This is a genomic window from Clostridium lacusfryxellense (assembly GCF_018861735.1).
Taxonomy (GTDB): domain Bacteria; phylum Bacillota; class Clostridia; order Clostridiales; family Clostridiaceae; genus Clostridium_AD; species Clostridium_AD lacusfryxellense.
In genome coordinates this window covers 1-57671 of sequence record NZ_JAHLEB010000030.1, presented here as the reverse complement: position 1 = coordinate 57671, position 57671 = coordinate 1, and the positions used below count along the sequence as shown (strand labels likewise).

General features: G+C 31.3%; 52 protein-coding genes, 2 rRNA genes, 3 pseudogenes and 1 riboswitch. Of the genes and pseudogenes, 14 read left to right on the top strand and 43 right to left on the bottom strand.

Features of this window, described 5'->3' with window-relative positions; genetic code table 11:
- Positions 1-13: 13 nt before the first annotated feature.
- The 3 genes from spoVAE to spoVAC are packed head-to-tail and all read right to left on the bottom strand — an operon-like array spanning position 14 to position 1868.
- Positions 14-367, bottom strand: a complete 354-nt coding sequence (gene spoVAE / locus KPL55_RS16070; protein WP_216307757.1) for a stage V sporulation protein AE — start codon at positions 365-367, stop codon at positions 14-16.
- A 19-nt stretch (positions 368-386) separates the two neighbouring features.
- On the bottom strand, positions 387-1388 hold the full coding sequence (gene spoVAD, locus KPL55_RS16065; protein ID WP_216307756.1) for a stage V sporulation protein AD: 1002 nt from the start codon (positions 1386-1388) through the stop codon (positions 387-389).
- Positions 1389-1868, bottom strand: coding sequence for a stage V sporulation protein AC (gene spoVAC / locus KPL55_RS16060; RefSeq protein WP_216307755.1), 480 nt, complete (start codon positions 1866-1868; stop codon positions 1389-1391).
- A gap of 210 nt (positions 1869-2078) precedes the next feature.
- On the opposite strand from spoVAC, the gene pgoN reads away from it, so the two are divergent.
- The gene (gene pgoN, locus KPL55_RS16055; protein WP_281418865.1) at positions 2079-2918 is read left to right on the top strand and encodes a glyoxal/methylglyoxal reductase; all 840 of its coding nucleotides are present in this window, start codon (positions 2079-2081) and stop codon (positions 2916-2918) included.
- A 56-nt stretch (positions 2919-2974) separates the two neighbouring features.
- On the opposite strand, the gene ppaX is transcribed toward pgoN, so the two are convergent.
- From ppaX to KPL55_RS16030, 5 genes are all read right to left on the bottom strand, one after another.
- Entirely contained in the window at positions 2975-3619 is a 645-nt protein-coding gene (gene ppaX / locus KPL55_RS16050; protein WP_216307753.1) for a pyrophosphatase PpaX, read from the bottom strand.
- A 24-nt stretch (positions 3620-3643) separates the two neighbouring features.
- Complete coding sequence (locus KPL55_RS16045; RefSeq protein WP_216307752.1) at positions 3644-4492, bottom strand: DUF1186 domain-containing protein; 849 nt, start codon at positions 4490-4492, stop codon at positions 3644-3646.
- 168 nt (positions 4493-4660) lie between these two features.
- Positions 4661-6577: an ABC transporter ATP-binding protein gene (locus tag KPL55_RS16040; RefSeq protein WP_216307751.1), complete on the bottom strand. Its 1917-nt coding sequence runs from the start codon at positions 6575-6577 to the stop codon at positions 4661-4663.
- Positions 6567-8306: an ABC transporter ATP-binding protein gene (locus KPL55_RS16035; protein ID WP_216307750.1), complete on the bottom strand. Its 1740-nt coding sequence runs from the start codon at positions 8304-8306 to the stop codon at positions 6567-6569. Before KPL55_RS16035 ends, KPL55_RS16040 begins: the two co-directional genes overlap by 11 nt.
- Positions 8299-8829, bottom strand: coding sequence for a MarR family winged helix-turn-helix transcriptional regulator (locus KPL55_RS16030; protein ID WP_216307749.1), 531 nt, complete (start codon positions 8827-8829; stop codon positions 8299-8301). The genes KPL55_RS16035 and KPL55_RS16030 overlap by 8 nt, the downstream gene beginning before the upstream one ends.
- A gap of 213 nt (positions 8830-9042) precedes the next feature.
- Between KPL55_RS16030 and KPL55_RS16025 the strand changes: the two genes are divergently transcribed.
- Together KPL55_RS16025 and KPL55_RS16020 are read left to right on the top strand one after the other, a co-directional pair.
- Complete coding sequence (locus KPL55_RS16025) at positions 9043-10233, top strand: pyridoxal phosphate-dependent aminotransferase (RefSeq protein WP_216307748.1); 1191 nt, start codon at positions 9043-9045, stop codon at positions 10231-10233.
- A 115-nt stretch (positions 10234-10348) separates the two neighbouring features.
- Positions 10349-11629 (top strand): dicarboxylate/amino acid:cation symporter, encoded by a 1281-nt coding sequence (locus tag KPL55_RS16020; protein WP_246599557.1) that lies wholly within the window; start codon positions 10349-10351, stop codon positions 11627-11629.
- A 209-nt stretch (positions 11630-11838) separates the two neighbouring features.
- Here KPL55_RS16020 and KPL55_RS16015 read toward each other — a convergent pair.
- The 7 genes and pseudogenes from KPL55_RS16015 to KPL55_RS15985 all read right to left on the bottom strand — a co-directional run.
- Positions 11839-12381 (bottom strand): annotated as a pseudogene (locus KPL55_RS16015) (glutathione peroxidase); the annotation flags it as partial.
- 217 nt (positions 12382-12598) lie between these two features.
- A complete protein-coding gene (locus KPL55_RS16010; RefSeq protein WP_216307746.1) occupies positions 12599-13864 on the bottom strand; it encodes an aspartate-alanine antiporter-like transporter in 1266 nt (421 codons plus the stop codon).
- Positions 13865-14250: 386 nt separating this feature from the next.
- Positions 14251-15996 carry a sensor histidine kinase gene (locus tag KPL55_RS16005; protein ID WP_216307745.1) on the bottom strand — a complete coding sequence of 582 codons (1746 nt, stop codon included), beginning with the start codon at positions 15994-15996 and terminating at the stop codon, positions 14251-14253.
- Between the two features lie 166 nt (positions 15997-16162).
- Positions 16163-18583 (bottom strand): glycoside hydrolase family 31 protein, encoded by a 2421-nt coding sequence (locus tag KPL55_RS16000; RefSeq protein ID WP_216307744.1) that lies wholly within the window; start codon positions 18581-18583, stop codon positions 16163-16165.
- 27 nt (positions 18584-18610) lie between these two features.
- Positions 18611-19909, bottom strand: a complete 1299-nt coding sequence (locus KPL55_RS15995; RefSeq protein WP_216307743.1) for a TRAP transporter large permease — start codon at positions 19907-19909, stop codon at positions 18611-18613.
- Between the two features lie 24 nt (positions 19910-19933).
- Positions 19934-20407: a TRAP transporter small permease gene (locus KPL55_RS15990; RefSeq protein ID WP_216307742.1), complete on the bottom strand. Its 474-nt coding sequence runs from the start codon at positions 20405-20407 to the stop codon at positions 19934-19936.
- Positions 20408-20460: 53 nt separating this feature from the next.
- On the bottom strand, positions 20461-21474 hold the full coding sequence (locus KPL55_RS15985) for a TRAP transporter substrate-binding protein (RefSeq protein WP_216307741.1): 1014 nt from the start codon (positions 21472-21474) through the stop codon (positions 20461-20463).
- A 319-nt stretch (positions 21475-21793) separates the two neighbouring features.
- Between KPL55_RS15985 and KPL55_RS15980 the strand changes: the two genes are divergently transcribed.
- Positions 21794-22798, top strand: a complete 1005-nt coding sequence (locus KPL55_RS15980) for a LacI family DNA-binding transcriptional regulator (protein WP_216307740.1) — start codon at positions 21794-21796, stop codon at positions 22796-22798.
- Between the two features lie 80 nt (positions 22799-22878).
- On the opposite strand, the gene KPL55_RS15975 is transcribed toward KPL55_RS15980, so the two are convergent.
- The 5 genes from KPL55_RS15975 to KPL55_RS15955 form a co-directional block, all read right to left on the bottom strand.
- On the bottom strand, positions 22879-23979 hold the full coding sequence (locus KPL55_RS15975) for a S1C family serine protease (protein ID WP_246599556.1): 1101 nt from the start codon (positions 23977-23979) through the stop codon (positions 22879-22881).
- Positions 23980-24128: 149 nt separating this feature from the next.
- Positions 24129-24980, bottom strand: a complete 852-nt coding sequence (locus KPL55_RS15970) for a sugar ABC transporter permease (RefSeq protein WP_216307739.1) — start codon at positions 24978-24980, stop codon at positions 24129-24131.
- 11 nt (positions 24981-24991) lie between these two features.
- On the bottom strand, positions 24992-25921 hold the full coding sequence (locus KPL55_RS15965) for a carbohydrate ABC transporter permease (protein WP_216307738.1): 930 nt from the start codon (positions 25919-25921) through the stop codon (positions 24992-24994).
- Between the two features lie 54 nt (positions 25922-25975).
- Positions 25976-27250, bottom strand: a complete 1275-nt coding sequence (locus KPL55_RS15960; RefSeq protein WP_216307737.1) for a sugar ABC transporter substrate-binding protein — start codon at positions 27248-27250, stop codon at positions 25976-25978.
- A 254-nt stretch (positions 27251-27504) separates the two neighbouring features.
- Positions 27505-28503 carry a LacI family DNA-binding transcriptional regulator gene (locus KPL55_RS15955; RefSeq protein ID WP_216307736.1) on the bottom strand — a complete coding sequence of 333 codons (999 nt, stop codon included), beginning with the start codon at positions 28501-28503 and terminating at the stop codon, positions 27505-27507.
- A gap of 198 nt (positions 28504-28701) precedes the next feature.
- Here KPL55_RS15955 and pgmB point away from each other — a divergent pair, with 198 nt between their 5' ends.
- Together pgmB and KPL55_RS15945 are read left to right on the top strand one after the other, a co-directional pair.
- Entirely contained in the window at positions 28702-29376 is a 675-nt protein-coding gene (gene pgmB, locus KPL55_RS15950) for a beta-phosphoglucomutase (protein WP_216307735.1), read from the top strand.
- Positions 29360-31669 carry a glycoside hydrolase family 65 protein gene (locus KPL55_RS15945; RefSeq protein ID WP_216307734.1) on the top strand — a complete coding sequence of 770 codons (2310 nt, stop codon included), beginning with the start codon at positions 29360-29362 and terminating at the stop codon, positions 31667-31669. The genes pgmB and KPL55_RS15945 overlap by 17 nt, the downstream gene beginning before the upstream one ends.
- Before the next feature lie 79 nt (positions 31670-31748).
- Here KPL55_RS15945 and KPL55_RS15940 read toward each other — a convergent pair whose 3' ends face one another.
- From KPL55_RS15940 to KPL55_RS15930, 3 genes are all read right to left on the bottom strand, one after another.
- A complete protein-coding gene (locus tag KPL55_RS15940; protein WP_216307733.1) occupies positions 31749-34085 on the bottom strand; it encodes a diguanylate cyclase domain-containing protein in 2337 nt (778 codons plus the stop codon).
- A gap of 86 nt (positions 34086-34171) precedes the next feature.
- Positions 34172-34903: a 2,3-diphosphoglycerate-dependent phosphoglycerate mutase gene (gpmA, locus tag KPL55_RS15935; RefSeq protein WP_216307732.1), complete on the bottom strand. Its 732-nt coding sequence runs from the start codon at positions 34901-34903 to the stop codon at positions 34172-34174.
- A gap of 94 nt (positions 34904-34997) precedes the next feature.
- Entirely contained in the window at positions 34998-35450 is a 453-nt protein-coding gene (locus tag KPL55_RS15930) for a hypothetical protein (RefSeq protein ID WP_216307731.1), read from the bottom strand.
- A gap of 492 nt (positions 35451-35942) precedes the next feature.
- On the opposite strand from KPL55_RS15930, the gene KPL55_RS15925 reads away from it, so the two are divergent.
- Entirely contained in the window at positions 35943-36653 is a 711-nt protein-coding gene (locus tag KPL55_RS15925; protein WP_216307730.1) for an ice-binding family protein, read from the top strand.
- Positions 36654-36745: 92 nt separating this feature from the next.
- Here KPL55_RS15925 and cbiM read toward each other — a convergent pair whose 3' ends face one another.
- Complete coding sequence (gene cbiM, locus KPL55_RS15920) at positions 36746-37738, bottom strand: cobalt transporter CbiM (RefSeq protein ID WP_216307729.1); 993 nt, start codon at positions 37736-37738, stop codon at positions 36746-36748.
- 314 nt (positions 37739-38052) lie between these two features.
- Here cbiM and KPL55_RS15915 point away from each other — a divergent pair, with 314 nt between their 5' ends.
- Complete coding sequence (locus KPL55_RS15915; RefSeq protein ID WP_216307728.1) at positions 38053-38466, top strand: DUF3842 family protein; 414 nt, start codon at positions 38053-38055, stop codon at positions 38464-38466.
- Positions 38467-38469: 3 nt separating this feature from the next.
- Here KPL55_RS15915 and nrdG read toward each other — a convergent pair whose 3' ends face one another.
- The 7 genes from nrdG to KPL55_RS15880 form a co-directional block, all read right to left on the bottom strand.
- Positions 38470-38991: an anaerobic ribonucleoside-triphosphate reductase activating protein gene (nrdG, locus tag KPL55_RS15910; protein WP_216307727.1), complete on the bottom strand. Its 522-nt coding sequence runs from the start codon at positions 38989-38991 to the stop codon at positions 38470-38472.
- Between the two features lies 1 nt (position 38992).
- Entirely contained in the window at positions 38993-41143 is a 2151-nt protein-coding gene (gene nrdD, locus KPL55_RS15905) for an anaerobic ribonucleoside-triphosphate reductase (protein WP_216307726.1), read from the bottom strand.
- A 159-nt stretch (positions 41144-41302) separates the two neighbouring features.
- The gene (locus tag KPL55_RS15900; protein ID WP_216307725.1) at positions 41303-41641 is read right to left on the bottom strand and encodes a cobalt ECF transporter S component CbiN; all 339 of its coding nucleotides are present in this window, start codon (positions 41639-41641) and stop codon (positions 41303-41305) included.
- Entirely contained in the window at positions 41641-42393 is a 753-nt protein-coding gene (locus KPL55_RS15895) for an energy-coupling factor ABC transporter permease (RefSeq protein ID WP_216307724.1), read from the bottom strand. The genes KPL55_RS15900 and KPL55_RS15895 overlap by 1 nt, the downstream gene beginning before the upstream one ends.
- A 61-nt stretch (positions 42394-42454) precedes the next feature.
- Positions 42455-43285, bottom strand: a complete 831-nt coding sequence (locus tag KPL55_RS15890) for an energy-coupling factor ABC transporter ATP-binding protein (protein ID WP_216307723.1) — start codon at positions 43283-43285, stop codon at positions 42455-42457.
- 26 nt (positions 43286-43311) lie between these two features.
- Complete coding sequence (gene cbiQ / locus KPL55_RS15885) at positions 43312-44100, bottom strand: cobalt ECF transporter T component CbiQ (protein WP_216307722.1); 789 nt, start codon at positions 44098-44100, stop codon at positions 43312-43314.
- A gap of 265 nt (positions 44101-44365) precedes the next feature.
- A riboswitch (cobalamin riboswitch) is annotated at positions 44366-44544 on the bottom strand.
- Between the two features lie 97 nt (positions 44545-44641).
- A complete protein-coding gene (locus KPL55_RS15880; RefSeq protein WP_216307721.1) occupies positions 44642-45556 on the bottom strand; it encodes a metal ABC transporter substrate-binding protein in 915 nt (304 codons plus the stop codon).
- Between the two features lie 162 nt (positions 45557-45718).
- Here KPL55_RS15880 and KPL55_RS15875 point away from each other — a divergent pair, with 162 nt between their 5' ends.
- The 3 genes from KPL55_RS15875 (at position 45719) to KPL55_RS15865 (ending at position 48368) form a co-directional block, all read left to right on the top strand.
- On the top strand, positions 45719-46402 hold the full coding sequence (locus KPL55_RS15875) for a metal ABC transporter ATP-binding protein (protein ID WP_216307720.1): 684 nt from the start codon (positions 45719-45721) through the stop codon (positions 46400-46402).
- Entirely contained in the window at positions 46389-47192 is an 804-nt protein-coding gene (locus KPL55_RS15870) for a metal ABC transporter permease (protein ID WP_216307759.1), read from the top strand. The genes KPL55_RS15875 and KPL55_RS15870 overlap by 14 nt, the downstream gene beginning before the upstream one ends.
- 165 nt (positions 47193-47357) lie before the next feature.
- Complete coding sequence (locus tag KPL55_RS15865; protein ID WP_216307719.1) at positions 47358-48368, top strand: CobW family GTP-binding protein; 1011 nt, start codon at positions 47358-47360, stop codon at positions 48366-48368.
- Here KPL55_RS15865 and KPL55_RS26060 read toward each other — a convergent pair.
- Positions 48348-48530: a hypothetical protein gene (locus KPL55_RS26060; protein WP_246599554.1), complete on the bottom strand. Its 183-nt coding sequence runs from the start codon at positions 48528-48530 to the stop codon at positions 48348-48350. The genes KPL55_RS15865 and KPL55_RS26060 overlap by 21 nt on opposite strands.
- Between KPL55_RS26060 and KPL55_RS26790 the strand changes: the two are divergent.
- A pseudogene (locus tag KPL55_RS26790) lies at positions 48442-48774 on the top strand (permease); the annotation flags it as partial. The gene KPL55_RS26060 and the pseudogene KPL55_RS26790 overlap by 89 nt on opposite strands.
- A 122-nt stretch (positions 48775-48896) precedes the next feature.
- Here KPL55_RS26790 and tlp read toward each other — a convergent pair.
- The 6 genes from tlp to KPL55_RS15830 form a co-directional block, all read right to left on the bottom strand.
- Positions 48897-49124 (bottom strand): small acid-soluble spore protein Tlp, encoded by a 228-nt coding sequence (gene tlp / locus KPL55_RS15855; protein WP_216307718.1) that lies wholly within the window; start codon positions 49122-49124, stop codon positions 48897-48899.
- A 161-nt stretch (positions 49125-49285) separates the two neighbouring features.
- Positions 49286-50992, bottom strand: a complete 1707-nt coding sequence (locus KPL55_RS15850) for a bifunctional diguanylate cyclase/phosphohydrolase (protein ID WP_216307717.1) — start codon at positions 50990-50992, stop codon at positions 49286-49288.
- A gap of 69 nt (positions 50993-51061) precedes the next feature.
- Complete coding sequence (locus KPL55_RS15845; protein ID WP_216307758.1) at positions 51062-51196, bottom strand: cyclic lactone autoinducer peptide; 135 nt, start codon at positions 51194-51196, stop codon at positions 51062-51064.
- Positions 51197-51215: 19 nt separating this feature from the next.
- Complete coding sequence (locus KPL55_RS15840; protein WP_216307716.1) at positions 51216-51857, bottom strand: accessory gene regulator ArgB-like protein; 642 nt, start codon at positions 51855-51857, stop codon at positions 51216-51218.
- Positions 51841-52326 carry a hypothetical protein gene (locus tag KPL55_RS15835; RefSeq protein ID WP_216307715.1) on the bottom strand — a complete coding sequence of 162 codons (486 nt, stop codon included), beginning with the start codon at positions 52324-52326 and terminating at the stop codon, positions 51841-51843. The genes KPL55_RS15840 and KPL55_RS15835 overlap by 17 nt, the downstream gene beginning before the upstream one ends.
- 111 nt (positions 52327-52437) lie before the next feature.
- Positions 52438-53004: a DUF5317 family protein gene (locus KPL55_RS15830; RefSeq protein WP_216307714.1), complete on the bottom strand. Its 567-nt coding sequence runs from the start codon at positions 53002-53004 to the stop codon at positions 52438-52440.
- Between the two features lie 245 nt (positions 53005-53249).
- Here KPL55_RS15830 and KPL55_RS15825 point away from each other — a divergent pair, with 245 nt between their 5' ends.
- Entirely contained in the window at positions 53250-53711 is a 462-nt protein-coding gene (locus KPL55_RS15825; protein WP_216307713.1) for a MarR family winged helix-turn-helix transcriptional regulator, read from the top strand.
- 3 nt (positions 53712-53714) lie between these two features.
- Positions 53715-55130, top strand: a complete 1416-nt coding sequence (locus tag KPL55_RS15820) for a potassium/proton antiporter (protein WP_216307712.1) — start codon at positions 53715-53717, stop codon at positions 55128-55130.
- Between the two features lie 147 nt (positions 55131-55277).
- Here KPL55_RS15820 and KPL55_RS15815 read toward each other — a convergent pair whose 3' ends face one another.
- The 5 genes and pseudogenes from KPL55_RS15815 to KPL55_RS15795 all read right to left on the bottom strand — a co-directional run.
- On the bottom strand, positions 55278-55637 hold the full coding sequence (locus tag KPL55_RS15815) for a hypothetical protein (protein WP_216307711.1): 360 nt from the start codon (positions 55635-55637) through the stop codon (positions 55278-55280).
- Positions 55638-55819: 182 nt separating this feature from the next.
- A pseudogene (locus KPL55_RS15810) lies at positions 55820-56764 on the bottom strand (ribonuclease Z).
- A gap of 86 nt (positions 56765-56850) precedes the next feature.
- A complete protein-coding gene (locus tag KPL55_RS15805) occupies positions 56851-57069 on the bottom strand; it encodes a hypothetical protein (RefSeq protein WP_216307710.1) in 219 nt (72 codons plus the stop codon).
- A gap of 127 nt (positions 57070-57196) precedes the next feature.
- Positions 57197-57313 (bottom strand): 5S ribosomal RNA (gene rrf, locus KPL55_RS15800).
- Positions 57314-57439: 126 nt separating this feature from the next.
- Positions 57440-57671 (bottom strand): 23S ribosomal RNA (locus tag KPL55_RS15795); the annotation flags it as partial.

The window sequence follows — 57671 nt, the reverse complement described above, 5'->3', positions numbered from 1 at the left end:
TGCAGGAGATACTTTAACCTTTTGGTTTAAAAATTAAAGCACCAATAAACCCAAAAGTTATGGCAGCAGAAATGCCTGCGCTTGCTGTTTTAAAAACTCCGGTAAAAATGCCTATAAATCCTGTTTTTTCAGCATCAATTAGAGCCCCTGCTACAAGAGTATTTCCAAAACTACTTATAGGTACAAATGCTCCGGCACCTGCAAATTTCACCAAAGGATCGTATAAACCTAGCCCTCCTAAAATTGCTCCAATTACTACTAATGTACAGGTAGTATGTGCTGGGGTGATTTTCAAAATATCCATTATAAGCTGCCCAATAACACAAATTAGACCACCTATTACAAATGCTAAAATAAATTTTTCCATAAATTAATCACACCTCTTTTTACATTTCTATAGAAACTGCATGGGCGATGCAAGGTATGCTTTCCTTTTGCTGATAGGATATTGGGGACAATAAAGCACCTGTTGCAACAATTAATATTTTCTTTAATTCACCTTTTCGCATACGATTAAGAAAATGTCCATACGTTACAGTAGCCGAACAGCCACATCCACTACCACCTGAAAAAACTGGTTGATCTTTTTTATATATTAGAAGTCCACAGTCGGTAAATTTTTCTGGAGGAATTTCGATGCCATGTTTCTTTAATAAAGCAATAGCAATCTCGTGTCCTACCTTCCCCAAATCACCAGTGGCAATAAGATCATAATATGATGCGTCAATATTCATATCTCTAAAATGTGCTTCAATAGTATCCACTGCCGCGGGGGCCATGGCCGCTCCCATATTATATGGGTCTGAAATACCCATGTCGATTACTCTGCCTATTGTGGCAGACGTAACTTTAGGCCCGTCTCCTTCTTTTCCAACTACTGCAGCACCAGCACCAGTTACGGTCCATTGAGCAGTTGGAGGTTTTTGACCCCCATACTCTGTTGGGTATCTATATTGTTTTTCAGCTGCGGCATTATGACTACATGCAGATGCTATAACAAAATCGGCTGCATTGCTGTCTACCAATTGAGCAGCCAGAGCTAAACCTTCCATAGAACTAGAACAAGCACCAAATATCCCTAAAAAAGGTATTCCCAGAGTTCGTGCAGTAAAACTACTAGAAGTAATCTGATTCATTAAGTCTCCACTAATAAAGAAATTAATATCCTCATTTTTTATACCTGATTTTTCTATTGCTTTTTCGCAAGCGTGTTCAAGCAAAACCTTTTCTGCCTTTTCAAAGCTATCTTGACCGACCCATAAATCCTCATGAATTATATCAAAATCATCAGCCAAAGCACCATTCCCTTCAAATGGACCACCAACGGCTGCAGAACTTAATATTGTAGGTTTAGAATTAAAAATCCATGTTTGATGTCCTTTAAGCATCTACATCGCCCCCAACCATTTTATTGTAATTTTTATTGTAGCAATCACAAAAGCAGAAAAAACTCCATAAACTATTATCGCACCAGCAAGCCTAAACATATTACCAGCTACCCCAAGCACATATCCCTCACTCTTATGCTCAATTGCAGCAGAAGCTATTGAATTCGCAAAACCTGTAATTGGAACTGCACTACCAGCTCCAGCCCATTGGCCAAGATGGTCGTAAATACCAATTCCGGTAAGCAATGCTGCAAAAAATATTAAAACTACATCAGTTGGACCAACCGATGTTTTTTCATTAAAATTACAATAGTTTATTAATAACCACTGTATACACTGTCCTATAGTACATATGATACCGCCAACAAAAAAGGCTCTAATACAATTTCTTAAGATAGGTCTTTTAGGCTCCTTACTTTTTGCTATTTCAGCGTATTTAAGTTGAACTGGAGTTAATTTTTTCTTTTTCATATTAGACATTATTTCACCTTCTAACGTAATAAGTATGTTTCTATTTTTTTCATCACTTTTATCAATTGTTTTCTAATTTAGTTTAACTAATATGTTAAATTTTTATTCTATTTATCTACAATTAAATATTTTTCAAAGTAGTAAGTTTGTTATAAGTAACTATATGTTATATACTAAATTTATACTAATGATTATTATCAAGGAGGTTTTATTATAATGTTGAATAATTTACAGAGTACAGTTGAGTTAAATAACGGAGTGAAAATGCCTTGGGTTGGACTAGGTGTTTTTAAAGTTAAGGATGGTAGTGAAGCAGCAAATGCAGTAACCACAGCAATTAAAAATGGATATCGCAGCATAGATACCGCCTTCGTTTATAAAAATGAAGAGGGCGTAGGCCAAGGAATTAAAGAAGGCCTAAAAGCAACTGGCCTTTCAAGAAAAGACTTATTCGTAACATCAAAAGTTTGGAATTCAGATCAAGGTTATGATACTACTCTAAAAGCATATGATGATAGTTTAAAGAGATTAGGACTTGACTATCTTGATTTATATCTTATTCACTGGCCAGTAGCTGGTAAATATAAGGATACATGGAGAGCTTTAGAAACTCTTTACAAAGAAAAGAAGGTTCGTACCATAGGAGTAAGTAATTTTCATGTTCATCATTTAGAAGATTTACTTAAGGATGCCGAAATAGTTCCAGCAATAAATCAAGTGGAATTTCATCCACGACTTGCACAAATAGATCTAAGACACTTTTGCAAGAAACAAGGAATTCAATTCGAGGCATGGTCGCCTTTAATGCAGGGTGGATTATTTGATAACGCTATTTTAAAAGAGATTGCAGAAAAACATGGTAAATCAGTTGCACAAGTTATTATCCGTTGGGACCTTCAAAACGGAGTTATAACTATTCCAAAATCAATAAAAGAACATAGAATTATTGAAAATTCAAATGTGTTTGATTTTACTCTTACAAAAGAAGATTTAGAACAAATTGCTTCATTAAATGAAGACAGTCGAGTTGGATCAAACCCAGACACTTTTAATTTTTAAAGAATAACATATAACGATAAAAAAGATGTTCATAAAGAACATCTTTTTTATCGTTATTACTTTAGCTTTTCTATAAGTGACACTAGATTTTCCATACTCTCAACTACATAATCAGGTTCACACTTAAGGATTATTTCCTTAGGGAGTGCACTCCATCCCACAGCGACAGATGTCATCCCTGCATTTTTCCCACATAAAATATCAAATGAGCTATCCCCTACTATCATGGTTTCCAAAACATTTCCACCTAGTTTCGCAAGTGCCATAAGTGCCGGGGTAGGATCTGGTTTATGTATCTCTGTGTCATCAGCACTTATAATAACTTCGAAATAATCCATCAGTCCGTAATGTTTTATGCCCCGAATAGCAGACTCATTTAAGCGAGAGGTTACAATTCCCAGCTTATAACCTAACCTATGGAGTTCTTTTATACCTTCTGCTACTCCACTATGTATAGAAATTAGCTTTTCAAAGTTCCCAACCTGGAAATCTCTATATGTTTTAATAGCCTCGTCACTAACCTCACCAAATTCTCTGTCTAATGTAATTTTTAAGATTTCCCCAAAACTTTTTATAACATACTCTTTATCCACATCTTTATTCAAGTGCCTTTTATAAGTATGTTGAAAGGATTGTATAATTAATTCATTTGTATCGAGCAAAGTCCCATCTAAATCAAACAAAATATTCTTGATAGCCATAAAACATCCCCCTGTTTTTTACTATTATTTTCTCTGTTTCTTTTTAGTTGATTTTACCTGCTTCTTTTTAGCTTTATTTTTACTCTTATTCATCTTATTAATTCCTGTCATAAATTCTGATTTCGTTCGAGTTGCCTTTTTATTAAAACAGCTCCAACATCCAAGTTCTTCTATAGTATCCTCAAAAAACGAATAACCTTCACCCTTTAAATTCGGAAATTTTGATGTATCATGAATTTTAATAGCCTCATCGACTTCTTCTAAAGATATACAATCCTCGTCTACTAATTCATCTTCATAAGCTTTTTTTATATGCTGATATAACTCACTAGGACCAGCATCACAAGAATCGTATATAAGTTCATTCCATACTTGTGAATATTCCCTTTCAAGTTTTCCATTATATAAACTTTTATAATATTCAATAACCTCGCCTTGAGTCATAACACCTTCGCCTAGGAGTGCAATAAAAGATTTAATAGCAGCTCCTCTAACGTATTCATTAACCCTACTATCTTCCACGAGTCCTTTTATCAGCTCAACATTGCTTCCACAAACTGATGCTAAAATTTTATGTAAATCTTCTGTAAGATACTCACGGAAAATATCTGTTGAGATTTCATTAGGTATACTAACTAAATCAATAATCAGCTCAGCACTTTGTTTTTCCTTAAACTGTGCAAGTAAGAAAGTTGCATATATATGTGCGAAGTATTCAGGCTTTTCTAATATTTCGTCATAATTTTCTTTAGCATTTCTTAATATATCAAGTAGTTCAGGTATAAATTCTTCCCTGCGACTTATTATTTCCTTTAATTGTGTTTCTGGGAATTCCCCGTTATTATATTCAATTTGTTTAAGTAATTCATTCATAAAATAAAACTCCTTTAAATATCTAGTGTATTAGACTCTACACCGATTATTTTTTCTTAAAATATTATAGACTCCTATATACTTTATAGAGTCTATATATACATACATTATTTTATTATATCCTGTTTACACATCTTATGCACTCTTTTCCTAAACAGAAACCATATTTTAAGATAGTTCAAACATCCCAGTATAAAGCTGATAATATTTTCCTTTTTTTTCTAAGAGTACGTCGTGGTCACCACGCTCAATAATTTCACCATTTTCAAGTACCATAATGGCTTTAGCATTACGAACAGTAGAGAGCCTATGTGCAATTACAAATACTGTTCTACCTTCCATAAGCTTATTCATTCCTTTTTCAATTAAGGCCTCTGTTCTTGTGTCAATGGAACTTGTTGCCTCGTCTAATATAAGTACTGGTGGATTCGCTACAGCTGCTCTTGCTATAGCAATAAGCTGTCTTTGTCCTTGGCTCAAATTTGTTCCATCAGACGTGAGCACTGTATCATACCCAAGCGGGAGATGTTTTATAAATGAATCAGCATTTGCAAGTTTTGCTGCAGATACAATTTCTTCATCTGTAGCATTTAATTTTCCATAACGTATATTACTACTTACGGTGCCTGTAAACAAATGAGTGTCTTGTAATACCATAGCAAGCGAACGTCTTAAATCATCTTTTTTAATCTTTGTAGTGTTTATACCATCATATCGTATTTTTCCTTTTTGAACTTCATAAAAACGATTAATTAAATTAGTGATTGTTGTTTTTCCTGCCCCAGTCGATCCAACAAAAGCAATTTTCTGCCCGGGTTTTGCAAACAGTGAAATATTATTAAGCACTATTTTATCATCATTATAACCAAAAGTAACATTTTCAAATTGAACGTCACCTCTTAATTGTGTATATGAAATCGACCCATCATTATGAGGGTGTTTCCACGCCCACATACCTGTATAATCCTGCGTTTCTATTAATTCATCATCTTTATTTTTTTCAACATTTATAAGAGATACATAACCCTCATCCACCTCTGGCAATTCATCAATTAATTCAAAAATCCGCTCAGCACCAGCAAGGGCTGATAATACGGAATTAATTTGCTGAGAAATTTGCGTAATAGGTTGTGAAAAAGAACGAGTATATTGCAAAAACGAAGCAATTGTACCTATGTCTAAGCTTCCCATAATTACAAGATAAGCTCCTGCCACTGAAGTAATAGCATAATGCAGGTATGATAAATTACCCATAATAGGCATCAATATATTTGCATAGGTATTCGCTCCTGTTGCAGCCTCACATAATTCTTCATTTAGTTTATCGAAGTCATTCTTTACAACATCTTCATGACAAAATACTTTTATAACCTTTTGACCCTCAATCATCTCTTCAATATATCCATTTACATAGCCAACAACCTTTTGTTGTTTCTTAAAGTACAGAGAACTTTTACCTCCGATTTTAGAGATAACCATTAACATAACAGCGAGCATTAAGACAACAAGCAGTGTTAGTTTGGGGCTGAGCACAAGCATTGCAATAAATATACCCATTATTGTTACTACGCATGAAATAAGTTGCGGTATACTTTGACTTAGCATTTCACGCATAGCATCAGTATCATTAGTATAACAACTCATCATTTCACCATGAGTATGTGTATCAAAATATTTGATAGGCAAATCCTGCATATTATCAAATAGATTTACTCTAATTCTCTTTAATGTACCCGTAGATATATTGACCATTATACGATTATAGACATAGGTTGATAATACGCCTAGAAGATAAATTATTCCCATAATAAATAGCATCCTAATAAATGAAGACAAATCTACATTTTTTCTTCCAATATACGGAATGATGTAATTGTTTATTAATGGTTTCAAAAGGTATGTCCCTGCTATGCTTGCAAGGGAACTTAGAATGATAGTAACAAAAACAATTCCTAACTGAAGTTTATATACTAATATATATTTTAATATTCTTATTAATGTCTGTTTTGTGTTTTTAGGTTTCCTATTATTAAAGATTTTTTTGTTATTTGAGGATTTTATACTATTCACATTTTTATCTGGCATATTCGATATCTCCCCTCATCTGAGAATTATATACTTCTATATATATTTGATTTCTCGAAAGTAACTGTTCATGAGATCCAATATCATCGATTTTACCATCATTTAAGACTATAATTTTATCAGCGTCACATACAGATGAGATTCTTTGTGCAATAATAATTGTTGTTGTATCTGATAATTTTTCTATGAATGATTGTCTTATTTTAGCATCAGTTGAAGTATCTACGGCACTAGTACTGTCATCAAGAATTATTATTTTAGGATTTTTTAATAATGCTCTTGCAATACATATTCGTTGTTTTTGTCCACCAGAAACATTTACGCCACCTTGACCAAGCTCCGTCTCGTACCCATCTGGCAAGGACATAATAAAATCATGAGCTTGGGCCGATTTGCAAGCTTCAACTATTTGCTTTTCACTAGCATTTAAATTACCCCATTTTAAATTTTCTTTAATCGTTCCTGAAAACAAAACATTTTTTTGAAGTACCATTGCAACGCAGTCTCTAAGAGTTTCTAATTTATAATCTCGAACATCATGTTTCCCAACAATGATTTTTCCGTCCATTACATCGTATAACCTTGGTATTAATTGTACTAAGGACGATTTTGATGAGCCTGTACCACCAATAATTCCAATAGTCTCACCTGAATTAATCTTAAAATTAATATTGCTTATGGTAAGATTTTTTTTATTTTTACTATAACTAAAAGATACATTTTCAAATATAACTGATCCATCTTCAACAAAAATCTCAGCGGAAAGATCAGAATCTAGTATATCTACCTTCTCGTCCATTACTTCTATAATACGGGCAACGGATGCTTTAGATAGTACTGTACTTATAAAAACCATAGATATCATCATAAGTGACATTAGAATTTGAGTTACATAACTTATAAAACTCATAAGTTCACCTGTCATCATACTGCCACCAATAATCATATTCCCACCAAACCATACAATTGCAATCATGCAACCATACATTGTGAATTGCATAATAGGCATATTAAAAATAACAACTTTTTCTGCACGTAGTTGAGCATAACGAAGCTTGTCCGTAGCATCCTCAAATTTTTCCTTTTCATATTTAGATCTAACAAATGCCTTTACCACGCGCATAGCAACGAGATTTTCTTGTACAGCAGAATTCATGATATCATATTTTTTAAGCATTATTCCAAAACGGGGAAATGCTGTTGATACAATGATAACTAATGCTATAGCTAGTATGGGGATAGCGACTAAAAATACTACTACTAAACTTTTATTGATACTAAATGCCATAATCGTGGCACTAATAAGCATAATTGGGGCACGTACCATCATACGTATTATCATCATAAAAGCATTTTGCGTATTTGTAACATCCGTGGTTAAACGAGTAACTAGAGAAGCTGTACTGAACTTATCAATATTAGAAAATGAAAAACCCTGAACTTTATTAAATAACTCTTTGCGCAGTCCCTTTGCAAAACCCATACTTGCAATGGCTGCAAACTTTCCAGACAAAACGCCAAATAATAATGAAAATAATGCCATAAGCATCATTAAAACTCCAGTTTTTATAACATAATTGATATCCTTATTTGGAATGCCAACATCTATAATTTTTGACATTAGAAGTGGTATGAATATTTCCAGTAAAACCTCTGCAATAACTGTTATAGGGGTAAGAATGGTATATATCTTATATTCTTTTAAAAATGGAGTAAGTTTTTTAATCATTATCTTCTTCCTCCTGGGCATCACGACATAATCTCATTTTTTTATCTAATTTCTCTTCTAATGCAGCAACTGAGTAAATTGAAATTTCATCAGTAACATCACCTGTAATATTTTTAATAAGGCGACTTAAATAACTGTTTACTTGCTTTAATTCATCCTCCTCAAAACCAACAAACATTTTTTTATCCATTTCATCAAACTTTAACCTATACTGCTTAGATAATTCATGACCTTTATTTGTAACTGTAAGTCTATTACACCGTAGATTGTTTTCATCAACCTTTTTTTCTAGAAGACCCGCCTTTTGCATACGTTTTGTAGAAATGGCAATAGATGCTGGCGTAACAATAAGTTTATCAGCAATCTCCTTTTGTGTACATTGATCGTTTTCTATGACATATTCCAAAATGGGCAACTGCCCAAAATATAGGGCAATATCCACAGTAGAGTCTTGTATAAAATCACGCCTTAATAAATTTAATTTGTATAATCTACCTGCTATATCATTTAGCTTTATTTCCATATAATCACTCCTAACTAAATAGTTAAACGTAAAACTATTAACCATATAACTATTTTATACTTCCAGCATGTCCATGTCAATATATACCTTATATAGGTTTGTTTAAATTGACTTTATCATTAATACGCATAAGTCCCATAAATGATGTATAATGTTTAAAAGAATATTATGTATAATAATAAAGCCCTAATGAGGCGAATAAGGAGACCTAAAATGATATCTAACAGAATGAAAGAACTAGTTGCTACAAGTTCCATAATAAGAGCTATGTTTGAAGAAGGTAAAAGATTATCTGATATTTATGGTGAAGGAAATGTTTTTGATTATAGCTTAGGCAATCCAAACGTTGAACCACCAGAAAGTATTAAAATTGAAATAAAGAAAGTATTAGATGAAACTGCACCTAGACTATTACATGGCTACATGAATAATTCAGGTTATGAAGATGTTAGGACTAAAATAGCCCAGTTTTTAAATAAAAAACATAATGTGAATATCTCAAGTAATAACGTAGTTATGACCTGCGGCGCAGCTGGAGGATTAAATATTTTATTTAAGACATTACTTAACCCAGGCGATGAAGTTATTGTTTTCGCTCCATTTTTTGGTGAATACAGAAACTATGTAAACAATTATGATGGAAAGCTTGTAGTAGTACCTACTGATATTGATACATTTGAACCTGATATGAAGTTATTAGAAGATAAAATCAATAGCAATACAAAAGCTGTTATCATTAATTCACCAAATAACCCAACAGGCGTTGTTTACTCAGAAAAGGTTATACAAGATTTAGCAAATTTACTTAATGAAAAAGAAAAAGAGCTTGGCACTAGTATATATCTTATATCTGATGAACCTTATAGAGAAATAGTATATGACAATGTACCCGTGCCATATATTTTAAATTACTATAAAAATTCATTTATTGGGTATTCATATAGTAAATCATTATCACTTCCTGGGGAAAGGATAGGTTATGTAGTTGCAAATACTAATATGGATTCATTTAGCGATATAATGACATCGTTAAATGTGGCCAACAGAATTTTAGGTTTTGTAAATGCACCATCACTCTTTCAGAGAGTTGTTGCAAACTGCCTTGATGCTGAAGTTGATGTAAGTATATATAAGAAAAACAGGGATGTTTTATATAACCATCTAGTAAAAATAGGGTTTAAATGCGTAAAACCACAAGGAGCATTTTATTTATTCATTAGAACACCAATAACAGATGATAAAAAATTCTGCGAAGAGGCAAAACAATTCAACTTATTACTAGTAGGTGGGTCCGCATTTGGCTGCCCAGGACATGCAAGATTATCTTACTGCATATCCCTTGAAAGAATACAAAATTCCTTGCCAGCATTTGATAAACTTGCGAAGTTGTATAATATTAAATAATACAGAAAATTCAGAATATTTCATTATATAATTTCTACCAGTTGACGTTTATTCGTTTTTTTGATAAAATAGTTATGTCAATGAATAGAAATCATATACATATGGAGGAAACTGCATGAAATTATTTAAGATGAATCTTACCAAGAAAATTTTTATTGCTCTTGTTCTTGGTATTCTTTTTGGAATTGTATCAAATCTTTTATTACCTAAAGGAGTTAACATAAGCGTTAATAAATGGGTCTTAACTCCGGTTGGAAGCATCTTTTTCAACTTAATTAAAATGGTAGTAGTCCCACTCGTTTTCTTTTCTCTAATTTGTGGTTCTGCAAGTATTGGAGATACTAAGAAACTAGGAAGAGTTAGCGGAAAGATAATATCCTTTTATCTTGCAACCACATCATTTGCAGTTGTTATTGGATTATTTTTTGCAAATATTCTTAAACCAGGTGTTGGAATCGTAATCCCAACAAATGCAGTAGTTGAAACAACTAAACCACCATTTATAATGGACATATTTGTAAATATGGTTCCTTCAAATCCCTTTGATGCTCTTGTTAAGGGTGATATGCTTCAAATTATTGTATTTGCAATCTTTGTTGGAGTTACTATTAGTATTATAGGAGAACCCGTGAAACCTCTTCTTAATATCTGTAATCAACTTAATGAGGTTTTCCTAAAGATTATAGGAACAGTAATGAAGCTTGCTCCATATGGAGTATTTGCACTTATAGCAAAGGTTATATCACTTCAAGGCCTTGATATTCTAATGAGTCTATTAAAATTAATTGGAGTTGTATATCTTGCACTTATAGTTCATTGTTTAGTTACATACTTTGGTTCATTAAAACTTATAGGACACTTAAACCCTATAACATTTTTCAAGAAATTTTGGCCTGTAATGGTGTTTGGATTTTCAACTTCAAGCAGCAGCGCAACAATTCCAGTAAATCTTGACGCATGTGAAAATAAACTCGGTGTTAAAGGAAGCATTGCAAGTTTCACTATTCCTCTTGGCGCTACAATTAATATGGATGGAACTGCAATAATGCAGGGAGTCGGTGCTATATTTATAGCACAAGTATATGGAATAGAGCTAAATTTAACAAGCCAAATGATGATAATATTATCAGCAACACTTGCATCAATTGGAACAGCAGGTGTCCCTGGAGCTGGAACTATAATGCTTTCTATGGTTGTTACTCAGGTAGGACTTCCTATTGAAGGAATTGCACTTATCCTTGCAGTAGATAGAATCCTTGATATGGGAAGAACAGTTCTAAATATTACTGGAGATGCAGTTGGTACATGCCTCGTTGCAAAATCTGAAAAAGAACTTGATGTAGACATATTTAATTCAGACGATTCAGATGATTCATCCGTAACAGCAAATATATAAAAAATTTACATACTTAAATCAAAAAAGAACACCATTAATTTTAAAATGGTGTTCTTGTGCGTTAACTAATCTTCAATTTTACCATTGTATGAAAAGTTGCAAGGGTTTCCTTCACAATTTAAAACCTCTTCATCATCTTCCCCAGTATAAATCTCATTATTACTATCATTTTTATTAACTATAGTACTAACGTTTTGCCTAGGTACTTCTATCAATTTTTCAATATCTGTAGACATAGCTTCCGGTTCAGTTGTAGGTTCATATCTATTTACTATGTTTCCATCTCTTCCAATAAGAAACTTAGTAAAATTCCATTTTACTGAGTCCCCTTCCAAAAATTGAGGGAATTTCTCCTTAAGCACTTCATTAAGTTTCTTTCCAGTAGGGTGATTAAAATCAAAACCTTTGAAAGTTGTTCCCTCTGTAAGATATTTGAATAATGGCAAAGCATTTTCTCCTCTTACATCATTTTTTTCGAACAATGGAAAACTCACTCCATAATTAATTTCGCAGAAATTCTTTATATCATTACTCTCACCAGGTTCCTGACCGGCGAATTGATTACTTGGAAATCCAAGTATTTCAAAATCTTCCTTCTTGTACTTCTCATAAAGTTTTTCTAGTCCTTTATATTGTGGTGTAAATCCACACTCACTAGCCGTATTAACTATAACGAGCACCTTTCCCTTATATTGTCCTAAAGACACTTCCTCACCATCTATTGTAATTGCATTAAAATTATAAATTGACATATAATATCCCTCCATTTTTTATTAAATTGATTGTTATATTTATTTCTTATTAATCAAATTATAACACATAATTATTATTAGTCAATAGTCATTATCGTAGAGTTTTCTTAAATATGTTTTAATAGTAACTAATGTTCATTGTAAATATAAAAAACTAACATAAGTATTTCTCCTTATGTTAGCTTTAATTTTAAAAATCAAATTTAAAACATCCTACTTATGTAATCATACGAAGAACAATTACGAATATTACATTGCATAAGAGTGCAAATGGATAGGTTGCCCCATACCCAGCAGCAACTTCATCAGTCTTAGTAGCGTCAATGGCAGCTCCAAGACCTGGTGTACTTGTGGCACCTCCACACAGAGCCCCCGCAAGAATTATCCAATTCATTTTAAATATGTACCTTCCTACAAGAAATCCAACAAGCATTGCACCTATTCCTGCTACAAAAGCAATTAATGCTATAGTTGCACCGCTTCCAGCAAGCGCAGCAATAGTTTCATATCCATATTGCAGTCCTACTATAGCTAAGAACAGTGAAAGTGATACATCTCTTATTGCAGAAAGCACAGCGGTGTGCATTCTAAAAGTTAGTGATCCGATCCTCCCAATGTAACTAAGGCATAATGAAACTATAAGTACTCCTCCAGTTGCCCCCAAACTAAACCATTTAACAAATGGCAGGTATATGTTTATTGAGCCAACAAAGTATCCAATCAAACACACTATGAGAAATGAAATTACATCCATACCAACTTCTTTAATATGTTTTTCATTTTCTCCTTTTTTATTAAAAGATTTCATTTCAAACTTATATCTTGCTTTTTCTTTTTCTAAATCAATTCCAAATATAACTGGGAAAAAGTTCATAGTAAGAATTACCATTAAAACACCTGGTGCGTACCCAATAGCATTCCCTAGTCCAACTTGTGCTTGTGCAGCTTTACCAAACTTAGCAGTGTTTTCCAAAGCAGCTGCTAACGCCGGCGAGCTTGTTAAAGCGCCCGTATAAGCTCCTGAAACAGCAAAATTGTTTTGTCCTGGAAATACGAGTGTAGCTAGATATATAAGCAATGCACCTGTTCCCGTTATCACAGCTCCAAGTATAATAAATTGAGTTCCGTATTTTTTAATAATTTTCTTTATATCTTTTCCTGCAATCAATCCAACTGATGCAATAAAAAGAATCAGTGTAAATATAAAAATGTCATTGCTGACTACTCCATTAACTAGGTAATTAGTTGCATATTTAGGAGCTCCTTTAACTAAACCTTTTTTAGCGTCACTGGGGTCTAACATAAATGTAACGCAATATCTCGAATAAAGTAACCACCCCATAAATATTCCGGTAAATAGACCTCCAGATTGTCCAAGACTGAATTTTCCAATTTTAACCTTACCTAATAGCAATCCAGTAACCGTTGCTAAAAACATAGGCACAAATGGATTAGTTAAAAAAGAGATTAAATCAAATTTCATTTTTTATACCTCCTTAACTAACCAGTGCAAAAATCTATTTTTATATTAAGACAATAAAATATAATGTTATATAGTTTATAACATTGTTAAATATTTAACATATTATGTAAGCCTTATCTACTTCTTAATTTTACACTGGTTGTATTTACAAGTTGAATTATTATTTTGTAAACCTAGTTCAATATCATAACGTTTTCTTTATTACGTTGTTAGATTTTAAACTAAGTTTATCTTAATAAATTTAAAATACTTCCATATAAAATTTATTACCAGCTTCATTATAGTATAAATTCAAAAATAATGCATGTTTATAAACTATAATATGTGTTTTGTAATTAAAGTAACTCCGTTTCCATTGTATATTTAACATATATTGTGTTAAATTTTTATTTATATATATCTGAAAACTCAACATTCATTTTTTGAGTGAATCTGTCATCATCATTATCATCATTAACATTAGATAATATGAACGTATCAATTGTATGCTGTTTAACTGGAAACTCTATAATAAATTCCGAGCCATTTCCATATTCACTCCTTACAATAATATTTCCACCGAGCATTTCAACAAGAGATTTCGTTAAAGCTAATCCAATACCACTACCTTCTGTCTCCCTTGTTAGAAGTTTTGATACTTGTTTGTATCTTTCAAATATTATATTCTGATTGTCTTTTTCAATTCCAATCCCATTATCTTTAACCGCAATAAGGACAGTTAAATCTGTATTGTAAATATTTATATCAATAGAGTCATTGGTAAATTTTATAGCATTTGAGATTAAATTTAACATTATGCGCTCAATCATATCAATATCACAAATTATTAATTTTTCTTTCACATCTGAATTAAATGTAAGATTTATATTCTTTTGTTTTGCATAATCTGATACTGAAAGCGATATTCTTTCAATAACATCTACAATATTTTGGATACTGAAAATCGGTTCGTAAAAACCGGCTTCGATTTTAGTGGTATCAATTAAATTATTTACTAGTCTTAATAATCGCAAGCAATTTTGTTTCATAGATTTCATATGTTTAGAAATTTTTTCTTTTCCTAAATCCCAGTCATTATTAAAATATAACTCAAATAATTGAATCGCTGACAAGTTTATATTGAGTGGGGTTCTAAGCTCATGAGACATATTAGCAATAAATTCACTTTTTTTAATACTTGCCTTTTCTGCATTCTCTTTTGCTTCTTTTAGTTCCTTTTCCATTAGCTTTCTAACTGAAATATCAGAATGTGTTCCAGTGATTCTTAGTGGCTTTCTGTCTTTAGACCAACTTATCACCTTCCCCTTAGATAGTATCCATTTATAAGATCCATCCTTTGCACGTAGTCTATGTTCACTCCTATAAACTGGAAGATAACCTTCTATATATCCATTAAAGTTTGCATATGTAGACTCCCTATCATCAGGATGAATTCTCTTTGTCCACTCACTATGCAAATTTTGTATTTCATTTTCATCATATCCAATGATTTCCTTCCATCTTTTTGAATAAATCGCTTTATCCGTGAGCATGTTCCAATCCCAAATACCATCGCCACTACCTTCAAGAGCAAATGCCAAACGTTCTTCATTTTCTTTTGAAATCTTTGCTTTTTTAAGACCTTCAGATATATTTTTTTCAAGCATAGTATTCAATTCTACTAATTGTTTTGTACGCTGTTCTATTTTTTCTTGGAGTTCATTATTTGTTTTTTTACATTTTTCCTCCACCTTCACTCGGTCAGTAATGTCATGAATTATAGAATATAATAATAACTTTTCATCCTGTATTATTGGCCCACTACGAACCTCCACATCTCTAATCTCGCCGCTAGACAATCGATGTTTAAAATAGAAACAATTCTTCAGTTTAGTGATTGCACTGTTCATTTCAAAAGAAATCTCTTCTATTGAAGATATATTAATATCACTAATTTTTAATTTCAGCATATCATCATAACTATATTTATAAAAAGAACAAGCAAAAGGATTAGCATCTATAATTTCCGCAGTTATTGGATTAACCACAAACATTATCACAGGAGTGTCTTTAAAAAAGTTATTATAACTATCATCTTTATAATTTCTAATTTTATTATTGTTTTGAGTATCTTTGTAATTAATATTATTCATAATTTTTACTCCCCCTTAATCCAATAACAGTATTCACGCCTGAAAAAATTATTATATTAATTCCACTTCTCTATATATTTTACCATATATTGTGTCGTATTATAGCAAATATTAGAAAAAGAATAAAATAAATGGCTGTACTTTGTATTTAAAGTACAGCCATTTATTAATAATCTATATCTACTGAATATACATTATCATTATTTATTTCCATATACACATTATTCACCACTATTTGTCTCACTTCTAATTCTGGAATGTATATCCTTACTGTTGTGTAAGGAAGCTTATACTTACCTTCTTTACCAATGCTAATTTCTATTTTATTTTCTGTAGCATTCATTTTCAATTTAACAAAAGTACAGATTCTTTTTTTATAATCATTTGTAATTCCATCATCTTCGTATAAACTATACTCACTTTGTCCATTTCCCTTTGTTGGGAACAACATAAATCCTCTTTCATCTTTTGATTTGGTTTCAAAAGTAATTTGCGCATCATTTACTGGTATGATTGCCCCAGCTTTGATTAATAATGGTGTATAGTCAATCGGAGCAGGAATTGTTACATCCTGGCCACCTTCAAACCATAATCCAGTGTTATAATCATACCAACCATCCCCATTTTTAGGAAGATAAACATTCCTCTCAACTTGTCCAGGGTTAAGTACTGAGGCAACAAGCATATCATCGCCTAACATAAAATCATCACACTCTTCAAACGTCTTCTTATCCTTTTCGTAATTATAGAAAGTTGGCCTTATCATAGGTTCATAGTATTCATGAGCTCTGTAAAGCAAGTTATAAATGTATGGTGTTATTCTACTTCTAAATTTAATCATGTTTCTTATATGCTTTGTCATTTCAGGATACATCCAAGGAACATTTACAGTTTGATCGTCATTCCATGAATGTATTGTAAATCTGGGATGGAAAATACCATTCTGAACCCATCGTGCAAACATCTCAGGATCAGGAGCGGGGCCTGAAAAACCACCAACATCATGACCAATATTATAAACACCAGATAAACTTAAGCCTATTCCCATCTTTATATTATATTTTATTGTTTTATATGAAGTTCTGTTATCTCCTGACCAAGTCTGCACATATCTTTGCATCCCAGGGCAACCTGAGCGAGATATTAAATAAGGTCTAATACTAGGATTAAATTCTTTTTGAGCTTCATATGATGCCTTCATCATAAGTAATGACTGAAGAGGTCTTATCTGAGCAATGTTTATCTCTTTTCCAAAACCAGCAGCCTTTGCCTCCCCATCCCAAATTTCATATTCATTATTATCATTCCAAGTTGAATCAATTCCGTATTTTAATAATTTATCTGTAACTTGACCCTTCCACCAAAGAAATGATTTTGGATTGGTAAAATCTACGTATGCACCAAGTTGATCCCAAAATTGAGCTGTTTCAGTTTCCTTACCATTCCTATCTTGAACAAACATCTTATTTTCTTCAAGTTCTTTGTACATTGGATGGTCAATTAACAATGCGGGTTTTATGTTTGCACATAATTTCAAACCACTTTTATGAAACTTCTTAGCCATATCTTCTGGCGTTGGAAATTTATCCATATTCCAGTTGAATACGTATCTTTTATCTCCAATTGAAGTATAACCAGAAGATAATTGAAAAGATTCGCAAGGCATATCATACTCTTTGCAATCCTTAACAAACTTTTGTAACTGTTCTTGAGCATCAGGTGCATCCGTATAAGACATTGTGGAACCTGAATAACCAATACTCCATTTAGGTGTAAATATAGTCTTACCCGTTAACCAAGAAAATCTTTGAGTAATATTTTTTATCTGAGGTCCTAAAATTATATAATAATCTAAATCACCATCTTCAGCATTATAATATCTATAATATCCATGATAATTATCCAATTCATTTCCCATATCAAAAATAGATGTAGATAAATTATCATAGAAAATTCCAAAAGATATTTCTGTTTCTTTATTTCGTGTTATATAAAATGGAATATGTTTATATAAAGGGTCCGTGAGTTCTGCATCATACCCCATGGGGTCAACACTCATCATCTTGTATCTTCTTCCACTCTTCTCTACATCGCCCGATTTCTCTCCAAGTCCATAATATTGTTCATTAAGGTTCCTCTCTAAATAATGAAATGGTCCTTTACCTAAAGAGCCCTCAAAACTATAACTTTGAGTTTTTCTATCTCGTGCAAATTTAATCTCCTTATATCCTATCTCCTCATCACCGATTTTCGCATACCAAGAAGCCTTCATTCCATCAAGATTAAATACTACCTTCATTTTAGAAGTTTCTATGGTACTAGTTACATTATTTGTAGTGAAAGTGAATAGTGGAAGTGAAAATACTGAAATGTCTAATCTATCTCTTCCCTCTTTATCAATATCCTCCATACCAGGAGCTACAAGCCAAGTTCTATCTAATTTAAGCTCATTTTCGTAAAATAGAACCCTTATAATATCCTCTTCTAACACAAAAACTTTAACCGAAGTCTGACCATTCACCATTTTAAAATCTATAACATTTTTTTCACTATTTATAAACTTAAAAAAATAATTTTTTCTTATCATCTCTGTCTCTCCTTTAGGCTGATAATTCTATATCAGATGAAATAATTTTGGTAAAAATAAACTTATAGCAGGTACATATGTGATTAACATTAAAACTGCAATAAGTGCACCAAAGAAAGGTAGCAACGGCTTAATTACTTTCTCAATTGAAACATTAGCAACGCCACATCCCACAAACAATACACTTCCTACGGGTGGAGTCATTATTCCTATACACAAGTTAAATACAAGTATAATTCCAAAATGTACAGGATTTAGTCCAAGCTCTGTAGCTATTGGAAGAAATATTGGAGTAAATATTAATACCGCAGGTGTTAAATCCATAAAGGTCCCTACTATTAATAATGTAACATTAATTATAAGTAGAATCACTATTTTATTAGTTGAAATTGACAAGATAGCAGAACTAATCACTCCTGGTATTCCAGCATATGCCATCACCCATGACATCGCTGAAGATGCTGCAACTAAAAACATAATAACGCCAGTTGTCACAGCAGTTTTCAGAATAATATCTTTAAGGTCGACCAATGTAATGCTCTTATAAATAACTGATAATATTAATGGATATATTACTGCAATAGCTGCGCCTTCTGTAGCTGTAAATGCTCCACCTACAATTCCACCTATAACAATAACTATTAGTAAAAGGCTTGGTAGCGCCCCTAGAAATACTTTAAACCCATCCTTGAATGATATTTTATCGGATACTGGGTAGTTATGTTTCTTAGCATAAATATAAGCAACTAGCATTGTAGCTAGGCCCATCAATATCCCTGGTATATAACCTGCTATAAACAAGGCTGATACGGATACTCCTCCAGCTACTAAAGAATAAAGAATCAAAACGCCACTCGGTGGGATAAGCATACCAGCTGGTGCAGAAGCTATGTTTACAGCTGCAGAAAACGCTGGATCATATCCTTCTTCTTTTTCAAGAGGAGCCATAGTTCCGCCAATTGCTGCGCAAGATGCAACTGCTGAACCTGACAATGCACCAAATAACATATTTCCAAGTACATTTGCATGTGCCAAAGAACCTGGTATTCTGCCACCAATAACTTTCGCGAAATCAACTAATCTTCTAGCAATACCTCCATTATTCATTATATTACCCGAAAAAATAAACAACGGTACTGCTAGTAATGAGAAACTACTCATACCAGTAACCATTTTCTGCGCTACTATGAATATTCCAACATCAGATGGTACTAAACATAATGCAGTTACTATAGATGCTAAGCCTATACCTATTGAAATTGGAATTCCAATTACAAGTGAGCCAAAAAACACTGCGAATAATACTAACGCTACTTGTATAATCATTTTTATATCTCCTTTATAATTAAATTATTTATCGTTAATCCTAAAATCCTCAAAAATATTAACAATCTGGTAGAAAACAATTAGTACACCTGAAACAATAGTTGAAGAATAGATGTATGCTTTTGAAATATTTAATATAGGAGTTTTTATTATTGCAACTGCTCTTGTAATTTCAGTACCACCAATAATAAGTATGAATACTGCAAATAACAGAATAACTACATCAATAAAAACATAAATTATCAACTTATTAGTTCCTTTTAACTTTTCTTTCAAAAATATTAATGACATGTGTTCTCTGCTACCAAAAGCATATGCTGCGCCTAATAAAGATGTCCAAACCAGAATAATTATAACTAATTCTTCTGTAAACATACTTGGGTTCTTCAATATATATCTTGTAAATACTTGCCATAAAACTAAGCTTGTCATCACTATTAGAAGTATAGAGATAGCATAAGTTAGAAATTTATCTAACATAAATTTAATAGTTTTCATTGTTTTTTTACCTCCATCAGTTTTATTAATTTGTATACTTTTGTAGTATTTAATTATTTTAATTTTTTAAATTCTTCTAATAATTTTTTAACCTCTGGCATTGAGTCCGAGTATTTCTCAAGCATTGGAGCAACTGCGTCACTAAATGCTTTTTTATCAACTTTATTAAATTTAACGCCCATCTTTTCAGCCTCAACTTTTGCTTCATCAATAGACTTTGTCCATAATGGTTTTTGATATTCTGTTGATTCTTCAGCTGCTTGCTTAACAGATTTTTGCTGGTCTGGAGTTAATGAATCCCAAACTCTTGAACTTAGTACTAGAATATCAGGAATCATTGTATGTTCATCATAACTAAAGTACTTAGCTACTTCACCATGTTTACCATTTGTTAATGCTGTTTCATTACTCTCTGCAGCGTCAATAACCCCTGATTGCAATGCAGTATAAATTTCACCATATGATAAAGCTACTGCAGTTCCGCCTAGTGCTTTTACCATTTCAGTTTGAGATTTAATTCCCATAACTCTAATTTTAAGACCTTTTAAATCTTTTGGGGTCAATATAGGCTTTTTAGGTGTATAGAATGAACGTGCACCAGAGTTATAATATGTTAATCCTATAAATCCTTTTTCTTTTGTCTTAGTATATAGCTCCTGCACAGCGCCTGATTCCATTGATTTATAAAAATGTTTTTCATTATCGAATACATAAGGTAATGTTAGTGCGTTATAACCCTCATCATACGGTGAGAGTTCAGCTGCAGAAACCTTTGTCATAGCAACAGCTCCAACTTGTAGTTGCTCAAGAACTTCAGTTTCAGAACCTAACTGTCCGTTAGGAAATATCTGAACTTTTACACTTCCATTGGTCTTTTTCTCAACTGACTTTGCGAATTCCACTAAAGCTAAATGCACTGGGTGTCGTTCATTTAAATTATGTGCAAGCTTTAGAGTTACTGCTTTGTCTCCACCGTTTGCTAAACCTTGTGATGATTTTTTAGTAGAACAACCAGATATACCAAATGTAATCATTATTGCTAAACATAGAGCCATAATTTTCTTCATTTCTTTTCCTCCTAAATATTAAAAATTGTAACTGGTTACATTTTATTTTAAATATTAAAACGTCTTTTTATGTCTGATTTACGTTTACATTTTTTATTATATGATACAATTCATCAAAAGTAAATAGCTTTTCATATATTTTTGTAACCAGTTACATTTTTAATAATAGCTTTTAATTGCATTTATATATTTTCCTTTAGTAATTATAATTGAAATAACTAATTATCTTATCATTCAGCTATTATAAATTGATGCAACCTCTCTAATATGCTATTATTATAGTAGCGTAACTGGTTTCATAAGAGAGGAGATATTCCATATGAGTTATACAATTTATAACCTTGCAAAAGACTCAGGAGTTTCTGTTGCCACTGTATCTAGAGTAATAAATAATAATGGCTCTGTTAAAGAAAAAACCCGACAGAGGATCCTCGAGATAATGGCTGAAAAGAATTTTAAACCAAATCCCTATGCTCGTGGATTGAATAACATTAGCATGAAGACTATCGGGGTTATAATGTCAGATATAGCCAACCCTTTTTTTGCAGAAGTAATTAAAGGAATAACAGATATATTTCAAAAGAATGAATATAACATAATTCTTTGTTCTACGGAAAATGATAAATCAATAGAAAGAAAAGAAATAGAGGTACTTGTAAACAAACAAGTAGAGGGATTTATTATAGTGGGTAGCCGTCCTGTAAATGATGATAACGCCAGTTTTATTATTGAACTCAGCAAAACTTATCCTATCGTACTTGTAAATAGTTTTATTAAAGGTGGTACAAAATTATTTTCTGTCATGGTAGATGAGAAAGAGGCCGCCTATAAATCATTTAATTATTTAATCTCTAAAAGTAAAAGGGACATATATTTATTAGGAAATCAAAGTTGGAAAACTACATCTGTAAAAATTGCTGCATTAAAACAATGTTTAAGCGAAAATAATATTGAACTTGATAAAAATAAAATCATTGATTGCGACTATAGCTACTCAAGTGGAAGAGATGCGGCAAAAGAACTTTTAAAAAGGAAGGTTCCATTTCCATACACTTTGTTTTGCTGTTCGGATATGATTGCCATAGGTGCCATGAGAGAATTTTTAGTCTCAGGTGCACGAATACCTGGTGACGTGTCTGTGATGGGATATAGTAATATTGAAATGGCATCATTAGTCACTCCCTCCTTAACCACATTAGATCAAAAAATGTTTAGTCTTGGTCAAAAATCCGCCAATCTATGTTTAGACATATTAAACGGCGAATATCCTATAAATAAAAAAATATACTCAGGTTATGAATTGATAATCAGAGAATCCACATGATTTGAATAAAATGAAAGCTCAATACCACAATAAATATTGGCATTGAGCTTTCATTTTTATTATAATTATTGTGTTTAAAGTTATTTATTCGTTGTACCTACAAGTTTTATATTTACATCTCTTTCCTTTTGATCACTGGCTCTAACTTTTAGGCTTACTGAATTCCCAACTCCAATACTATAAAGATTCGATCTGAATTCTACCATAGTATTTACTAAAGTTCCATTAACAGATAAAATTATATCTCCTTTCTTTATGCCTTGAATATCAGCTGGGCTTCCACTTTTAACCGCATAAACATATATACCCTTTTCCACTTTAATATCAGGTACAAACCCTGCCATTTGTTTATCTAATCCTTGAATTCCTATTATAGGAGTTACAAATGTCCCTTTTTCCGCAATGCTCTTCAATATTGGTTTCACTATATTTATAGGTATAGCGAATCCCATTCCCTCTGCACTTGTAACTTTTACAGTATTAATTCCAATAACTTCACTGTTAATATTTATTAATGGTCCACCACTATTGCCAGGATTAATTGAAGCATCGGTTTGAAGTAAATCCTCCATAAATAATCCGCCCTCTTCACCTATAGTTCTATTTATTGCGCTTATTATTCCAGATGTTACCGTTCTTTGGAATGTAAGCCCAAGCGGATTTCCTATAGCAATAGCAGTATCTCCAACTGTAAGTAATTTAGAATCACCAAGTGATGCAACTGTTAAATTATCACCAGTGATTTTTAAAACTGATAAATCTAAGCTCTCATCAGACCATACGACCTTTCCTTTAAGCTCTCTTCCATCAAATAATGAAACTGTAATATCATTTGCCTCTTTACTCGCCACATGATTATTAGTAAGTATATAACCTTTTTTATCTACAATTATTCCAGAACCCACACCAGATCCACCTTTTGAATTTCTAGTTGGATTGATTGTAGAAGTTACACCTACTACTGCTGGCATTAAATTTTTAGCAACTATACTTATAGTTGAGGTACCAGTTTTCTGAACGCTAGCTTGCTCTACTACTAAAGGTTTAGTACTTATATTTTTCTCTTTTACGGTACCTTTTACAACTGGAGTATATTGAATTATTGCTAAAAGTAGTCCGGCTCCAACTAATATACCTATAAATGAAGATATAAAATACCCTAATTTTGAACGTCTTTCCATGTTACTCCTCCTTCGAATACATTAGACATAATGTTAGTAATCAATAATTAGTATTCTTATTTTTTGTATATAGTATTCATTCTGTTTTATTGAAAAATAAAAAAACGAAACAAAAAAAGAGCACTAAAAAATGCTCTTATTTTGATATATTAACCTTTAACGCTACCCACAGTTAACCCACCAACAAGGTATTTAGATAAGGAAATAAATAATATCATTACTGGTACTGCTGTAATTAAAGCCCCTGCCGAATATATACCCCATGCTGTTGAAAATTGACCTTGCATACTTACAAGTCCAACGGGCAGTGTTATTTTTCCTGCTTCATTTATAATTACACTGGCAACTATATATTCAGACCAAGCACCCATAAATGAGAATAACGCCGTTAATGCAACCGATGGTTTTGCAAGCGGTAATATTATTTGGTAAAAAGACCTAAATATTGAAGCCCCATCTACATAGGCACTTTCCTCAAGTGACTTAGGAATAGTATCAAAATAACCCTTCATCATCCAAATGTTAAAAGGGATTGAAGTTGACACATATATTACTGCCAATGCAAAATAGCTGTTTGTCATCTTTAAATTGATTATCAATAAATATAAAGGTAACAAAGTCATAGCTAATGGAAACATCTGAGTAACTAAAATCAAAGATAATCCCATTTTTTTGCCTTTAAATTCAAACCTAGAAAATCCGTATCCAGCTGTTACAGAAACCAACACACTAAAAACGCAAGCACAACTTGATACAATTAAACTATGAATAAGCCAATTTAACATATCATATTGTATAAAAGCCTGCCTAAAATTATCGAGTGTTGCATTAGCTGGAATTATACTTAAAGATTTAGAAAACAGCGCATTCGCTGGTCTTAAAGATATTGTTAATATATTTAATATTGGATATACAGAGCATATACATGCGACTATTAAAACTGCATATATCAATATTATTTTAAGGAGAGAATCAGATCTATTAAACCTATTACCTTTCATACAAATCACCTCTAATCTTCCGATTTTTGAGCCCTAATAAAAATGGTACTAAATGCTAGCAAAATCAAGAATATTATTACTGAAAGTGCTGCTGATTGACCATACCTGAAATATTGAAACGCTCTCTTAAATACCATAGTTATAAGAATTTGAGATTCATCTGAAGCTGAACCACTGGTAATTATATATACTACATTAACCATATTGAATGTCCACACTGTTCCTAAAATTATGGCTGGCGTAAGTATTGGTTTTAAAAGAGGTAAAGTTATGCTTTTAAACTTCTGAAAATTAGTTGCCCCATCAAGATCTGCAGCTTCATATAATTCCTCTGGTACACTGGAAAGTCCACCAAGTGATATCATCATCATAAATGGAATTCCAAGCCATATATTAGTTATAATACAAGCCACAAATGTCCAGCTCGGTACTGATAACCATGGAATTGCCGCAACATTTCCAAAAATCTTTGTTAGAATTATATTAATTGATCCGTATTCGACATTGTACATACCTTTCCAGGTCATTGCTGCAATATATTGTGGTACTGCCCAAGGTAATATTAGTAAAACCCTTATTAATGCTTTACCTGGTAACTTTCTATTTAAAATTATTGCTAGAAATAGACCTATTGAAACATGAAAAAATATATTAATAGCAGTCCATATAATCGTCCTTATTAAAGTAGAGTAAAATAAGCTATCAGCTAGTATGTTTTTGTAGTTCTCAATTCCAATCCAAGGATAGTTCTGACTTTTTAGATTTAATAAAGTAACATTTTTAAATGAAATTATTATTTCGTATATAAGTGGATATGCTACAACCATTGTTAATACTATGATAGCTGGTGCTAAAAAAAAGAAAGGTGTAAACTTACCTTGCCCTATTCCAAAACTAGCATTATGTCGTTTCTTTTTTATTTTCCGTGCAGTCCCATTCATGTGAACGCTCCTTTCTTAGAAGAAAAGGGGATCTCTCCCCTTTATAAATAAAAACTACAATCCTAAGGCTTTTATTCCATCTTCAGCTTTCTTTTGCATAATTGCTCCTGCAGCTTCTGGCTTTGTTTTGCCTGATAATACATCTTGTTGAACTGGTTTAATAGCATCCCAAATAGCTCTCATTTGTGTATTAGTTGGCATAGGAGTTGATTTATCTAGTTGATCCTTTTGACCTGCGATTAACGGATTTCCTGTAATCTTAACATCTTTCATAGCTTCAATGTTAGATGGAGTTTGTTGATGTGCATCAACCATTTGTAACTCTGCATCTTTTGAAGTTACAAACAAAAGGAATTTTTTAACCGCTGCTAGTTTAGCTTCATCTTTTACTCCTTCAGATACTGTGTATCCTTTTACAGCCGAATATGGAGCTGGATTTTTACCATTTATTGAAGGTATTGCAATTATGCCAAAATCAATTTTAGCTTTAGTATAATCAGCAAAACCCCATGGTCCATTAATTATGAATGCGGCTTTTCCGCCCTTAAATAGGTTTTCAGCTACTGTTCCATCAGCTTCCTTAGGTATTAATCCCTCATCATGTATTTTCTTCATGAAAGTCATCCACTGTGTTACAGCAGGTGTATTTAAGGTTGGTTTAGGAGAAGTCGCATTAACATCATCAAATATTTTCCCATCAAACGCTCCTAAAAAAGGAATTGAGAAAAATGGCTCAACTTCATTAAAAACTAAACCATATTCAACTTTTTTATCTGTTTTTAGTTGTAATCCCATTTTTTCTAATTCTTCAAAAGTTTTAGGTGGAGTTGCAACTAATTTTTTATTGTAAGCAACTAAAAGTTCATTTCCATTTCTATCTGGAAGCATATATTGTTTTCCTAAAAATTTAGCAGCTTCTAGTGCTTTTGGATCTACTGTTTTGAGAAAATCTTCTCCAACAATAGTATCTATTGGTTGTACTAAACTACCTGGAACAAATACTCCAAGGTTATCATTTGGTCCAAGTACTATATCAGGTCCAGTTGTTCCCAGTGATGCTGTTGTATAGTTTTTCCTTAAATCTTCAGTTTCGTAATGAGTTCTTTTTACTGTTATGTTAGAGTTTGCTGTGTGAAATTCAGTAATTAATTTATCAAGAACCTTTTGTGCATTTGCATCATCCTGTTCCCAAAAAGCTAAAGTTATTGGTTTAGTTGAATCCACCTTAGCAGGTGATTTATCTCCTGATTTACTTGCACACCCAGATAATGATCCTACTATAAGCGTTGACATCATTGCAATAGCTAGTATTTTTTTAATTTTATTCATTTTTTTCCCCCCATAAATTTATAAAATAAAAATCTGAACCACTTATACACTCTTGAACAATCAGTTACTCGTAATTGATTAATGAAATCGTTTGTACTATTTGTGCAACCGTTTGCTCAATATTAGTTTACTATTACTTTCTTTATATGTCAAACCTAAATTTAAATAATTATACTTTTATTTTAAATTGCTTATTTACTATGACTAATTACATCAACTTTACCTAAAAAAAGAAAAACCCTAGATATCTAGAGTTATTTAGTCGATTCTCTCTCCACTAATTTTGTATCAATAACATAATTATTTATATATGTATTCTCATTTTCTAATTTATTAATTAATAACTTAACTGCATAATACCCTAATTCTTCGGAGTTAATGTCTACTGAGGAAAGTGATGGATTTCTATAGGCTGCAAGTGGCGTGTTATTAAAACCTACAATTGAAATAGTCTGATCTGAACTTTCGTAAATAGCCTTGGATGCGCCAAAAGCTATTAAATCATCAGTTGTTACAACAGCCGTAGGTTTGGATTTACTTAAGATTTTTTTCATAGCATCATACCCACTTTTTTCTGTGAATTCTGCTACTTCTATCATATCCTCATCTATCTCCTCTCCAATACTTTCCATAGCTTTCTTGTAACCTTCTAATCTGTTTATAGTTACGTTAAGCGTAGCTGCTCCACCAATAAATGCGATTTTCCTCTCACCCTTTTGTATAAGAAAATTAACAACGCTGTACATTGCGTGAAAGTTATCATTATCAACCCAAGAGATGCCTTGTGTATTTTCTGGTTTACCTATTACTACAAAAGGATAATTTGATTTTTTTAAATAATCAATACATTTATCATCCTTCCTTACAGTTGGTAAAATAATTCCATCGACTCTTCTAGTATTCATTAAACTTGATATGTACTCCACCTCTTGATCTTCATTATCACTATAAGTGTACATTATGTAATATCCTTTTTTTTGTGCATAATGACTTATTCCTCTCATAATTTGAATAAAAAAAGGATTAACAAATAAATCTTCATCACTATTCGGTAAAATTAGTCCAATAGTTTTTGTTGTTTTGCTAACTAAACTCCTAGCTATTGCATTAGGATGATAATCTATTTCCTTCATTGCTTTATAAACCTTTTGTTTTGTCGCATCGCTAATTCTAGGATTATCAGCAATTACCCTTGAAACTGTTGATGGAGATACATTCGCAAGCTTTGCTACTTCTTTTATAGTTACTGCCATTACAACTTCACTTCCTAATTTCTTAAAATATTCTATGCTAATTATATTATTAATTCTAATATTAAGCAATATTATACATATACAATTCCATATATAAAAAATAAATAAAATATTTTGTGCAAACGCATTCACAAATCACTATTTATAGATTATTATAATAGAATAAGATTTAATTTATTACATTTCTAGGGGGTAGCTATGAACATTAAAGCATTTATATTTGATCTAGACGGAGTATTAGTTGATACTGCTAAATATCATTATTTAGCATGGAAGAGACTAGCAGAAGAACTTAGCATTGATTTCTCTTTAAAAGACAATGAACGATTAAAAGGTGTAAGTAGAATGAAATCACTAGATATCATATTAGAGATTGGTAATATAAAACTGGATAATATAGCGAAAGATAAGCTCGCACAAAAGAAGAATGCTTGGTATGTGGAGTACATTTCTACATTAACTCCAAAAGATATTTTACCAGGTGTTACTGATTTTTTAAAAAGTGTAAAAGCAAATAATATAAAAATAGCCTTAGGTTCTGCAAGTAAAAACTCAATGCTTATCCTGCAGAAGCTTGATTTAACAAGTTATTTTGATTCCATAATTGATGGTACAAAAGTATCTAAAGCAAAACCCGATCCAGAAGTTTTCTTAAAAGGCGCCTTAGAACTTAACATATTACCTAGGCAATGTATTGTTTTTGAAGATGCACAAGCTGGCGTAGCTGCTGCCATTAATGCAGGAATGTATTGTGTTGGAATAGGATCTATTGATATTCTAAAGGACGCTCAATTAGTAATTCCAGGATTCTTCAACATGAATTATGATAAATTGGTTAAGCTAGGAGGTTCTTTTAATGTTGAACTATTATAAACTAGACGAATGGAATATTGTCGAAGAAAATTTCAGCGCTGATAACAATGAAATATCTGAGAGTGTTTTTAGCTTAGGTAATGGGTATATGGGACAAAGAGCAAACTTTGAAGAAGAATATAGTGGTCCTTCCCTTCAAGGGAATTATATAGCTGGAGTATACTATCCAGATAAAACAAAAGTGGGTTGGTGGAAAAACGGATATCCAGAGTATTTTGCTAAAGTCCTAAACTCAACAAATTGGATTGGCATAAATATTAAAATTAATGGTGTTTCTCTAGATCTTGCAAAGTGTTTTGTAAAAGACTTTAAACGAGTTTTAAATATGCAAGAAGGTTATATGTTAAGAAGTTTTAAAGCTCTACTTACAAATGGTAATGAAGTTGAAGTAACCTCTAAAAGATTTATAAGCATGCACAGGAGTGAGATCGGAGTTATAAAGTATTCTATAAGACCACTCAATTTCAAAGGTGAATTAGAAATTATACCTTATCTTGATGGGAATGTTATGAACTCTGATTCCAACTACGATGAAAAATTTTGGGATGAGATCTCTAGTGAAGTTAAACCTTATGAAGGGTATGTTATGCTCAAAACAAAGAAATTAGATTTTCAGATATGCACAAATATGATTTATGAGATAACTAAAAATGGTAAGTTGATTAAACCAATTGTATCACTTAATCAAAGTGAAAAATATGTTGCGAACACCTCACTTGTTAAGTGTAATCAAAATGACGAAGTTATAATTTATAAATACGTTGCAAACACATCATCAAGGTATTATGATCCCTCTGAGCTAATTGATGTAACAAAAAAATTATCGCGAATAGCTAAAGAGGATGGATATGAGCTATTATTAAAAGAACAATCCGATGCTTGGAGAAAAAAGTGGAAAGAGAGCGATATAGTTATTGAGGGAGATGTTTCTGCGCAGCAAGGTATTCGATTTAACATATTTCAATTAAATCAAACCTACACTGGAGAAGATTATAGATTAAATATAGGTCCAAAAGGTTTCACTGGTGAAAAATATGGTGGAAGCACTTACTGGGATACTGAAGCCTATTGCATCCCGTTCTATCTAAGCACTTCTGATCAAAAAGTTTCTAGAAATCTTTTACTGTATAGATATAAACAGTTAGACAAAGCCATAGAAAATGCTTCTAAATTAGGTTTTACTGGCGGGGCTGCATTATATCCAATGGTAACAATGAATGGTGAGGAATGTCATAATGAGTGGGAAATAACATTTGAAGAAATCCATAGAAATGGAGCCATAGCTTACGCTATATACAATTATGTGAATTATACTGGGGACAAATCTTGCCTTGGTGAATTTAGTTTTGAAGTTCTTACTGCTATATCAAGATTTTGGGCTCAAAGAGCTACATTTTCAAAAGTTAAAAATAAATATGTAATTCTGGGAGTTACTGGTCCTAACGAATATGAAAATAATGTAAACAATAACTGGTATACTAATAAACTTGCCTGTTGGACTTTAGATTATACTATTGAGGTTATTGACTATTTACGTGAAAATGAACCTGAAAGATTAAATGAACTTAAAGAAAAACTCAATTTCAAAGATGATGAAATAATTACTTGGAAGAATATAATTCAAAACATGTACTATCCACGCGATGTTGACCTTGGTATTTTCCTTCAGCAAGAAGGCTATATGGATAAGGAGCAGATATTAGTTAAAGACCTAGATAAAAAACACATGCCATTAAATCAAAGGTGGTCATGGGATAGAATACTACGCTCGTGTTTTATAAAACAAGCAGATGTGCTTCAGGGTATTTACTTATTTGAAAAAGAGTATGATATTAGTACCATAAAACGGAATTTTGATTTCTATGAACCTAGAACTGTACATGAGTCTTCTTTGTCACCTTGCATTCATACGATTTTAGCAGCAAAGATAGGAAATTATGATAAGGCGTATGAAATGTATTTAAGGGCATCTAGACTTGATCTTGATAATTATAACAATGACACATTAGACGGGTGCCATATAACCAGTATGGCAGGCACTTGGATGGCAGTGGTCCATGGCTTTGGCGGGTTACGTGTTCTTGATAATAAGTTGATTTTAAATCCATTCATCCCAGAACATTGGAGTTCATTATCCTTTAAAATAATGTTCAGAGGCGCTCTCCTAAACATTAAATTCACTACAAATAAATTTATAATACAAAATGAGACTAATGTGCCTATAAACATATCAGTGTATAAAAACGATTATTATTTAAATGGGAATGATATTCTCGAAGTTAAAATACCATAACATTTCCTAGTCAATAAAGCTCTAAAATAATTTTTATTAAAGAAGGTATAGCAAATTTTGCTATACCTTCTTTATTATATCAAACATTTTTCCGCTCTCTTTTCTTTCGTTTCTTTTCTTCATATAATTTTGAGTCAGCCTCTTGTATTAATTCATTAATATGCAGTTTCGAATTAGGATAATACTGAGAATACCCGATACTTATTGATATATCAAAAGGTAGAGTATCACTTTCATTAAATTCCTTAAAAACAAACTCGATTCTTTCTAAAATTATATTTAGCGTATAAGCGGAATCAATATTAGTTGCAATGGCAGTAAATTCATCGCCGCCTAAGCGAGAAAGTATATCTGAGTTTCTAAAAGATTTTTGAAGAAGCTTAGCAGTAGCTTTTAATGCTTCATCACCACTATTATGGCCAAAGTTATCGTTTATGTTCTTTAACCCATCTAAATCTCCATAAAATAAGATTAAACTTTTATTGTTAATTGAAGCAAAGTTATAACATATGTCGCTTTGTACATAGAACCCGCGTCTATTATATAGCCCAGTTAAATCATCAATAATTGATAGATTATGCAATTCTTGATTTAGATTTTCTAATTCTTTAACAGCAATTTGTAATTTCTCTTCTGCATTTCTTCTTTCATTTAAGAGCATTTGCCTATTTAATGAATGACTAATTTGTTGACATAGGCTTTCTAAAACAATTAGATTGAAATTATTCACACAAAAAAGTATATACCCAAAATGTAGATTTCCGAAAAATAGAGGCATGAACAAAAGTTCACTTCTTTCTTCTAAATATAAGTATTTATCTGGTATCATTTCCAATGGACTAAAATGCTCCATTAAAGGTTCTTCATCATCATCATCATAGCAAGGATATAATTTAACTCTAGGCGGTAATATAAAAACCTTATTTGGAGGATATATTGTTGGGGTATCATATAAACACAAATAACATCTTTTTATATCTATTTTAAATATATACCTTTTTAGTGTTTTAATGAGTCCTTCGACACTTACTGTAGTATTCAAATCTTCACTGGTATAACGTGTTTCAATAAACAGTTTTCTGATATCGTATCCTTCATAGGTTTCAAATCTCTGCAAAATACTATTCGTTAAAATACATGCCGAATAAAATACATCTTCAACTAAGGAAACGATTTCATAACTTGTAGCATATTTAAGAATAGACCCTCGCAATGATAAAATAAAGTTGTTCCAACTAACACTCTTATTTTTTATTATTATATTTTCATTCAATATATAATTAAGATTACAAATAAATCTTCCTTTAATCCTTTTGGCTTTAATATCCTCCTTAAGATCATCTAAAAGAATATAAAAAATCTCCTTAGTTTCATTAAGTTCTGATGATAGTAAATTAAGCTGTTGTAGTGCTGATACAACTATGGATTCCTTATTAATATCTAAATTATTGCAAAAATCTTGAATAGCTACTACAAAATCAATATTATCATTAAATGAATTGTAATTATTTGAGATAGTTCCTGTATTAGGTATATTTAAACATCCACATGACTGCCTTACTGCTAGTTTACCTTGAATATTAATGTTTTCATTTACTTTTTTACCATCGAGCAAATCACAAATAAGCTCTGCTGCCAAAAAACCCATTTCATAAGTAGGTTGACTAGCTGTGGTTAAGGGTGGTGTAAAAAATTTCACTTTGTCAGAATCATCAAATCCTGTTAAAGCAATATCTCTGCCTATTTTAAGTCCCATTTCCTTAAGTATAATTGAAGCACCTATTGCCATTTGATCACTTGAAGCTACTACAGCCTGGGGAATAATTTTATTTTTCTTTAAAAGAGATTCCATTGCCTTTACTCCAGATTCCTCACTAAAATCGCCCACTTCAATAAGGTTTTCGTCTACAACAATATTATGTTCTTTAAGCGCTGATATATACCCCTCATATCTATCACAAGCTTCCAAATTTGAAGATGGCCCTAATATAAAGGCAATACGTTTATACTTATGATGCTCTATTAAATGATTAACAACTTCATACATGCTAGACTTATTATCAAACATTACACTAGGTCTATTATTAACTTGAACAGAAATACTTACTATAGGCTTGTCCTTAAAATTAGCAAGAAAATTATTAGATTCTGTTAATCCAACATAATTAAACAAGGATGCTGACGTTAGTATTATACCATCGAGTTTTTCTTTATTTACAATACTATAAATAACATTATGTTGAACCTCATCTCTCCATTTTGAATCTAGAGACCTCCCAGGAAATACCAAGATGTTAATATCCCTTTCAAGAGCAACTTTTCTAATTCCTTTAATAATTGGTGCTCCATACCATCCATCTATATCATTTATTAAAACCCCTATAGTTTTTCTTGAGTTTCTAAAAAATTCATCCATTTATATAAACTCCTCGCGTAGTATCAAAATGCGCCTATTCTATATTTACATGTATAAAGCAATTAAATTCATAAGCACTTATAGTCTTAGATATTTTTAGATATTTTATCCTCAGGTAACGCACCATCGATTCCCAAATAATAATGATTAATAGGTTTAAAATCATCATCTAACTCATAAACTAAAGGAATTCCTGTAGGTATATTTAAACTAACAATGTTATCACTTGATATATTATCAAGATGTTTTACTAAAGCCCTTAAAGTATTTCCATGCGCAGAAATTATAATCTTCTTGCCTTGTTTAATTTGGGGTAATATTTCTTGAAACCATTCAACCATAACTCTCTTTACAGTATCCTCTAGACTTTCAGTTGTAGGTAATTCGTCCTCTCTTAATTCCTTATATTTAAGTTCCTTTCCAGGGTATCTATCATCAGTTTTCAAAAGTTCTGGTGGTCTTACATCCACGTATCGTCTCCATTTATGAACTTGTTCATCGCCATATTTTTTCGCAGTTTCAGCCTTATTTAAACCTTGTAACGCACCATAATGTCTTTCATTAAGTTTCCATGACTTATATACAGGGATCCACATTAGATCCATCTCATGTAGTGTTATCCAAAGTGTTCTAATTGCTCTTTTTAATACAGACGTATATGCAACGTCAAATGAGTATCCGTTTTTCTTAAGTATTTCTCCAGCTCTTCTAGCTTCTATTAATCCGTTTTCTGACAAATCTACATCTGTCCAACCTGTAAATCTATTTTCCTTATTCCAAACACTTTCTCCATGTCTAATTAATACAAGTTTAATCAAATTAATCACTCCCTTGCTTAGTTAAAACTTATTATGTCTTAGGTAAGTATAACACTATTAATAACATAATATATTTTAACTATTTTGTATTCTTTCATTTTATATTTTTAAAAATCTCTATAGCATAATTATAATTAACGAAAGCTAAATCATACTTTTTCTTATAATAATAATACTCACCTAATTTACTATATGCCATAACCTTAACCTTAGATAACTCAAACTTATTTGCTATTTCAAGAATTTCATTAATGTGTATATCTTTATTTATTTCATTAAGGCTTTTCAAACAATATAATTCTGCATCTTCACTAGGAGATCGCAACAAATAAGTATTGTCTATTTTTAATTCAATATTAAGTTCTATCGCCCTTTGTACAAATTTGCTATATAGCATTATAGCAACATTTTTACTTATCTCTCTTTTTCCTATTTCAATCATACTGATAAGTCCTCTGGTAAGGTTTTCATCCACTAGGTCTTCTTGCCTCATCTTTAAATACTTTCTTGTAACCTTGAGTTTTTCCGCGGTAGTTAAAAATTCCATTTCTTAATTTCACTCCATTACAAATGAATTTTTGCAACATTTGCAATAAATATATGTTGCATTATATTTTAAAAAGAAGTACTATGAGGTTATAAGTGATAGACAATATTGATAATGATAATCACTTATCTTATATATATTTGTATTTTTAACTGAAATTGTTAGACGAAAGGGAACTAACATAACTTATACAATCTACCTAACGAATAGCATTTCCACTCTAAACTAACGTTATACATTAATATTAATTTATAAACTTGATTTTAATTAAAATTCAATTTACGGTTTAATCTAATTTTACCATAATATAGTCTAATATTGAAATTAAGTTTTAATTATTTAATGTTGATTTTATTTTAGAGTTAAACTCTTGCTCTTAGTTTGATTTTATAAGTAGTGCTAATTAATCCTTATACTGTTTAATGATTAACAAAAAAGAGATCACTGATTAAATTTATCAAAATACTCAAGAAGAAAGGGTTGATTGAATTTATGAAAATACTTAATAAGATGAGATTTATATCATTACAAACCACACTATTAACATTAGCTATAGTTGCAGTACCTACAACGTGTATGGCAAGTCAGCAAAGAGTAATAACAAACAACCGATTTGCAGTTTTAGCAGGTACCACAATAACTAATACAGGAAATACGTCAATCAATGGAGATGTTGGCCTGTTCCCTGGTACAGCACTCACTGGTCAGGAGAGTTTGTCCCTTAATGGAAATGCACAACTAGCTAACGCCACCGCAAATGTTGCTAAGACAGACCTTATAACTTCATATAATGGTGATGTTATCACTCCTGCTACTTGTATCCCTACTGAGCTTGGTGGAAAGACTTTGACCCACGGAGATTACGCTTCAGGTTCCGGTACTTTCGAGATAACAGGTACTCTTACACTTGATGCTAAGGGTGATCCAAATGCTCACTTTATATTTAACACAGCATCCACTCTAGTTACTGCAACATACAGTAATATTAGGCTTATCAACGGAGCTAACCCAAATAACGTTATTTGGAGGGTAGGAAGCTCTGCAACACTACAAACATATTCTCATTTCGAGGGACGTATTTTCGCATTAACATCCATAACTGTCAATACGGGTGCATCTGTTCGAGGTCAACTCCTAGCACGCAATGGTGCTGTTACTCTAGACAGTAATAAAATTACAAATAGCGCGAAGTTTATTCATTAGAACATAATTAATTTATAAAAAAATATAAGCTAGATACTATTTTTAAGTATCTAGCTTATATTTTTTAGTTTATTATCTTTATAATATATATTCTAAAACTCTCTCTTTTCCTGATGTCTACCACTGAGTAGCTTGAATATAATAATAATTATAGCAACTCCAGCTATAGCTGATAATATATATCCCATGATTTCGGAAATTCCACTAAGTGAATAATCCGGCATTAATGATTTAAAATTAAATCCATTTTGCATACCTTTTGGAATAAATCCTAAAGTCTTATCATTAGTTAGTACAGAGTTTATTTCATCAGTTCCCCACTCTCCCCAAGCTGTACCAGTTGCAAGTAACCCAAGTGGAGAAATACAGATCATTGCTATAAGCAATCCGTATATAGGTTTCATCTTTACTTTTAAACCATCAACTATAATCCCAGGAGAAACCTTTTTAACAAACCCATACACACCAGCCGTAATAATTCCCTCAAGAACACCCGCAACAAGCAAATGTGGTATAATCATTGCTGGTATTGATATACTTAATGGATATGGTGAATATAGCGGCATTCCTAAAGCATCCTTAAATAGCAGTGGCTGAATTCCAAATTCTATTGATGCAAATAGTGCAGCTATATTTAATGCTATATATGATGAAATAAAAATTGCTACATATGTTCCTTTATCGCTTTTAACCCTTCGACTTATTAAATTATAAATATAATAGCCAACAAAAGGTGCTATGAATGCCATATTCAAACAATTAGCTCCAAACGCTAAAATACCTCCATCACCAAATATAAATGCCTGTACCAGTAGTGCAATTGTTACTGATATACAAGCTGCCCACGGCCCTAAAAGAAGTGCTACTAGTGTTGCTCCCACCGCATGTCCAGTAGTTCCTCCTGGAAGGGGAATATTAAACATCATAACCATAAATGAAAATGCTGCTCCTACGCCCATCAATGGTATTCTCTTTTTTGTTAATTCACTTTTAACTTTTTTTACGGCGGTTCCCCATATTGGAACCATAACAGCTGCCATAACAGCGCAAGTTGTTGGACTTAGATAATTGTCTGGAATATGCATTTTAATTCCTCCTTTAAATTTACAAAAAAATGAAACCACAAAAATTGATAACTGTATTACAGAAATCAACCTTCGTGGTCAATAATTTAACTTATCTATAAATTTTTTTTAGTTTCCAATAATAGTACACTCTCGTAGCGCACAAAATAATAATAGCACATCAGCTATAACTTGTATACGTTAACTTATTTTTACTGTTTTAAAATCTTATTTTAGCTATAAATAGAATATACATAAACATTATAGTATAATAATGTTTATGTATATAAAAAAATTCAATGTCATTATAAATTATATATTCTGGAGGTGTACTTTTGAAAATAGCTGTTATAGATGCTCAAGGAGCAGGTCTTGGTCAAACAATTATAAAAAAAATACGTAAAGAAATTGACACTGATATTTATATTATCGCACTAGGTACAAATGAATTCGCTTGCTCAAACATGATAAAAGCAGGTGCAAATGAAGGTATAAGCGGTGAAAAATCTATTTGGTCATTTTGCCAATCAAATAAAGTTGATAGCATTATTGGACCAATTGGAATAATATGTAGCGGTGGTATAAATGGAGAAATTACTCCCATGATTTCTAGTTCTGTATTTAATATGGAATGTACTAAATATATAATTCCACTACAAAAACATGGAATTTATATACCTGGCACAAGGGATCTACAAATTAAAGATATAATTAAAGAAATTGTTTTTGATATAAAATCCAATATTTAATTATTATATAATAATAAAATTATTATATAAAATAATTTTATTCTGTTTAAGACTTTCACTCACTGCTATTATTCTTTGATTCTTAGAACCGCTTAAATATTGAGCAATATCCTTAAGACTTTCTATATATTCTCCATCTCTTAACATATCCACATGTTTTAAAAATTCTAACCTAATAGGATCTTTAATAAGCTCTTCAAAAGTATAGCCACTCCAACAAAATATAGTTTTTTGGGGGAACTTAGTTCTTATTTCTTTTACTAAATCTAATAAAACCCCATCGCCCAAATTATCCATTGGTTCTCCTCCGAGTATTGATAGCCCTTTAACATATTGTTTTTTTAAGCTATCTAAAATAGATTCTTTTGTGTCCTCGGTATATGGCATTCCATAGTCAAATCCCCTAGCAAGAGGACTCCAGCACCCCTTGCAAGGAGGATTTTTAGAACATCCACTAACAAATAATGATGTCCTAAATCCTATCCCATTTACAGTATCATCAAAGAAAATACTGGCATAATTCATGTTAATTACATCCTTTATTATTCTCTCTATTCTTGATTTCCTTCATTTTTCCATTAACTACAGGTCTTTCAAATATACTTCCAAGATATCCACAAAGCTTTCTGATTATACTTAATGACATTTTGTCGTCATTTTTACATACAGGACATTCAAAATCTACATCACTATTCTGTTTTGTAAACATTTCTCCTGTATATCCACATTTCAAACACTTATCACTTATTGAAGATATGCCAAGAAAATGAGTTTTATCATATGAGTATCTTATAATATCTTCAAGCGCTGTTAAATTTTTAGTCATATCGCCTAGTTCTACAAATGATATTGCTCCACCAGAGGATAATGATGATGAAACAGATTCTATATCTAACTTATCAAAAGGTGATATTAAATGATTTGAAGGATAATGGAATGAATTTTCATAATATCCATTGTCATTTACGCCTTCTATTATTCCAAAGTCTTTTACATCCTCTGCGCAAAATTTTGTTGCCAGAGTTTCTGCTGGAGATCCATACAAACTAAATCCTATTTTTGTACTGTCTTTTTGATCATCACAATAATCTCTTAGACAATTCATGATTTTACTTGCTCGTTTTGATGTTTCTTCTGATTTATCATCAAGGCCCACTCCATATAAAGCTGTTAAGCAATTATGTAATCCAACATACCCAATTGATGCTGAAGCGTATCCATTGTTAAGTAACGGTTCGATTGTATCTTCTGCTTTTAATTTTGCAATTGCACCACTCATATATAATATTGGAGCCTGCTTTGCTTTAACATTTTTTAATATATCATATCTTATCATAAGTAATTCCTTGGAATCTTCTAACGCTTCATATAATGACTTAAAAAATATTTCTTCATCATTCTTTGCCTGAATTGCTAGTCTTACTAAGTTAATTGATATTACTCCAAAGTTAAATCTTCCAGCAGTTTTATACTTACCATCTTCATCTACATAATTTCCTAAAAATGATCTACATCCCATTGGTTCCTTATAATCTCCAGTAACTTCCACAACCTTATCAGTATTTATATAATCAGGATATTGACGATGCGCACTACATACAACTGCTAATTTGAATAAGTCATAATACTTATCTCCTGGATTAAGATTATTTCCTTTTGTATTTTGATACACAAGTTTAGGAAATACAGGGGTAACTCCACCAGTTAAGCCCTTAATTCTCTGATTTAATATAGCTTCTGTTATCATCTTTTGAATTTTTTGATTTTCATCACTAGCGTTTAAGTCTACATTATTTATTCCCAGGGTTAAGAATGGGGTCTCGGCTCTACTTGTCATTAATGTTTGAACTTCATATTCAAGAGATTGCATACTATCTTCTATTTCTTTAGCTAATCTGTTCCATGCATATGCTTCTACTTTAATTTCATCTTCAATCCATAGCTTTCCTACTGCTCTATGTTTATTTAAACTTTTAACTGCATAAGGTGCAAGGCCCGTTATTAATGTTGGGAATGTAGTTCCACCATATGTATTACTAGATATATGACTTGCTACTTGTGACAATACATTAACTGCAGTCTCTATGGAATTTGGTGTTGCTATAAGGGTTGTCCCTAAATCAAATCCATTTTCAAACATATTAATCCAATCAACAAGGCAACAATTAAATAGTGGTAATCCAAAATATGTTTCATCATGTATGTATATACTTTTTTTATGTTTCTTTAAGTATTTTTTAGGTATCTTATGTCTTTGGCTATAATTACTCCCAACAACATTAGAAATTAAAGCTCTAATAGTTTGAATTTTACTACCATCAAGATTTCCATTAGAATTAGTCTGCTCTGAAACTGCGTTAATTATATTATCAATTTCTTTATCAAGTTCTCCTTTTTTATCTCTTTCAAATGTTCTCTCTTCTCTATAATTTATATAAGCCTGAGCTACCTTTTTATCTAATAATTTTATCTGGGCAACAATTATATCCTGTATTTCTTCTATTGGTATTAAATCTTCTCCGCCCTCTTCTAGAGTTTCAATTACTCTATTTGAAACAAGATTATTAAACTCTTTATCTTCTCTGCCATATACATCTATAAAAGCTTTTCCAGCTGCTGTCGATATTCTTTCTGCTTTAAATTCTTTTTTCCTTGAATCTCTTTTTATTACTAACATATAATGCCTCCGTATATTTTACTTTCGTTATTATCACTTCTTGTACTACCTATTCACCCTATAAGTTATTCATCTATATTTTAAAAATCCTCTTAACAATTTGGTTAAGAGAATTAAAAATCACACAATTATATATTTTATATCATATTAGCAATTAATTCAACTTTTATCAGCACTATTCTCTTTATTATCCTTATTTTCTTTTTTAGTCCGTTCTACAAATCTTCCAAGAAAAAAGAAAATAACAGCACTACCAATACCTGTCTGTACACAAAAGAGCAAACTTTCGATCTCTCCTGGTAATTCTCCACCAATCCAAGTTTCCATAATAGGTGTGGCCCATGGCTTATACTCTTTACCTGTAATCTCTGAGACTACTTTGCTTCCCGCGTCATCGGAGCCGCCAAATTCGGCACCCTTTAGCATAAATAATGGTATAATCGCAATCAAAACAGCAATAATTAATAATATGGTAACTTTTTTCCACTTCTTCATCATCAATTTCTACCTCCATCTAGGAATCCAAGCTCTATAAGTTCTGATTTTGCATATGTTTCAAGACCCATGATGATTACAACAGTTAAAATACCTTCTATAATTGCAAGTGGTAGCTGCGTAGGCGCAAAGACTGCAAGGAATTTAACTACAGATGATCCTACCCCACCACTTGCAGACGGAAACGCAAGTGCAAGTTCAAAACTTGTAACGCAATAAGTGAATAAGTCACCTATTGATGCAGCAAGAAAAATACCTACATATTTATTAACTTTCGTCTTCTGGCATATCTTATAGATAACATAAGTAACAAGTGGTCCTGCAATAGCCATAGAAAACGTATTAGCGCCAAGAGAGGTTAGTCCCCCATGAGCAAGGAGTATTGCTTGGAAAATCAGTATAATAATACCCAAGATACTTACTGCCATTGGTCCGAATAAAATTGCACCAAGTCCAGTTCCAGTCATATGTGAACAACTTCCTGTTACTGATGGAATTTTTAATGATGAAAGTACGAAAATGAATGCGCCTGCCATAGCAAGAATAGTTATGGATTTACGATTTTCGGACAATGTTTTCTTAATTGAGAAGTAACCTGCTGCTAAGAATGGAATACAGATAACACCCCATATAATACAGTATTTTGGTGGAAGATATCCTTCCATGATGTGCATTGCGTTTGCTGCGGGCGTAATCCCAAATATCATTGCAAAAGCTATGGCAATAAAAACAATTTTCTTTTCCTTTTGTTTCATTTTATTTACCCCCTTTATTCTTTATAATATATATTAATATATGCTAATATTTTCTACAAAACTAACTATTTTCAAGTATTTCCTTGAATTCTTTTACACTTTTTGGATAGGCCTTAGCATCTTCTATCAAATGTTTCTCTATAAGTAATTCATAGATTTCCAGCATAGTTGGTTGTTTTAAATTTGCCTGTTTTAAGATTTCTGTATTTCTAAAAATTTCAAGTGGTGTTCCATCAGCAATAATTTTCCCTTGGCTAAATACAAGGACCCGTTTTGCCCATCTGTATGCAAAGTCTACATCATGAGTTGAAATTAGCATTGTCTTACCTTCCATGCTGAGCTTGGCCAAAACTTCTTCTAACATAAGCGCATTTAAAGGGTCTAGAGATGCAGTCGGTTCATCAAATATAATAATTTCTGATTTCATAGCAATAATGCCTGCAATGGTGACACGTTTCTTTTCCCCACCACTCAAATAGTGCGGTGGACGATCCTTAAAATCTGATATATTCATGTATGCCAGTGCTTCATCAACTCGAGTCACTACTTCCTCTTTTGGAAGCTTTAAATTCATTGGGCCGAATCCAACTTCAGCTCTAACTGTAGATGCAATTATTTGATTGTCTGCATCCTGAAAAACTATTCCGATATTTTTTCGAAGCCCTCTTAAATTCTTTTTAGTAACTAGTGTCCCACGGTAAATTATCTTTCCTTTTTCTGGTTTAAATACACCGTTTATGTTCAAGAAAAATGTTGATTTTCCTGATCCATTGGAACCAATCACTGCAATTTTCTCACCTTCATAAATGTCCACACTTACACCGTCTAGTGCTGCCTTTCCATTTCCGTAGATGTAATATAAATCCTCTACTTTTAATATTGGTTTTTCCATAATAGCTCCTTTCTAGCTTGTAAAACTTATTTTGTAAATACCCAAAGCAAGATTAAAAAAATTATGAATGTAACTGCATAGACAATTTGCATTGTCTCTACCTTTTTATCTTCCTCTAAAAATATAAGATCCCCATCATAACATCTGGATTCCATAGCATCATAATAGGTGTTTGCCTTTTTAAGTGAGATAACTAGCATATTGCTGGCAATGCTTCCAAATGTATAACATGAAGTTTTAAAATCACTGTATCCCAGGCGGGATTCTGCCGAGTTTTTCATTTTAGTATACACATCCATTAAAATGAAAATGTAACGGTAAATAAGGTTCATAAGTTCTACAATAAGCTTTGGCACATGTGCCTTTCGAAGCACATAGATAATCTCAGAAGATGGTGTCGACAGTGTCATCATCTGCAGTGCACTTATAGCTGCAAAAACCTTCAAAATCAAAAATACTACCTCTTTCAGCTTTGCCTGAGAAGTAAATACATAACCTAAACCAATATACATGTTATACTGCCCTATTGGTTGCTTTGAAAAATCAATGGCGATTGTAAAAGTACCAAGGAGAATAAATACGATTGGGATTGCTAGTATTGATAAGTATTCATTTGCTTGAAGCTTTCCTTTTACAATGTTAAGGTAGCCCATTGCTATAATGACCGTGACAGATACATATGGGTTTTGAAGTACTACACAAAGAATCAGTACTATAACAGAAAACGATACTTTAAAAGTAGCATTCCATTGTCTTATATTGGAAGTATAAGCATAGAAATCTATTGAAAAACCTTCACCGTGTTTATGCCCCATATAGCGCCTCCTTTGTATATATTAATTATCACATTCTTAAAGCTATTATAATTATAAATATGGATTAATATCGGGCATTATGTTTTTATATGATATTCTGCCAAATGATGAGCAATATTTGTTTTATCATTCATAATATAATCCTTGCCACAAATAAAAAACCTTCTAACTGTAACGTTAAAAGGTATGATTTAATAAATATGTTTAATTTGATAAAATCAAATAAAAAATTTTATTATAATGCCCTCCCTATCATTCGTAGAGTTTTCAGCGCAAAATATAGGCAGGTATTCTGACTCAAGAATCATTATTTAAGTACGCCTTCCCCGTTTCCAAGTGACTTATTGTACTTAAATTTATCTATTACAGCTACGAGATAGTTCAGGATTTTAACCTGATTCCCTTTTAATTAAAATTAATTAATCCTATATTTTATTATATAATTTTTATAGTTTCTTTTTTATTAACTTACTATATAATAAGCTAATTATTATAAAAAGACAACTACTTTATTAACTAAAGCATTATACGAAAACCAATTTTATTTTAAGCTAGTGTAAATCATTTCTAAATTTTCTCTCATACATTGTATATAATCCTTATTGTCTTCTTTGCTTTCTATTGTATGTATTGTCTCAACTTTAGCCCCAACTTCTTTAGCTAGTGCATTCGAAACCTTAGGACTTACCATATCTTCAACAAAAACTGTTTTAATATTATTTTTGGTGCAAAAATCAGTTAATTCCTTTAACTTTTTAGCACTTGGCTCCCCTGCTGCAAAAACATCTTCAACACTGTTTTGTATTAGACCATAATCTCTGCAAAGGTATGCAAAAGCCGCATGTCCAGTTACAAAGCTCTTATTACTTACAGCTTCAAACTTTTTATTATACTCATCGTAAAGTGTATCAAGTTGCAAAGCAAAATCCTTATAATTTTTCTCATAATAAGCTTTATTAGAAGGATCAGTTTTCACTAAGGCATCTTTTAAATTTTTAGCTTCATTTTTTGCACCTTTTAAACTTAACCATAAATGTGGGTCATATTGACCATGTTCTTCGATTTCTTCAGAATCTGTATTCTTTATTGCATTATAGCCTTTTGAACCATCAACCGTAATTAAATTTTTATTATCTACGGATTCTAAAACCTTATCTACCCAAGACTCCATGCTAAGACCATTGTACATAAATATTTTAGCATCATTCAGGTTTTCAAGGTCCTTTGCCTTTGGTTCAAAATCATGTGGCTCTGTACCATCAGGTATTATAGTTACTATATCAACCTTGTCTTTTCCAACAGCTGCAGCGATTTCTCTCATTGCATTAAATGTAACCACAACTTTTGTTTTGCTTTGAGAAGTGGTTTTGTTATCCTCTGAATTCTTGCTACCACATGCAGTAAACGTCAGTAATGTAAAACTAAATAAGATTAAGATTGTCAATTTTTTTAACATTTTTATCACTCCTTAAAATAGCTTGTTGCAAATCATTTGCATTTACATATATAATATACGTATAAATATAAATTTTGTCAACAAGATCATTTACATATTTTTCATGTATATGATATTCATGTTTTTCAAATCTGCATTAATTTATATTGATTGGAGGATATTATGATTCAAATTAACAATTTATTTTTTTCTTATAACAACTCTTCACCATACATCCTTAATGATATAGATTTAACTATAAATGATGGGGAGTACTTATCAATATTAGGTGACAATGGATCAGGTAAAAGCACTCTTGTAAAGTTAATACTAAATCTTTTGAGTCCTACTAAAGGTACAATAGTTAATTCAAATAAAAGTATAGGCTACGTTCCACAAAAGGCTGATTTTCTAAATTCACAATTTCCTATTACAGTATATGAGATGCTTAATTGCTATAGAAAGATACTAAAAATTAAAGATAAAAACTTAGTATCTAAAAATTTAGAATTAGTTAATATGCTTGATTTTAAGGATTCCCTTATAGGCACGTTGTCAGGAGGTCAACTTCAAAAAATATTTATAGCAAGATCATTACTAGGAAGTCCAGGCCTTTTAATATTAGATGAGCCTTCCACAGGAGTCGATGTAAGTAGCCAAAAAGATATTTATAAGCTGATAAAAGAATTAAATACAGCTAATAAAGTAACGGTTATTGCAATTGAACATAACCTTAATGCAGCTATGGTCAATTCTTCTCTTATTTATCATATATCAGGCGGAAATGGTCATTTGTGCACCCCTAATAAATATATAGAAGAATATTTAAAACCAAAAAAAGGAGATGATTTTTATTTTTCACTATAGCTTTATGCAAAACGCCTTTATGATTTCTATATTAATTTCTATACTTTGTCCATGTATTGGTTTTTTCTTAGTACTTAGGCGTTACTCAATGATTGGTGACACCTTATCCCATGCTTCTCTTGCAGGTGTTGCAATCGGGCTTTTGTATAACGGAAACCCTATAATAAGCTCATTCATATTCACTTCTATATGTGGGGTATTAATCGAATTTTTAAGGGACTATTTTAAAAAATATGCTGAGCTTATCCTTGCTATAGTATTATCATTAAGTGTTGGTATCGCTATTACTATCATGAGTTCTGGGAAATTGCATGCAAATGTTAACTCATTTATTTTTGGAAGTGTACTAACAGTTACAAGAGAAGATTTATATGCAGTCTTGGTATTAGGCATTATATCAATAACAACTCTAATATTTTTATATAATAAACTTGTAATTATAGTCTTTGATGAAGAAGCAGCTAAAATTGCTGGAGTAAATGTTAAATTAATAAATTATATATTTTCTATATTAGTTGCAGCCACAATATCCGTTTCAATGAGAATTGTTGGAGTACTTGTTTTAAGCTCAATGATTGCTTTACCAGTTGCTACTGCAATGCAACTCGGAAAAGGGTTTAAAGCAACTTTTTTATACTCAGTATTATTTAGTGTCATAGATATATTATTGTCACTGTTTATATCTTATTATATGAACTGTGCTCCTGGAGGTATAACTGCATTAATTTCTGTTATATTACTTGCATTAGTTATATGTGTGAAAAAATGTTTACTAAGGTTAAATCGATGAATTTTGTATATTAAACCAATTTTATATGTAAATTTACTTATTAAAAATAGTTGTAAATCTTAATAATGACTAATATAATAATAAGGAATTATAAATGCGAATGGTTTGCAAAGCCATTGATTGACGTAGGTAAAATATAAAGTTTATATTTGGGAGGCGTAATAAATGAAGACAAAAGTTGACATAATCTCAGGATTTTTAGGAGCTGGAAAAACCACTTTAATAAAAAAACTAATCGAAGAAAAATTGCATAATGAAAATGTAGTTATAATAGAAAATGAATTTGGAGAGATTGGTATTGATGGTATTTTACTAAGAAAATCCAATGCCTTCGTAAAAGAAATCAATTCAGGTTGTATCTGTTGTTCACTTGTTGGTGAATTTGGAGAAGCTATTCAAGAAATTATATTAAAATATAAACCCGATAGGATACTCATAGAACCATCCGGTGTTGGCAAACTCTCTGATGTAATTAAGGCTTGTGGAAAATCTAACTTAAAAGAATTAATAACAATAAATATGATTATCACTGTTGTAGACGTATTAAAATATAAAATTTATAACGCTAACTTTGGTGAGTTTTTCGAAAATCAAGTAAAAAATGCAAAAACAATACTTTTGAGTAAATCTGAAAAATCTGATAGAATAAATTTAGATTTTGTAGTTAACTCAATACATAATTTAAACAGCACTTGCAATATAATAACAACGGACTTAAAAAGTATAACCTCAGATACTATAATTGATGTAGCAGAACAAAGTGATAAGACTTCCCTAGAGAAAGAAATAAAAAGTGCTAAAAACTTTTCTATAAAGGGACATACCTATGGAAAAACTATTCAAAGTGGAAATCCATCTTCCCATAATCACAATGCCAATGAAGTTTTTGACGTTTGGGGAGTTGAGACAATAAATGTATACACCAAAGAAGAATTAAAAAATATTATGGATAATATGGCACATTATACAGAGTATGGATTCATTCTTAGAGCAAAAGGTGTTCTTAGAGCAAAAGGTGTTCTTCAATGCCACGACAACACTTGGTTACAATTTGATTATGTCCCTGATGAATATGAAATAAAGAATATAAAAGCTGATTACATCGGAAGATTATGTGTAATAGGTTACAACTTAGACAAGAAAAAACTTAATAATTTATTTAAGATAATAGTGTAGAGAGATTATAGAGGATGAAAATAAAAGTAGATATAGTAACTGGCCTGTTGGTGCAAGGCTAATTAAAAAGGGTATTCCAGTACCTGCAGCTGTAACATTTATGCTTGCTGCGCCAATAACAAATCCTATTGTTATTGCTTCTACCTTGTATGCATTTCCCAATCAACCATCTATAGCAATATATAGGGTTATTTTAGGAATTACAATAGCATTTATAGTTGGCGTAGCATTTATTTTTGCACCTGAAGATGAAGTTACGCTTTTTAACAATATAGATGATATTACATGTAGTTGTGGTTTTTGTAGCGATAATTCTGTTAATATTAAAGGTATACCAGGAAAATTAGATGCAATATTTAGGCATGCTGGAGCAGAATTTTTTCAAATCGGAAAATTTATAATTATTGGTTCACTTCTCTCTAGCATAATGCAAACAATAGTTCCAAAAGAACTGTTTGCTAGTACTACCTATAGCTCAAACTCAAAAGTGCTAAGCTATAGGTATAATTTTAATGTTATATTATCACTCTATTTATATCCGTTTTTCTTGTCTATTGCTTCATCTCTAATTTCTGATTTCATACCATCAATAGATTCTTTTCTTCTTTCATTCTTTTCTTCCAGTACTTTTTTATTTTCTTCATCATCTGTTTTTTCAATAGTTTCTGAAGTACGATGACAATTTTCAATAGTATTACTAATATTTTCTTGAATTTTATCTACATTGTCTCTTCTATCATCTGGTTTGTTTTTCATAAATTCATATCCCCTTCTATTTTATTTATTATGTTCTCTTTATTATTATATCTACAAAAATATTTATTATTCGATAAAGAATTAAAACAATAAAAAACCACTGAAATTTGCTTCAGCAGTTTTTACCTAAATTTATATTTTATATTTTTTACCAATATTTTCTAAGCACCTACGTTACCAAAACCATTTTGACTTTCCATAATAACCTCGACAAATGCATCAACAATATCTTTATCAAACTGAGTACCTCTACATCTCTTAAGCTCTTCAACAGCTTCTGCATAGGTTTTCCTTTTGTTGTAGGGTCTGCTAGACGTCATGGCATCAAAGCAGTCCACCACTGTTAACATTCTCACAAGGTAAGGTATATCATTACCTTTTAGGTTATCTGGATAACCTCTGCCATCATATCTTTCATGGTGATGTAATATTAAAGGAATAATTTCTTTAAGTGATTCAACAGATTTTACAATTTCCACACCATTTACTGAATGTTGTTTCATTATTTCCCACTCTTCATTAGTTAATGGCATATTTTTATTTAATATTTCCTTTGGAATATTTATTTTCCCAATGTCGTGCATATAAGCACCAAATATTAAATCTTTTTTGTTTTTCTCATTTAGTTCTAGTTTATCAGCTAGTAACTTACTATAAATGACAACCCTTTCAACATGACCATATGTATATTTATCCTTAGCATTAATTACACTTATAAGAGTTTTTATTGATGTGATAATATCTATATGTTCATCTTCTGTATCAATTTTTAATTCATCTAATATAGAAGTATAACTTTCCACTCTATTTTTATCAAAAAACTTAGCCCTATAAAGTGCATCATCCGCACTTTTAAAAAGTTCAATTGCATCCTTAGCTTTATCAGGATAAGTTGATATTCCTATTGAGACAGTCACTTTACCATTTGGTTGGTTTTCTTCTCCACTGAAATATGTTTTCTCAATCTTATTTCTTAATTTTTCTGCAAGCTTAATAGCATTTGTCTCAGAAGTATTTGGAAGAATTATAGCAAATTCTTCACCACCATACCTTGCCACTATATCATCTTTTCTAAAGCTATTCTTTAGTATAAAACCTATATTTTTAAGTACTTCATCACCCATTTGATGACCATTTACATCATTATAAACTTTAAAATAATCTATATCTAATAACATCATTGAAACTACTTTATTCTCTCTTTCACAAATTTTCATTATTTCACCTAATGCATCATAAAAAAACCTGTGATTGTAAATTCCTGTAAGACCATCTATATTTGCCAAACCCTCAAGCACTCGTATATGTTCATTTTCAATCTTTACGTAGAATCCCAACGGCCATGCAGTAAGAATAAAGACACCAGATAAAATCAAATCATTAGAAAAGAATTGATTAACCACTTCATTGGGTGCATATATAAGGTCTAAACCTAATATAAATAATGAAGCGACACAAGCTACTATCATACCTTGTTTCATACCTTGTTGTATAGTAGATGCTATTATAATAAATAAAAATATAAATTTATAGTCACTTGTATTTTTACCTGAGTAAAGCACAAGAATAATAAACAATAAAACGAATAAAGCATTTTCCATTAATTGTATATTGTTAATATATTTACATTTTATTTTTTTAATAGTTGAAAATGACCATATAAAGTATATTAATACTAAAATTAAGACTAATATTACACTAAAATACAAAAAAGGATTATAATAAGTTTCTTCTGTTGCTTTCATTAGGTCATTTCCATTAAAAAAATACCTTAAGAATATTATTCCTGAAAATAATAGGGAAGCTAATTTTATTATTGATACTATTTCTTGAATTTTCTTCTGTTTGTCATTTTCTAAATTACCCATAATATCACTACCTTATCAAATTCATTTTAATAAAATAATGAGGTCAGCTATACTGACCCCATTATTTTATTATTTATCTCTTAGACATTTTGGTTCTTCTGGCTGATAGACAAACCACCAACATGCTGAAGAAGCGACAGAAGTTGCTACAAGAGTTGCTACTACTGCAATTAAGCTGAATAGATGTTTTTTAAAAAATTTCATAATATAATCCCCCATTTTCTTAATATTTATGATTTAAAAAGGTATCTACTTTACCTACTAATAAGTGACCTAAAGCTGTAAGCGTAAATACTTGCCATAATATGCCTGAATATAAGCATAGAGTATAAACAAGAAACTTAATTTCACCACTATTTATGTAGAGCATGGTAAAAAATACTGTTATCATTAAATATACACTTAAAAGTATTATAGAACCTTTTTTCATCCGCTTTATTTTTTCTTTTTTTACAATAGGCTTTGCGATACTGTCCACTGGGGCTAATTTATAAATAATACAATAGGAACATATAAAAATTACAAATCCTAAAACTATAATTAATTTCAAATTAACTACTGGACTTATTAAAAATGATATTAACAATGCTTGTCCTACACATATAATTATACCTATAAAACTACAAATTAATGGTGAACTTGCATGAACTCCGCCAGAATATTTTCTAAGTATGCTCGCAGTAAATGAAATTATTAACGCTTCAAAAGCTACATGAAATAATATTCCAAACAAAAACACAAGCATTATAGAAAAAAACATTTGCATTAAAGCAAATGCACCGTAAGCGATCACCTCTTTATTATCCTGATCAAGGGTTAATTCTAATGCTACTTTATTAGCAATGCTATTAGCTAATTTCTCCATTTATTACCTCTTTCAATTGTTTTCTTCTAGAATTATAGAAATAATATGTACATACTATAGCTGCAAAAATCAATAATGATGGAATTCCATATAATACCTTAAGTGATGGATCACTTAAGAGATACATAATGTCGGCTTTAAATATATACTGAATTATAAGAACATTAATGCCCTCACATATATATTGCAGAATTACTGCCATGAGACTCGCTTGTATAGATTTAATAATAGAAATTTTACTAAAATTAATAGAAACTACATTAATTGCTATAATACCTAGTATAGTATGTACTCCATATTGAATTGGTAATAACCTTATTAAATAAACTGTAGGTACAAAAAATACACTTGATATAATATATTTTTTTAAGTTAATAGGAGTTTTTGAAAATGCATACACTGCAAACATAAATAAAAAGCCTTCCGGTAATCCTCTTAAAAAAAATTCTAACAACGTCAATTTTAACATGTTTTACTTCTCCCCTAACAACCCTGAATAACTTTGTATATATTAACAATTATATCATTAATATTACAAAATAGGATATATTTAAAAATATAATTAAATGAATATAATATACTATTCGCTCAACGACTCATAATTGCTTATCTTTGTTTTATTAATGGCTTTTATGGTGTTATATATTATAATAAATGCAAAAACTCTTATGAATACATCTCCAATGCTCATAACGCAGTACCCCACATCAATTACATCAGATAAAAACTTATACTTAGTAATTCCGCTCCCCATAATATGTATATCATTAACTCTAACAAAAGAATCTGGTTTTGCGTAACCAGTTAAGTATGACAAGGTTGGGAATACAGGCATTTTTCCATTATTAGCAGCTATAACAAAATTATTTAAAGCACTTCCAATTAAAATAAATAATGATCCTATAATTGCACTAACATTTAGTTTATATTTAATAATTAAAACTAAAAATGTTAAAAGATAAATATAATGAAAAATACCGGAGTATTTTATGAATGTATAATTACCGCTAAACATCATTATCTCTAAACCAACATACATTAGTAGAAATAATACAAGTGGATATATCGCCCACGTCTTAAATAATGGTCTTATTTTATATCCTTTAATTTTTGCAACAATAAAGGCTAATATCATGGGTTCAATCATAGATCTTTCCTCGCATTCACAATTTATACATTTAATTTATTTATATATAGATTATACTAATTTTTTTAATATATTCCTAGTCTTTTTTGTAAAAATAACTGATTATTATGAATAAAAATACATTATAAATATTTAAATCTCCTACTTAGATACCAATCTGGAAACTAATTGATAAATTAATCAAGTAATGATATGCTTAACATATGAATAGTTCACATGTTAAGTATATTAAGAAGGAGTAAATTATGATTGGTGTTGAATTTCAAGAAAAACTTATTGAGGTATTAAAATCTGTTAACGGAAGACTTAATGGCATTCTGCACGATTTTTATCAGCCATATGGCCTAACCGCAGTGCAAGCAAGCGTATTACTGGAACTTACTAAAAATGGGGAGCAAAATATTACTGACTTATGTAAACATCTATATATGGGAAAAAGTAATTTATCGCCATTATGTAAACGTATGGAAAAGAGTGGCTTTATAGAGCGCGTTAGAAATTTGAAGGATGAGCGTTGTGTAAATATAAAAATGACAGAATATGCTCAGAGAATAATGGAAGAAGTAACAACATCATTATCTGAAAACATTATTCCTACATTTAATAAAATAGATGAATTCAAAAAGATTAGAATTGTGGAAGGATTGGATATTCTAAATGAATGCCTCTCTTTAGACACAAATAAAATTGGAAAAGGAAGTGATTAATAGATGATAATGCCTTTGATTATAGCCTCAGTTGTTGTACTCATGTGCATATTTTCAAGTAAAGTTCTATATAGGTTTGGAGTACCCTCATTACTTATATTTATTCTACTAGGTATGGTATTTGGTTCGGAAGGAATTGTTGGAATTCCTTTTGAGAATTATCGTATAGCAGAGCAAGTTGGTTCATTTGGTTTAATACTAATAATCTTTTACGGAGGTTTTTGCGCAAATTGGAAAATAGCAAAGCCAGTAGTTGGTAAGGCTGTAGCGATGTCAACTTTAGGGGTTGTTGTAACTGCAGGTCTTACAGGATTGTTTTGTACTTTAGTTCTTAACATAACGCTCTTAGAAGGATTACTTATTGGCTCCATAGTAGCTTCGACTGATGCTGCATCAGTTTTTTCAATTCTTCGTTCTCAAAAACTAAATTTAAAAGGTGGACTTGCATCCCTACTTGAAATCGAAAGTGGTAGTAATGATCCATTTGCATATATGCTTACAATTACTATCTTAAGTCTAATGAACATTAGTGGAGAACAGTCAATCTTACAACTCCTAATATTTCAAATATTTTTCGGTTTATTAATTGGTTTTATTTTAGCGAAAGCAAGTTCTTGGATATTAAAAAATATAACTTTCGAGATTGAGGGACTATATCCACTATTTGTTATGGCAATAGCTGTTTTAGCATATTCATTAAGTTCATGGATTGGTGGTAATGGATACCTTAGTGTATATATTGCTAGTATTATAATTGGAAATAGTAAAATACAAAATAAAAAGAGTTTGGTTAAATTTTTAGATGGCATATCATGGTTAATGCAAATAATGCTCTTCTTTATACTAGGACTACTTTCTTTCCCATCTCATTTAGGATCAGTTTTAATACCGGGAAGTTTAATTTCACTCTTTCTGATTTTTGTTGCTAGACCTATCGCCGCATTCGGAATACTAGGCTTCTTAAAGGTCCCTCTAAAGCATAAATTGTTTGTATCGTGGGTAGGAATTAGAGGTGCTTCATCTATTGTTTTTGCTATACTAGCTGTAACAAATAAAGCAGTTATACAATCCGATATTTTCCACATAGTATTTTTTATAGCATTATTTTCAGTTGCTTTGCAAGGGACCTTAATTGCACCGCTTGCAAAGAAATTAGATCTTGTTGATAATTCGTCAGCTGTTTTAAAAACATTCAATGATTATCAAGAAGAATCAAACACAAAACTTTATGAATTACAGATTACTCCAGAAAGTTATTGGGTTGATAAAACTATAATGGATGCTAATATACCGGATGAAATTCTTGTTGTAATGATAAAACGCGAACAAAATGTAATACATCCTAAGGGAGCTACAATGATTAAAAATGGTGATGTATTAGTGTTAAGTGGAGATAATTTTGATAGTGTTATAAGTTAGTATGAAATGCAAATGTCATAACTCTTCGATAGCTTTATTTATAATCAAACAACAAAAACTACCTAACTATTTAGTTAAGGTAGTTTTTGTTGTTTAACTTATTTAAAATGACAAACTTTTATTAATGTATTAAATCAGTTTGTCATCTTATGCTTTATTGGATTGTGTTACACCACGAATCATTAAACCTGCACCAATGGCAACACAACCAAACATTAGTATAACAACATACAGAGTAGTCGGTCTAAAACTGATATCTAATCCCATCAATAAGCCTAAAAGAATTGAACAGATACCAAATGCTATTAATATCCATCCCAAAACTTGACTATCCATAGCAAATAAAAGAATAATACCTATTATTACTGGCAATAACAATAATCCAAAAGGAGGATTATAACCACCCATAAAACCACCCAAATTAAAGCCAGTTCTAACTATAGTATTTTGCGTTATTAAGAATGCACCTAAAACAAAAATAATTAATCCTATAAGAAAATTTTTCATACTAAAACCTCTCCATTCCAAAACATTAATATTTGTATGTATAAATTATAACATAAATGGTTAACTACATAAATAATAGTTCAAAATAACATTTATGTTGTAAATTGTTTAAAAACAGGAACATCACTGATGCAACGACAAAAAAACCACTACTCATATAAGTAGCAGTTAGATACATTTTTTTAATCTTTAAATGATATAGTCCTTACAAATCTATCAAAACCAATAGTACTGTTTCTAAATATACCCTCAGCCATATCCTTGTACTCATCTGGATTTAGCATTGAAGGACTAAAATGAGTTAAAAGGAGTTCTTGTACCTCACCTTTTAATGCAAGCACTGCTGCCTCTGTAAAGGTCATATGTTTATTTTTAATAGCTTTTTCAATATCATTATCATTACCATAAGTACCCTCACAAATAAACAAGTCACTTTCATTAATAAAAGATATTATATTAGGAGTTGGCCTTGTATCAGTAGTAAAACTAATCTTTATTCCTCTCCTCGCTTTTCCTAGCACCATGCCCGGGAAATATGTTTTTCCATGTTCATTTATAATCTCATTTTTCTGTAGTCTATTCCAGAACTCTTTTGGTATTTCATTTTTAGCTGCACTCTCTACATCAAATTTTGCTTTTCTATTAAAATATAAGCTATAACCCAAGCAGTTAGTTGAATGCTCAAGTTCCAGTGTCGAAATTATCAAATCATTAAATTCTCCTAGCGAGGTATTATTCGCATTTTACGGAGCTTGTATTTTTACAGGTTCTTGTGGGTTCTCTAAAATATTAAGTTCATATGGAAGATATGGTGCTGCAACTCTTAGCCCTTTTACAATATCTATGATTCCTATAGGCCCAATTATAGTAATAGGATCAGTTCTACCACTGTTTCCTATTGTTGCTAGAATACCTGGAAGCCCTACAATATGATCTGCATGACCATGTGTTATACAAATTATATCTATTGATTTTAACCCCCATCCAAGTATTTTCATCGATACCTGAGTTCCTTCTCCACAGTCAAGTAATATCTTTCTTCCTTTATAACTTATAAGTATTGATGATAGATATCTTTCTGGAATTGGCATTCCCCCTCCACATCCTAAAAGTGCCAAATTGACCAATTAAATCACCTCACTTCTTTTAATATTGATTTTATATAACAAATTACAAAGGAAAAATACTAAGTATTTTTCCTTTGTAATATAACTTATAAGAAATTTGAAATTTTAAAAGTTCCATCGGAGTTATCTTCACTATCACTTTTTTCTCTTCTAACGTTGCTCACATTCTCTAATGATTGATTCCCGGAGCGTTTTTTAAGAAGTTGATCTTTTATACTGTGACTCTCTGCTATATTATTTAGAGTCTCCATAACATTATCCTTTTGGATTTTATCATGGTCTTCATTATTATATATATTTCTCATGAAAATCCCTCCTTCATAACTCAATAGTATTATTGGCTCTTTACATTGTTGTCATACTATGAAATAATTGGAAACTTTTTTTAAGCAAAACAAAAACCACTAAGATAAACTTAGTGGTTTTATTATTACCTGGCGACAACCTACTCTTCCACAAGGTCACCCCTGCAGTACCATCGGCGCATTGAAGCTTAACCTTCGTGTTCGGTATGGGAACGGGTGTTACCTTCATGCCATAATCACCAGATTGAGAATATAAATATTCTCTGAAAATTGCACAGTGTGAGTCTTCTCGCATACGCTCGAAGCCTTCGCTTCTTTTTTACAAAAGAAGTATATATCGCAAAATTAAATGTTTGTTACTTTATTTATCTTGGTCAAGCCCTCGACTTATTAGTATTAGTCAGCTGAACATGTTACCATGCTTACACCTCTAACCTATCAACCTGGTGTTCTTCCAGGAGTCTTACTCACATTGCACTTACGTGCAAGTGATGGGAAATCTCATCTCAGGGTGGGCTTCACGCTTAGATGCTTTCAGCGTTTATCCCTTCCAAACATAGCTACCCAGCGATGCCACTGGCGTGACAACTGGTGCACCAGAG

Excerpts from the sequence above, each read along its gene's own strand:
- spoVAE (WP_216307757.1), bottom strand. The coding sequence starts at position 367 with ATGGAAAAATTTATTTTAGCATTTGTAATAGGTGGTCTAATTTGTGTT.
- spoVAD (WP_216307756.1), bottom strand. The coding sequence starts at position 1,388 with ATGCTTAAAGGACATCAAACATGGATTTTTAATTCTAAACCTACAATA.
- spoVAC (WP_216307755.1), bottom strand. The coding sequence starts at position 1,868 with ATGTCTAATATGAAAAAGAAAAAATTAACTCCAGTTCAACTTAAATAC.
- ppaX (WP_216307753.1), bottom strand. The coding sequence starts at position 3,619 with ATGGCTATCAAGAATATTTTGTTTGATTTAGATGGGACTTTGCTCGAT.
- KPL55_RS16045 (WP_216307752.1), bottom strand. The coding sequence starts at position 4,492 with ATGAATGAATTACTTAAACAAATTGAATATAATAACGGGGAATTCCCA.
- KPL55_RS16040 (WP_216307751.1), bottom strand. The coding sequence starts at position 6,577 with ATGCCAGATAAAAATGTGAATAGTATAAAATCCTCAAATAACAAAAAA.
- KPL55_RS16035 (WP_216307750.1), bottom strand. The coding sequence starts at position 8,306 with ATGATTAAAAAACTTACTCCATTTTTAAAAGAATATAAGATATATACC.
- KPL55_RS16030 (WP_216307749.1), bottom strand. The coding sequence starts at position 8,829 with ATGGAAATAAAGCTAAATGATATAGCAGGTAGATTATACAAATTAAAT.
- KPL55_RS16025 (WP_216307748.1), top strand. The coding sequence starts at position 9,043 with ATGATATCTAACAGAATGAAAGAACTAGTTGCTACAAGTTCCATAATA.
- KPL55_RS16020 (WP_246599557.1), top strand. The coding sequence starts at position 10,349 with ATGAAATTATTTAAGATGAATCTTACCAAGAAAATTTTTATTGCTCTT.
- KPL55_RS16010 (WP_216307746.1), bottom strand. The coding sequence starts at position 13,864 with ATGAAATTTGATTTAATCTCTTTTTTAACTAATCCATTTGTGCCTATG.
- KPL55_RS16005 (WP_216307745.1), bottom strand. The coding sequence starts at position 15,996 with ATGAATAATATTAATTACAAAGATACTCAAAACAATAATAAAATTAGA.
- KPL55_RS16000 (WP_216307744.1), bottom strand. The coding sequence starts at position 18,583 with ATGATAAGAAAAAATTATTTTTTTAAGTTTATAAATAGTGAAAAAAAT.
- KPL55_RS15995 (WP_216307743.1), bottom strand. The coding sequence starts at position 19,909 with ATGATTATACAAGTAGCGTTAGTATTATTCGCAGTGTTTTTTGGCTCA.
- KPL55_RS15990 (WP_216307742.1), bottom strand. The coding sequence starts at position 20,407 with ATGAAAACTATTAAATTTATGTTAGATAAATTTCTAACTTATGCTATC.
- KPL55_RS15985 (WP_216307741.1), bottom strand. The coding sequence starts at position 21,474 with ATGAAGAAAATTATGGCTCTATGTTTAGCAATAATGATTACATTTGGT.
- KPL55_RS15980 (WP_216307740.1), top strand. The coding sequence starts at position 21,794 with ATGAGTTATACAATTTATAACCTTGCAAAAGACTCAGGAGTTTCTGTT.
- KPL55_RS15975 (WP_246599556.1), bottom strand. The coding sequence starts at position 23,979 with ATGGAAAGACGTTCAAAATTAGGGTATTTTATATCTTCATTTATAGGT.
- KPL55_RS15970 (WP_216307739.1), bottom strand. The coding sequence starts at position 24,980 with ATGAAAGGTAATAGGTTTAATAGATCTGATTCTCTCCTTAAAATAATA.
- KPL55_RS15965 (WP_216307738.1), bottom strand. The coding sequence starts at position 25,921 with ATGAATGGGACTGCACGGAAAATAAAAAAGAAACGACATAATGCTAGT.
- KPL55_RS15960 (WP_216307737.1), bottom strand. The coding sequence starts at position 27,250 with ATGAATAAAATTAAAAAAATACTAGCTATTGCAATGATGTCAACGCTT.
- KPL55_RS15955 (WP_216307736.1), bottom strand. The coding sequence starts at position 28,503 with ATGGCAGTAACTATAAAAGAAGTAGCAAAGCTTGCGAATGTATCTCCA.
- pgmB (WP_216307735.1), top strand. The coding sequence starts at position 28,702 with ATGAACATTAAAGCATTTATATTTGATCTAGACGGAGTATTAGTTGAT.
- KPL55_RS15945 (WP_216307734.1), top strand. The coding sequence starts at position 29,360 with ATGTTGAACTATTATAAACTAGACGAATGGAATATTGTCGAAGAAAAT.
- KPL55_RS15940 (WP_216307733.1), bottom strand. The coding sequence starts at position 34,085 with ATGGATGAATTTTTTAGAAACTCAAGAAAAACTATAGGGGTTTTAATA.
- KPL55_RS15930 (WP_216307731.1), bottom strand. The coding sequence starts at position 35,450 with ATGGAATTTTTAACTACCGCGGAAAAACTCAAGGTTACAAGAAAGTAT.
- KPL55_RS15925 (WP_216307730.1), top strand. The coding sequence starts at position 35,943 with ATGAAAATACTTAATAAGATGAGATTTATATCATTACAAACCACACTA.
- cbiM (WP_216307729.1), bottom strand. The coding sequence starts at position 37,738 with ATGCATATTCCAGACAATTATCTAAGTCCAACAACTTGCGCTGTTATG.
- nrdG (WP_216307727.1), bottom strand. The coding sequence starts at position 38,991 with ATGAATTATGCCAGTATTTTCTTTGATGATACTGTAAATGGGATAGGA.
- nrdD (WP_216307726.1), bottom strand. The coding sequence starts at position 41,143 with ATGTTAGTAATAAAAAGAGATTCAAGGAAAAAAGAATTTAAAGCAGAA.
- KPL55_RS15900 (WP_216307725.1), bottom strand. The coding sequence starts at position 41,641 with ATGATGAAGAAGTGGAAAAAAGTTACCATATTATTAATTATTGCTGTT.
- KPL55_RS15895 (WP_216307724.1), bottom strand. The coding sequence starts at position 42,393 with ATGAAACAAAAGGAAAAGAAAATTGTTTTTATTGCCATAGCTTTTGCA.
- KPL55_RS15890 (WP_216307723.1), bottom strand. The coding sequence starts at position 43,285 with ATGGAAAAACCAATATTAAAAGTAGAGGATTTATATTACATCTACGGA.
- cbiQ (WP_216307722.1), bottom strand. The coding sequence starts at position 44,100 with ATGGGGCATAAACACGGTGAAGGTTTTTCAATAGATTTCTATGCTTAT.
- KPL55_RS15880 (WP_216307721.1), bottom strand. The coding sequence starts at position 45,556 with ATGTTAAAAAAATTGACAATCTTAATCTTATTTAGTTTTACATTACTG.
- KPL55_RS15875 (WP_216307720.1), top strand. The coding sequence starts at position 45,719 with ATGATTCAAATTAACAATTTATTTTTTTCTTATAACAACTCTTCACCA.
- KPL55_RS15865 (WP_216307719.1), top strand. The coding sequence starts at position 47,358 with ATGAAGACAAAAGTTGACATAATCTCAGGATTTTTAGGAGCTGGAAAA.
- tlp (WP_216307718.1), bottom strand. The coding sequence starts at position 49,124 with ATGAAAAACAAACCAGATGATAGAAGAGACAATGTAGATAAAATTCAA.
- KPL55_RS15850 (WP_216307717.1), bottom strand. The coding sequence starts at position 50,992 with ATGGGTAATTTAGAAAATGACAAACAGAAGAAAATTCAAGAAATAGTA.
- KPL55_RS15845 (WP_216307758.1), bottom strand. The coding sequence starts at position 51,196 with ATGAAATTTTTTAAAAAACATCTATTCAGCTTAATTGCAGTAGTAGCA.
- KPL55_RS15840 (WP_216307716.1), bottom strand. The coding sequence starts at position 51,857 with ATGGAGAAATTAGCTAATAGCATTGCTAATAAAGTAGCATTAGAATTA.
- KPL55_RS15835 (WP_216307715.1), bottom strand. The coding sequence starts at position 52,326 with ATGTTAAAATTGACGTTGTTAGAATTTTTTTTAAGAGGATTACCGGAA.
- KPL55_RS15830 (WP_216307714.1), bottom strand. The coding sequence starts at position 53,004 with ATGATTGAACCCATGATATTAGCCTTTATTGTTGCAAAAATTAAAGGA.
- KPL55_RS15825 (WP_216307713.1), top strand. The coding sequence starts at position 53,250 with ATGATTGGTGTTGAATTTCAAGAAAAACTTATTGAGGTATTAAAATCT.
- KPL55_RS15820 (WP_216307712.1), top strand. The coding sequence starts at position 53,715 with ATGATAATGCCTTTGATTATAGCCTCAGTTGTTGTACTCATGTGCATA.
- KPL55_RS15815 (WP_216307711.1), bottom strand. The coding sequence starts at position 55,637 with ATGAAAAATTTTCTTATAGGATTAATTATTTTTGTTTTAGGTGCATTC.
- KPL55_RS15805 (WP_216307710.1), bottom strand. The coding sequence starts at position 57,069 with ATGAGAAATATATATAATAATGAAGACCATGATAAAATCCAAAAGGAT.